This is a genomic window from Glycomyces artemisiae, assembly GCF_003002955.1.
Lineage (GTDB): Bacteria > Actinomycetota > Actinomycetes > Mycobacteriales > Micromonosporaceae > Glycomyces > Glycomyces artemisiae.
This window is the reverse complement of sequence record NZ_PVTJ01000012.1, coordinates 1-57,671: the sequence shown is the minus strand read 5'-3', so window position 1 is coordinate 57,671 and position 57,671 is coordinate 1. Positions and strand designations below refer to the sequence as shown.

Below are 57,671 nucleotides of genomic sequence, written 5' to 3'. Positions count from 1 at the left end.
CAAGAAGGCGCCCATGCCGCACCAAGACGAGGCGATCGAAGCCGTGCTCGCCGGGTTCGAGACGCACGACCGTGGTCGTTTGACCATGGCCTGCGGCACCGGCAAGACCCTGACCTCGCTCAAGATCGCTGAACGGCTCGCCTCCGCACATGAGGATCCCATCAGTGTGCTGGTCCTGGTGCCGTCGATCGCTCTCCTTGCCCAGACCATGCGCGAATGGGTCACCGAGGCCGAAGCCGCTCTGCGGCCTTTCGCGGTGTGCTCAGACCCGAAGGTCTCGAAGCAGTCCAAGCTGTCCGACTCCGGCGATCAGGCGGTGCACGACCTCGCTCTGCCCGCCACCACGAACGCGTCCAAGCTCGCCGATCGGATCCGCGGTGGCGACTACGGGCCTGGAATGACCGCGGTCTTCTGCACATACCAGTCGCTGCCCGTCATCGCCGATGCTCAGGCTTCAGGTCTGGACGCCTTCGACCTCGTTGTCTGCGACGAGGCGCATCGCACCACCGGCGCAGTGCTCACCGGGCGGGACGAGTCCAACTTCACCCGGATCCACGACCCGCAGTACATCGTCGCCGAGCGGCGCCTGTACATGACCGCGACTCCGCGGATCTTCACCGAGCCCGCCAAAGCGGACGCCCAGCGGGCGAGCGTCGAGCTCTGCTCGATGGACGACGAGGCGAGGTTCGGGCCCGAGTTCCACGAGCTGGGCTTTGGGAAGGCGGTCGAGGCCGGTCTGCTCGCGGACTACAAGGTCCTGGTCTTGAGCGTTGACGCAGGATACGCGGCCAAGACCTTGCAGGTTGAACTCGCCGACGACAACATGGAGCTCAATGTCGCCGACGCCGCCAAGCTCATCGGCGTCTGGAACGGACTGCGCAAGCGCCTCGGACCCTCGATCGAGGAGAGCGGATTCCGCGCGAACGAGGCGCCCATGCGACGCGCCGTCGCCTTCGCACGGAACATAGCCGCGTCGAAGCACCTGACCGAGGTGTTCTCCCAAGTGACCGAGCGGCTCGGAGGAACCTCCGAGGACAGCCTCCGCTGCGAAGTGGGGCACGTCGACGGCACGATGAACGCTCTGGAGCGCGGCAGAGCGCTCGAGTGGCTGAAGTCCGAACCGGGCGAGGGAACCGCCCGGATCCTCTCTAACGCCAGATGCCTGTCCGAGGGCGTGGACGTGCCGGCGCTCGACGCGGTGCTCTTCCTGCACCCGCGCAAGTCGGTCATTGACATTGTCCAGGCGGTAGGCCGTGTGATGCGGCGGGCTCACGGAAAGGAGTACGGCTACATCATCCTGCCGGTCGCCGTCCCGGAAGGCGTACCCCCGAACGAGGCGCTCGACGACAACGAGCGCTATAGGGCCGTGTGGCAGGTCCTCAACGCCCTTCGCTCCCATGACGACCGGTTCAACGCCGAAGTCAACCGCATCGGACTCAACAGGTCTCGTTCCGAACGGATCCTGGCCGGCCACATCGCCGCCGATCACGACCCGAGCGACCTTGGGGGCCTTATGCAGGCCGCTCGCAGCGGCATGGCATCGGTGGATGAGTGGCGTGATGCCATCTACGCGCGGATCGTGCAGAAGGTGGGCACCAAGGTCTACTGGAAGGAGTGGGCCAAGGACATCGCGGATATCGCGGGTGCCCACATGGCCCGCATTCGAACCGCCCTCGAGCTCCCTGGAAAGCAGGCGGTGTTCGACGCGTTCGTTGCCGCCCTGCGGTCGAACCTCAACCCCTCTATCGCAGAGCACGATGCGATTGAGATGCTCGCTCAGCATCTGATCACGAAGCCGGTCTTCGACGCTCTCTTCGAACAATACGAGTTCGCTGAGCACAACCCGGTCTCCAAAGCAATGGAGATGATGCTTGAAGCACTCGATGATCAGGCGTCGGACACGGAGCGCGACAGGCTCAAGCGGTTCTACGAGCAGATCCGGGTCCGAATCGAAGGCATCAACAACCCAGAGGGGCGCCAGAAGGTCCTTCTGGAGCTGTACGAGCAGTTCTTCAAGAACGCCATGCCGCAGGTGTCCGATCGACTCGGCATCGTCTACACGCCGGTTGAGATTGTCGACTTCATGCTCCACCTGACCGATCAGGCGATGCGGAGACATCTCGGCGCCTCGCTGAGCGATGAAGGGGTCCAGGTGATCGATCCGTTCGCGGGCACTGGTACCTTCCCCGTCAGACTCCTTCAGTCGGAACTCATCCGGTCTGAGGATCTCGTCCGGAAGTACCGCAGTGAGCTTCACGTGAACGAGATCGTCCTGCTCGCCTACTACATCGCTGCTGTGAACATCGAAGAGGCGTTCCACAGCAGGTCTGCCGAAGTGAGTTACCGGTCGTTCGACAACATTGTCCTATTGGATTCACTTCAAACATATGAAAGGGAGCCCGAGGATTCAAGCACGATCCTCGCCGGCAATATTAAACGTGCAGTGCGCCAGCAACTTGAACAGATTATTGCTTGCATTGCCAACCCGCCGTACTCGGTTGGACAGGACAGCCAGAACGACGGCAACCAGAACATGAAGTATCCCAGGCTCGACCAACGCATCCGCGAGACTTACGCGGCCAGGTCAACTGCCACCAACAAGAACTCACTCTATGACTCGTATGTGCGCGCACTGCGCTGGGCAAGCGACCGAATCGAGGACCACGGAGTGATCTGTTTCGTCTTGAACAACGGGTTCATCGACGGAAACACCGCGGCGGGCCTGCGACTCACGCTCATGGAGGAGTTCAACGTGGTTTACTGCTTCAATCTCCGTGGAAACGCCAGGACAGCGGGTGAGCAGCGGAGAGCAGAGGCCGGCAATGTCTTCGGGTCCAGCAGTCGCACGGGTATTGCGATTCTCCTGCTGATAAAGAGCAGCAATGCTGTTGAAGGCGAAGCGTGCCGACTTTACTACCGGGACATCGGCGAGTACCACGATCGTAAGCGCAAGCTGGAGATCGTGGCGAACGGAACCGATCTCGTCCGGGCGAAAGGACTGGACGCTCTCGGTTGGCAGCAGCTTGACCCAGAGGCGGACGGTGATTGGATCAATGTGAGGGACAAACGGTTTCAAAGCTTCCGTGCACTGGGGCGGACCGTTGGATCTGGAGAGGTGGTCGACCCCCCAATCTTCAGAGTTCGTTCTCGAGGGCTTTCAACCGGCCGTGACGCTTGGGTCTACAACTTCTCCAATGCCTTGGTGATCGGCAACGTACAGTCGATGATCGACTTCTACAACAATCAAGTGGAGCGGCTGGAGGCCTCAAGCGACAGCAGTGCGACCAAGATATCGGCCACTGAAGCGGATGGGGATCTTTTCGTCTCCGACGGGAGTCGTTTCAGTTGGAACAGGGCGGACCGAGGAAGGCTGCTGCGAAGAAAGCGGCTTCGGTTCGATGAGCACCGAATCTTCGAAGCGACCTATCGTCCGTTCACCAAACAGCGCGTCTACCTCACGGCTGACACCAGTGACTGCGTCTACCAACTGGAACGATTGTTTCCTGACCCAGGTCTCAGCAACGTGGGTTTCTATACCGTGGGCGCAGGTTCTGCGGTCCCGTTCTCGGTCTTGGCGACCGATGCCGTTCCAAACCTGCATGTGACAGGAGCGGGCAGCGGTGGACAGTTCTTCCCGCGCTTCACCTATCACAAGAACGCGATCGGCGGAACGCTCTTCGACCAGGATCCTCCCCGGTACACACGAGAAGAAAACATCAGTGACGCCGTCTTGACGGACTACCGGGAAACCTACCGAGACGGCTCGATCTCGAAGGACGACATCTTCCACTACATCTACGGCATCCTGCACTCGCCGAGCTACCGATCAGAGTTCGAAGCGGACCTCCGAAAGTCGTTGCCTCGCATCCCCAAAGTCGCGCAGTTCCATGAATTCGCCCGTTCGGGCAACCGGCTCATGCGGCTGCACCTCGCCTACGAGGCGGTTGAGCCGTACCCCGGCATCCGAGAGATCGTCGGCGAAACCAAGACGACCGACCCGGCGGAACTTTATCGTGTCGACCGCAAGATGCGATTCGCCTCAAGGGAAGACCGAACCCGGATCGTCTACAACTCCCACGTCACGCTCACCGACATTCCGGAAGCCGCCTTCCGCTACCAAGTCGGCTCCCGATCCGCCGTCGAGTGGATCATGGACCGCTACTACGTCCGCACCGACAAGGCCAGCGGCATAGTCAACGACCCCAACGACTGGTCCGACGATCCGCGCTACATCATCGACCTGCTCAAGCGCATCGTGACCGTCAGCCTGGAGACCATGGCGATCGTAGACGCCCTCCCGCCGCTGGAGACCATGCCCGATCAATGACCTGATCCCATTGCGCCGAATCCGAACGCTGCCATAAGCCCGCGCTCTGGGATGCGTGTCCGGTATGCGACATGTTCGGGGGACGCCCGATTCGATGGAAGTCGGTAATATCCCCACTACTGCACGCCCCCTCTTCGAAGGGCAGTCGGCACATGGACTCGATTCCGCCCCAGGAATCCCGAGCTGAAATCGTTCGCGCCGTCAAGGCCAGGTCGACGCGGCTCCGAACCGCAACCTCGAACACCCTCGTCGCCGTCATCGGGGCCGCGGCCCTCGCGCCGGTCATTGCCGCCGCCGCCGGTTCGGCCCCGATCGCACTCGCGGCCGCAGGGGTCATCGGCGGTGTCGGCGGAGGCCAGCTCGTGACACTGCTGCAACGCAGCGCCGATCGCATCCGCGGGCAGCGCGCCGGGACTCTCGACACCGATCTCCCTCAACTCATCCAGCAGACGATCCAGACCGAGATCGCGACGCGATTGGATCGCGGCGACGCCGAGGCCGGACGCCTGTTTGCCGAGGTCGTGCAGTTTATTGAGCGCGTCGGCGGGTTCGAAGCGGCCCTGGACAGCACCGCCGACGAACTGCACGACCACCTCCGCGACGAGTTCGCCGCCCTGGAGGGACGCACTGGAGGCATCCTCGAATCACTGGCGGACCTCGAAGCCGGGCAGACGCATCTCATCGACCGCTTCGACGAGTTCGAGAAGCGGTATTCACACGGATCCCAGCTGCCGGCATCACCGACTCTTCCGACCAGGAACCTCGGTGTCGAACCGGACGACCTGTTTCCGCCCGTGCAGATCGCCCCCCCACCGCCACCACTCGAGACCTGGACCCCAGGGGCCGAGATCAGAATCGGCCAGGAGCGCTATCTGCTCTACGACCGCGAGACCGCCGAGCGGCTCGCACCGGACAGCTCCCTCCGACTCAGCACCGCCCTCGCACGACGGCTTGCTCCGACCCGGGACCGAGGCGTCCGCTTCGTTTGGCTCCGGCAATTCAAACGTCTGCGGCCCGGGCTCATGGCTCGCGCGGCCGAGAGCGGGCTGCGACGTGAGCATGAACTCCTGGCTGAAATCGGCTCCGAACGCGGAGTCGCGCGGGCGTTTCCGAAAGCCGTCCAGCTCGAGACCGACGGCACCAGCATGACTTCGGCGCTCGCATGGCCGACGCAGCGGCGCGGCACCGCCCCCTGTGATGGACTCGACGGCCTCGCTCCAGGAGATGGGCGACCATTGAGCGAATGGGCGCTCGCCGAACTTCTCGCCGGTCTCGCCGGTCTGTGCGATGCGCTTGGAATGCTGCACCAGCGCGAATTCAGCCATCGCGATCTCACGCTGGAAGGCATACTCCTGGCAGAGACCCGGCAGCTGGCGCTGCGGGATCTCGGCAAGACCGGGAACGCACCCGCCCACGGTGAGACGCAGAGCCCCTATGCCGCACCGGAACAGCGGCGCCGAAGTGACGCACCGCCGGGGCCGTCCACCGATGTCTATCAGCTCGCTGCGCTCACCTACCACCTCGCGGCGGGACACCCGCCGCCCGGCGTCGCCGCACCACCACTGCGTGCGCAAGCTCCGGATGCACCCGGGAAGCTCGCCGCCGTGGTCGACAGCGCGCTCTCCGCCCGGCCCGCCGACCGGCCCACCGCTCCCGCCCTCGGCGATGCGTTCCGCGTAATCGCCGATGAACTCGTATAAGGAGACCGCTTGCGCACGCTCATGCTCCCGCGCCCGATCGTCCTGGTCCCCGGCAAGAACCTCCCCGGGAAACTCCGCACAGCCGCCCGCGACGACCCGCGAATGCCCGGCGATGTCGGACAGGTCCTCCGGAAACTCGTCGAGCTCAACAACGGTAGCGGGATCCCGGCGACCGTTCCCCCACCGAAGCAGGGCCAGGACTGGGGATGGTTCGCCTACACCCCCGATTACAAGATCCGTTTGTTCCTTACCCGGGATCGGGACGCCTACATGATCGCGTTCGTGGCGTCCCTGAGACACGACGACCACCAGCGTCTCGCTGAAGGCTGCCTCAAACTGCGGGCACCCGGTTGGACGGCGGTGCCCAGCCCGCCGCAGATCCCTTACGGTTCGGTGGCGTATTCAAGGGAGATCGCGGACGCCTGGAAGCAGTTGGAAGCCGAGCGAGCCGCTGCACGCGGGTCAGCACCGCTGACCTCGCACCAGACGGCGTTCCTCGACATGCTCGACGAGATGATCGACGCCACTGAGACGATCAGCCGGAACCAGACCGAGAAGTCCAGTGCGGCCCTGTACCGCGCGAAGCACTCCACCGGCGAGCAGCGTTTCGGCCTTCACTCGGTGTACCGGTTCGACATGGCGGGCGAGCATGAGCTGGGCGAGGGCAAGTACGTTCATCACGTCGAACGGCCCGACATCAAAGGGCAGGTCACTAGAGTCAGCGGCGGCACCGTCACAGTGAAGTTCGACGTGCCGATCGACTGGGATGCGCTTCCGCAGGTCGGCGAGCTGCGGGAGACCCCGAACGCCACGGTCTTCAGGACCCAGCGCGAATCGGTGGAGCTCCTGCGAGCGGGCAGATCCGAGAACCCGCATCTGCTCCGAACCGTCGTCGACCACCGGGTCAGGCCGATTCCGGGACGTTCGTTCACTCCGAACGAACCGCTCGACGCCGAGCAGCGGCTCGCATTCGCGAAGGCGCTCAACGTGGAGGACCTGCTGCTCGTGCACGGCCCTCCAGGCACGGGGAAGACTCGGACCATCAGCCAGACGGCCCGGTCGGCCGTCCACGACCTCGGCCAGAAGGTGCTGATCGCGTCGCATTCGAATCGGGCGGTCGACAACGTCCTGGCCACGCTGCCGAACGATGTCGAGGTGATCCGCGTCGGCTACCGGGAGGCGGTCACTCCCGAAGGCCGCGCGTACCTCCTTGAAAACCGCGAAGCCGAACTGCGTGAACGGGTGCGGGTCGCAGCGGCGATGAAACTGGAGCCCTATGGGCACCTCGCCACGGCCGAAGCATGGGTGTCGGAGTTCAACGCCCGCACCGACCGGCTCAGCGCGGCCGCAGGCTTGGTGGCGAACGCCGACAAGGCGGTCGCGGTGCGCACCGCCGCCGCGGCGGCCCCGTTCCAACCGCAGATCGAGGAGTTCGAGCGAGAGATCGCGTCGGCATCGGGCCGCCTCGCACGAGTACGCGCCCGCCAGAAGCGAACTGCGACATGGAAGAGCGGAGTCGAAGCGAGAGCCGGCAACCCGTTCATCGGGTGGATGCTGCGCTTCGTCGTCGCCGTGCTGGCGCGTATGGAATCCTCCGCCGAGGACCGAGGCGACCGTATCGACATCGAGCTGCACGAACTCGAGACGCTGCACGCCGAGGCCGCGGCCGCGCGAGACCAGGCGGTCGCAACCGATGCCGGAGTGATCGAGGCACGGCAGCGGCGCGCGGCGTGTGAACGCGAGGGCCAGGGCGATTGGCACGAGGTGCGAAAAGCCGCTGACGCACTGCGCACGGCCCTACGCGGACTCATCGCACTCGACCACCCGCCTCGATCTCCTGAACAGCCCGCGGTCGAGGACACGGATCTGCGCGCGGCGGCCGCCTGGGCCGGCACGCAACGCGAACGGCTGCAACGTGAATTCCCGCTGCTGCGTGGCCGCAGAGACTTGCTCACCAGGTGGCACGCGGCCGTCGACTCCGCCAAGGACCAGCTGAACGGCGAACTCATCCGCTACGCCGACATCATCGCCGCCACCTGCACCGGGTCGGCCTCCCGCCCGGAGCTGTCAGGAGTCGAATTCGACCTCGCCGTGATCGACGAAGCCGGTCAGATCGGCGTCACTGACGTCCTCGTTCCGCTCACCCGCGCCCGTCGAGGCGTGCTCGTCGGCGACCACCAGCAGCTCCCGCCGTTCCTCGACACCGAGGTCGACGCCTGGGGCGCCGGTCTCCGCAACCCGCAGATCCGAACACTGCTCTCCAAGAGCGCCTTGGAGATCCTCACCGGCGCACTGCCACCGAGCAACCAGGTCTCGCTGATCCGACAGCGCCGGATGCCCGAGGTGCTCGCCGACTTCATCTCCCGCAGCTTCTACCAATCTCGGCTCCAGACCGAACACGCACGGCCCCATCGCGACCCGCTCATGCAGACTCCGATGACCCTCATCGACACCTCCGGACTGCCGCCGCACCGGCGCTTCGAGCAGCCCGGGAAGGTGCGCGAGCGGTGGGCCGCGAGCGGCAGCGCCAACGACGCCGAGGCCGAGATGCTCGCCGGACTCGCGGCGTACTACCACGATCAACCGGGGGACTGGTGCGTCATCGTTCCCTACCGCGCCCAACTGCAACTGATCAGAGCCAAACTGCGCAGACTCATCTCCGACCCCGAGGCCATCGAACGCGACACCGGCACCGTCGACGCCTTCCAGGGCGGCGAGCGCGAGGTCGTCCTCTACGGGTTCACCCGGAGCAACAAGGCCGGCCGCGTCGGATTCCTGCGTGAACTGCGGCGCGTGAACGTGGCTTTCACCCGTGCCCGCTCGCAGCTGATCATCACCGGCGACCTTTCCACCCTGTCCCGCAGCACCGACCAGGGATTCCGCGACCTCATGGAGGACATGCAGTTGCATCTCAACAGCAGGGGCGACATCCGGCCCTACAAGGAGATCGAAGCGCTCCTTAAGGACCTCCGTGGAGAAGGCGGCGCACGTGGCAGGCGGTGAGTCGGCGTTCACCTATCGGCGCGGGAGGGCCATCGAACACGCCCGCCACGAACTGGGCCTGACGCCCACCAGGATCTTCGCCTGCTTGCTGCCGCTGTGGCGAGTCGAGATCCAGGCCACGGTGACCCTGGGCCGACCCTACGACCTCATCGACCGCTTCCTGGAGGAGGCGATCGCCACGGCCGGACTCGACACGGCTGCCGCGCTGGCCGATTTCTACTCCCTCGACGACATCCTCGTCGATCGGGCGCTGCGGTTCCTCGTCCGTATCGACCACCTGGTCGAGCACCGCGAGCGCTATCGGCTGACCGATCTCGGCCGACGTTCGATCCAGGAAGGAGAGCGCTTCGAGCGCAAGAAAGGCGATCGCAGGGTGCTCTATTTCGAGGCGCTGACGTCACAGCCCTTGACCCGCGAGTACTACGACACCAAGAGCGTTTCGATCGTGGAGTCGCATGAACTCCACCGCTTCACCAGGCCCGACAAAGGTGTCCGGTTCCAGCCGGTGGGGCCCGTGGACGGCCTGCACGCGAATGCGCTCCAAGCCCTCGCCCGGCGGCCCGACCGCGATCGGTTCAACCTTCCCGGCGGCGTGGAGGACCTCGTGGCGCTCGGTGCCGATCGGCAGGTGTACCTGCCGGCGTTCGTGATCCGCGCCGAACCGCGGGGCGGCGGACGGCCTCATTGCCTGGTCTACTCGCAAGTCGGGGCCAAACACGATCCCGAACTCTCCGAGGCTTGCACAAGCCACGCGTTCCTGGCCGCGCGGCTCGAGCAGATGGAGTCACAGGGAGTCGGCGGACTCGACCGCGAACGGATCGCCGAATGGCTCGACCGCCAAGGTTTCAGCTCGCGGACCCCGGTCAAGAGGGTCCGGGGCGTGTGGCGGGTGGAGCTGCCGGAGAGGACGTTCGGAGGCAAGGACCGGCCGGCGACCAGGAAGATCGGCCAGTACGAGGTGACCCGCGAGATGATCCTGCAGCTGTGGTGCGGCTCGCCGCACGCTCGAACCAGGGCGCTCCTGGACCGTGCCGCCGTCTACCTCGCCTCCGCCCGCTCACCCAAGCCCGACCAGGCCGAAGCCCGCCTCACCCTGTTCCGCCAGCAGCTCGAACTCGACCCGATCGATCTCGGCCGCCTGGCCGACCTCGCCGCCGAGGCCGGCCACCACCATCTCGCCGAGCAACTCCGCGAACTGCGGTGAGGCCTGACCTGAAACACGTTCGGACGGGACCGGAAGCCGACGATCGGCGACCCTAATGCAGGGGCCAGTCGACGGCGGTGATTCCGAGTATTGCGAAGAGGGTCGCGAGGAGAAGCAATGCAAGGACGACGATGGGAATCAGACCGCGTACGGTCGGTTGGATGCGTTGGATCCGACCTTCGAGGCCCTCCGGCCTCATCTTCTCGAGGTCGGGATCGGGCCGGCAGTCGGCGCCGAATGCGCCTACCTTGCTTCCGAGCGCGATCGTTGCCGCTGCTTTCGACGGGTTCGACAGGGCCACGGTCAGGTCTTCCAGGACCGATCTGACGTCTTCGGGCAGATCGGCGTCGAGACTCCTTGATGATTTCGAGTAGTCCCCGAGGAATCGGGCGGCCCCGAGGAAGACGAACACATCTGCACGGTTGCCGCTACCACCTGAGAATCGGAGTGTTCGGATGAGACGACGGGCCTCGCGGCCGAGGAGGACCGGCAGCTCATCGCGCCGCGAGTAGGCCTTTCGGAGAGGTTCGTCGCTCGGGCGTTGAAGCTCCTGCAATGCGAGCTTCAATGCTCTGGATCGTGCATACCCCCGGCGGCAGCAGCGCAAGCATACGAACGCGGCGGTGAAGGCTCCGAGCGCGATGCCGAATCCGAACGCTTCAAGCTCTGTGTTGCTGAAACGCCCGTAGGCGAACGTCAGATAGAAAAACTCTGCCCCGAGGACGTATCCCGTTGCCACCGCAGCCCATCTCGTGAACCAGTAGCGCCCGAGCTCGTACTCGCGCTTCCGTTCCTCGCGCCGGTCGTCCTCCGAACTGATCTCGATACGATCGTGAAGCCCGGGAAGATACCGCTTCCTCTGAGGTCCTTCGAAGTTCCATCTCGACGAACTGACGCTGAGTATCACGAGCGAAGAGAAATACAGAGCCGAGATCGCAACAAGCACGGGTGACCCGAAGTGCCCTCGATTCACCTGGATCGGCCACGCCGCCCAGCCGTAGACGACGGCGGCAGCGAGTCCGGTTCCGAAGAAGCTGAGAATTGCTGCTAGCAAGGGATGCGCAAGCCTCATCAATCGGCGGGCGCCGCTGTCGACGACTAGGACGAGCATGAACGGGATGCCGAACATCGCCGATCCTCCGACCAACCAGCCGACCAGCAGTCGCAAGAACTCTTGAAAGGCCATAGCGGAACTCCTCACGCGAGATCTGAAAATTTGCACTATATGTGTATTTCAGGCGATGAATGAGTCAGCGTCACTCGCATAGGTCGAAGGCTCGGTTCGAAGCCTCCGGTCGGTCTGCTGCCCCCATCGCATTGCCGGACTCCGATATGAGTGGGGCGCTGGTAGTCTCGTAGGGCGTTGAGCAGGGTTGACAGTTGCTCAGAGACGTCGACACCGGGAGGCCGTTCTATGCCCGCACAGCAGTCCGCGGAGCGTGAAGGAGTGCCGGCGGTCGGGGACCGGGTCGAGGTGCGTGGGTCCAGGTGGATGGTCGCCGACGTGATCGCTTCCGGCGCGGACACGATCGTCGAAGTGAACAGCCTCGCCGACGACGCCTTCGGCGAGCAACTGCGGCTCGTGTGGGAACTCGAACCGGGACGCCGCGTGCTGCCGTCCTCCGGCCTGCCCGAGGTGACCCGCGACGGGTTCGACAAGCCCGCGCAGCTCGCCGCCTTCCTCGACGCCATGCGATGGTCGGCCCTCACCAGCGCCGACACCCGCAACCTCCAGGCGCCGTTCCGGTCCGGAGCGGACATCAAGCTCTACTAGCTCGAACCGGTGTGGCGGTCCCTGTCGGCCCCGCGCGTGAACCAGCTCCTCGCCGACGACGTCGGCTTGGGAAAGACCGTCGAAGCTGGCCTGGTCGCCAGCGAGCTGATCCTGCGCAACCGCGCCAAGCGCGTCGTGATCGTCTGCCCGGCCGGGCTCACCACCAAGTGGCACGACGAGATGCGAAAACTCTTCGGCCTCGAGTTCACCATCGTCAACGCCCAGACCTACACCAATCTCCGGCGAACGGGGCAACGGCGCCAACCCCTTCGAGGTCTACCGCAACACGATCGTCAGCCTCCCGTGGCTGCGCGGCCCCAAGGCCGAGCGCCTGCTCTTCGGCGAGCTGCTGCGCGGCGCGGGGGAGGACACGCGCCCGTACTTCGACCTGCTCATCCTCGACGAGGCCCACCACATCGCCCCCTCGGCTCCGAAGCAGCGCTACGCCGTCGACTCGCAGCAGACCAAGACCATGCGGGAGCTCGCGAAGCACTTCACGCACCGCCTGTTCCTCTCGGCCACCCCGCACAACGGCTACCCGGAGTCGTTCACCGCGCTCCTGGAGATCCTCGACCCGGCCCGCTTCGCCCGCGGCGTCGCGCCGTCACAGGAGGCGCAGGACGAGGTCGTGATCCGCCGCCTCAAATCCACGATCACCGGGTCCGACGGCAAGCCGGAGTTTCCGGAACGCAAGGTCCGGGACCTGCGGCTCGAATACGCCGAGGGCGAGATCGACGTGCACCGCTGGTTCAGCGAGTTCACCCAGGCCCGCCGATCCCGCCGCGTCAAGAGCCGCCGCGGCCGGGCCGCCGCCGACCTGGTGACCCTGCTGCTCAAGAAGCGGCTCCTGTCGAGCCCGCAGGCCTTCGCCAACACTTACGAGACTTACGCCGGCGCCCTGCCCGCCGCCCCGGCCGTCGCCAGCGACGAGGTCCCGGAGTTCTACGACGAGGTGTGGGACGAGGAGGCGACCCTCGACGACGACGAGCTCTACGACTTCGAGGACGAGCACCTGCGGCGATCGGCCTCCCACCAGGAGCGCCTGGACCCGACCGAGCGCGAGCTCCTGTCCCGTATCAACGACTGGGCGAGGAAGCACCTGTCCGCGCCCGACACCAAGGCCACCCGCCTCCTCGACTGCCTCGGCGAGGTCTGCAAGGCCGGTGACGACTGGACCAACGAGCGGGTCGTGGTCTTCACCGAGTACCGCGACACCCTCCACTGGTTGCAGGACCTCCTCGACTCCCGCGGCTTCGGCCGCGACCGCGTCGCACTGCTCCACGGCGGCATGGACATCGACGAACGCGAGCAGATCCGGCTCGCGTTCCAGGCCGACCCCGCCGACCACCCCGTGCGGGTCCTCCTCGCCACCGACGCCGCCGGGGAGGGCATCGACCTCCAGAACCACTGCCACCGGCTCGTCAACTACGACATCCCCTTCAACCCCAACAAGCTCGAACAGCGCGCCGGGCGCATCGACCGCTACGGCCAGCGCCACAGTCCCGAGGTCTACAACTTCGTGCCCGCCCCGACCGCGGGCGACTCCGCGTTCCTCGGCGAGATCGAGTTCCTGGCCCGCGTCGCGGCGAAGGTCAGCCAGATGCAGACCGACCTCGGCTCGGTCAACCCGGTGCTGGCCGAAGGACTCCAACGGCGCCTCGCCGGAGGCACCACAGTCGGCGACGTGGAGACCCTGGCCCAGCAGGCGACAGCGCGAGGCAAGAAAGCCGGCGAGGTCAAGGCCGCCGCGAACGTCTCGGAACAGGTCGAACGGCTCGGCGAGCAGTACGAGAACAGCGTCGACGAACTCCACCTCCACCCCGAGCGCATCCGGCGGGTGGTGGACACGGCGCTCGACCTGGCCCACCAGATGCCGCTCAAACCGCGCCTGACCGCCTACGGCAACCCCGCCACCGAGTTCGACGTCCCGGTGATGACCGGCGAATGGGTGCGCGCCACGAAGAACCTCGTAGCGCCGTTCACCCCCGAAGGACAGGAGCCGCACCAGCGCCCGGTGACCTTCGACCCGCTTGTGGCCCAAGGCCGCGACGACGTGGTCTCGGCGCACCTGTCGCACCCGCTGGTCGACATGTCGTCGCGCCTGCTGCGCGCCGCGGCCGACTCCGACCGGGTCGACCTCCACCGCGTGACGGCCGTCGTCGGCCCCGACGACCTGGAGGACATGTTCGTCGCCGCCTACGCCAAGTACACCGTCACCGGCGGCGGCTCGACCCAGCTGCACCAGGAGATCATGGCCGTCGGCGGCTGGCTCGACGCCTGCACCGGCCGGTTCCGCCGCGAGAACCTTACCCGGACGGGCCTGATCCTCGAAGCGGCCCTTGACAAGGGGACCGAGGAATGATCGAGGCCTATGGGAACTTGTTTCCCCAGGTTGCGGCCCTGCATGGCCGTCTATTGGCGGTATCGCCCACGAAAAACGACTTCACGCGCGGCTGAACACAGGGTAGACCGCGCACGATCAGGTTTGCCCAGGACCCGCCCACTCACAAACCAGGTGCGCGGCGACCCTGGGGCATGTCAATGTCAGACCTCCCCTCACTAAATCGAACCTGCGCGATGCCTAACTCGAAGTCGATGATCCTGTGGTGCCTAGGTGGTCCGGCTGAGCTTGAGCTGGTCCGCGAGTCCGGACGGACCGCTTGGCCTCTTCGCCTGCCCGACCAGCCGATCTTCTATCAGGTCCTCAACGAGGACTATGCGATGAAGATCGCCCGTCACTGGAACGCACCCCGAGAGGGTGTCGGGTACGTGACTCGCTTCGAGGTCGACTGCGCACTCGCCGGGCTCCCCAGTCCATCAGTCGGCAGCCGCGCGATCCTTGAACGCTGGGTCCTCGCCGAAGACCTCGAGGAGTTCAACCGCTACATGGTCGACCACATCGAGGCAACCGCCGAGTTCCAGACCCGCCGGTTCGCCCAGCTGGCGCGACAGACTCGAATCTGTAACGACGACATTGAGTTACTTTCTCCGCTGCCAGCTGAGGTGGCGAAGATTGCAAGCCTGGTCGCCGCCTCTAGCTGGGGAAATACGTCTCGGCGCTATGGTGGAAGCCCTGCCACACTTCTAGCCGAACCTGGCAGGGGATGAGGTGCCAAACTCCTATATCATCTCTAGGCTCGACCCGAAGCAGCCCTGTCAGGCCATGAGAGGATTCAACATTCAATGGCTAGCCGCTATGACGACCTCGACGCATCACTAGAGCTCGAGCAGCAGCTTGCAGCCGAACTGAAAGCTGCGTTTGAGCCGAGAGGGTGTGAGGTAGTCCATCACGGCAGCAACGCAGGTAGCCGGCACTCTCCTGGCGGAAAACCAGACATTGAGATCATCGACCGGCAGAACCGGCACCTGGTCTTGGTAGAGGTGACTAAGCGCAAAGGCTCTGCGGCGGATGGAGAGTTCGCTGCGGTTACGGATCATCTCGAACGGAAAATCAAAGAGCGCGAGTTTGACAGTTACGGTCTGCTTTATGTGTCTCCGCGAACTTCAGCGCGAATGAGCATGAACTTCCGTGATCTCTATAACCGTCGCAACGAACGTGATGGACGACTTGGCCGAGTCCTCGCGGTAGACTTCGAAGCCATTCAACTGATGATTGATAAGTTGATGACTTCGGACGCAGCTCTTTATCCCAGTGTTCGACTGAAGCAGTTGTTTGAACAATGGGATAAAGCGGTTGATGACGCTCGAGCTCGCCTCCTCATTCAATCGACGATCTTCCCCGAAGACAACGAACTTGCCGATGCTCTTGAAGAGGAAAGTCGTGAATTTGATGCTCTGAGAGAGCGGGAACTAAAGAAGCAACTCGAACACGTTGAAAACAAGTTCCGATCTCACGGCATAACCGGAAATAATGCAAACATTAGTCTTGTTTACCTTGCCTTTCTTAGGCTCTTCGAGGAGCGATCGCAGAGGCAAACTGGCAAGCCAAATAGATTTACGGCCGACGGTTTCCGCGAATGGTCAGCTAGTGTTGCAAAGACTACGCAGAGGCAATTTGAAAATCGACTTGTTGAACTCCTTCTTCATGAAATCGCCGAAGAGGACGAGCTTAAGGCGGCTGATCTGCTTCAGCGCCGCTCCAATGAGCAGTTCTTGCATAATAAGCTAAGCGATGATCTGGTCGAGACTTTGATCCTGCCAGTGTTCGACAACTACGACTTTCATGCAGGAAGAGTCGATATTCTTGGTGCAGTATTCGAGACTCTCGCCCGTAGAGGTGACAAGGATACGCGAGTTGGGCAATTCTTTACCCCGCAGCAAGTTGTTGATTTCTGTGCAGAAATCGTCCAGATTCGCTCTACCGATCGAGTGCTCGATCCGGCGGTTGGTACTGGTCGCTTCCTGATCTCCGCTATGGATGCCATGCTTGATGATTCGGATCGATCTTCCCGAGATCGATCCAAGATCGAAGAGTCTATCCGCAGAGATCAACTTATCGGCACGGACATCGACGAATGGGTTGCCACAATTGCCAAGATGAATATGTTCATCCATGGTGACGGCAAATCAGGCGTAGTTTCCGCAAATGGTCTAACGCTTGGGCATCATCCGGTTCTTCCGAATTCTACTAGCGGGATAAATAGCTCGGTCGATGTAGTTCTTACAAATCCACCGCTCGGAGATACTGACTATCTGGTAGCAGAATCCGAATGGGAACGACTGGCTTCGGTTTTCACGGCGGGACACTGGGATGCTGATTCGCTCGTCGTGAAGGCCGAGACATTCTATAATTGGCTCGGTGTGGTTCCGCTCGAGACTCTTGAGGAAACACAGCTGGCGAAACTGTATGAAAAGCGAGACGATGTTCAGGAGAAGATTCGTCGAGCCCTACAGGACACCGGATCTGCGCAATCAACGATATCTCGTCTCAATAGTCGGCTTGACGCTATCAACGCCGAGATAGCAGAGCTTCGTACCAAAATAGCACAAGACACCGTCACGCGGCGTCCCCGCGGAAGGATGTTGAAGGGCGGCGCTCTATTTATTGGGGCCATCGCGCAGTACCTGAAGGCAGAACGACTCCCGGGTGAGAAGGTGGAGTGGGCTGGTGGCCAGGCCGCCATTGTCGTAGACGAAGCGGTTCTTAACACGCCTGAGTATGCACATGTCCGAGACTTCATTCGTACGCACTTTTTTGTAAAGGGCGTAGTTAGTCTGTCGCGGGACGCTTTCAAATATTTGGCCCACACAGACGCGAAGACTTCGATCTTGTTTCTTTCCAAGAAGCCAGATATGAGCCTAAGTCAGCGTGAACCGATTTTCTATGCACATGCCGAGCGCGTCGGGTACAATGCGGTTGGGAAATGGATTGGCAATGATCTGCCACTTGTTCGTGACTTTTACCGCTACTTCTGCTCCGCTATTGAGAAATCCTACCGCGGAAAGTATATTGACGAAAGAACAGCACTTTCAGCAGCGCAGTCAGTTCCGGGTCACTCGACTGCATTTATCGCCCGCTCCCCCGAAGGACATCGTAGTGATCGACTCGACTTCTATCATGCGCGGTTCAATCAAAGACGTGAGGAATTGCTGGCTAAGCACGGCAAACTTATCTCTTTTGGTGATGTTCTCGAAATCGCTTCGGTTAAACACCCGCCAGCATCCAGGACTGGCGAATATGACTTTGCGGTAGCCACGAGGACTGGGACCGTCGCTTATAAAGGGCGGGCATCGGTTGCGTACTCTCCCCGTTCCTTGTGGGTTGTTGAGAATGGGGATCTTATTCTTTCATCAATCGATCTAGTGCATGGAGCAATTGCTGTTGCTGGTCAAGACGTTGCAGGGCTTGTTATGAGCAAGGAGATGTATCCGTACCGTGTACGCCCGGGTGTTGAGGCCGTGCCTGAGTATGTTCAGATCCTGCTGCGTACTAAGGCTGCGCAGGAGATGCTGTACGGATTCGCTACCGGAACAAGTAACCGGACTCGACTTGAAAGCGCGGAGAAGCTGCTCGAATTTCCCCTTCCGCCCCTCCCTGCATTGTCGGAGCAGATAGTTAGGGCTCAACAACTTCAAGAAGCATATGCTCAGCAGCGCCGAGCATTGGAGACTATTGAGGCCTTGGGCCAAGAGGCTCAGGAAGTATGGGGGCCACCTGTGGATATCTACTCGGACGTCGATGACAACTCATTGCCGGTCGTCGAGGCCTTTTAGTCTCAGTCTTCCAGTGCGGGTGAGGCTTCGCAATGTTTTCAATTCGGTCGCCCAAAGTCAGGGAGACTTCGAATCTCCCTGTACTCGGCGAGTCTGCCGGACGTCTCCGAGTTGGTAAATACGGAGTGGCCTGAACTCGAACGCGATTACTCCTCGCGAAGTTGTATGATGTCTGGAGTCGGGTTCTGCCGCCCGAGCCAAGCAGACTTCTTGGGGAGTGTCTCGTAATGGGAAGACGAGTACAGAGCCAATCTATCAGCAAATGTCCGTTTTGTTCTAGTCGACATACTGTTCAGATTGAGGTTCACTCAAGGCCTCAGGAGTTTGCTCGGGCGAGTGAGCGTCGTGAAAAGCTGCGCTGTGTTTGCGCTGTCACGGGGCGACTCTTCTATATCGTTGTCTTGATCGACATTCCGCCTGGATTCGTATTCTCTCGTGCCGCGGCTATAAGCGTTGCCAGTTAAGTGCCGATTCGAATGTAAGTATCGATCGTGAAATTTGCGGATGATATTTTGAACTGAAGATACTCTTGGTTTCTCTTGAATCTGCTTGTTTTGGGTTTGCGAAAGGTTTTGATCTCCACTGGATGCCCAGTTGTTGGTGCCGACATAATTGCCGCAGGCTGCAGTAAAGAAGTGGCCGTTGCTAAATGCCAGAAGAGAGCCTTGGCTCCGAAGGTCTTGGACTTGCAGATCTTTCGCCAATGCTGGATTGGCTGAGAGCTGGATTCGCTTCGCCTCGAAGAGATAGCGCATCATGCGGTGGGTGTCTTTAATGTGAGTTAGCCACTTCCAGGACCTTCACTCCGTCGACTTCGCGCCGATGTTGGCTCCGAAGCTTGCGGCAGCGTTGGTGAGCGCCTCGACCCGGGGTCCCGCGCGAACTAGCGTGTTACCGCGAATGGCGAGATCCTGTTGAAGGTCCTCGAGGTTCCAGGTAAGGATGAGCATGTGCCTCTCTTTGTTGGAATCCGGGGATGAATCGCGCGCTGCGGAGTGGCGGGACCAAGGCCATCCGTCGCGCTGCCCGCGTTCCTGAGTTCTTGGGGGCGGGGCACGCCGTCCACCCGGCGTGCCCCGCAGAAGAGAAAAGTTAGAGACGGCCTTAGGCCGTGGCTTGGGTCAGGATCGCTTCCGACTCGCGTCGCCAGCGGCGCTTGCGGTCTTCTGGTGTTGACTTCCAGCCTGGGCGGGGTGCCAGGCCGCAGAGGTGGCCGTTGTCGTGGAGGAGATCGGCTACCGGAGTCAGCCCGCCGGACACGTTGATGACGCTGAGCACCGCGTGCTCGGGTGCGAGCGTCGGTTCGACGGCGAACCGGAAGCCGTCGATGTTGAAGGTGCCGAGGACGCTGGATGGGAGTTCGGCTTTGGGTGCTGGAGGCTGGCCGGCGTGGCGGGCAGCGATGAGCGCTGTGATGTGGCTGCGCTGTTGGGACTTCCACGCGTCGGTCTGCTCGGCCCAGAGGCCTTCCCAGCGAACCTCGCGGACAACCCCTACTGCGTGGAGCGCGCGACCGATCTTCACCGGCTGGCCGTGGTACGACAGCCACACCGAGGCGTAGCCGGTGCCCGGTCGGGCCAGCAGCGTCAGCTGGTTTCCGTTGTCCGTAAACCATTCTCCGAGCACTTCTGACTTGACCGTCCCGGGTTGTGTAGCTGGTTCCGCCATCATCGGTCTCCCTTCATCCGATCGAATGGTTTCGTCTACGCCGCCCTGCCTTGACCTGGTGAAAAACGGCATACAAAGGATGGTGCTTGACAGACGGGGACGTTAGAACTACACAATGGGACGCGAAAAGACGTCCTCCGCAACCGAACTCGTCCCTGGGTGGGTGTCCTCATGCCGAACGAGAGATTGAAAGACGCCATGCAGGCCGCGGGGGTTACGCCCGAGGCTCTAGCGGACGACCTTGAAGTCGATGCCAAGACGGTGCGGCGCTGGATCAGCAGGGGACGGACTCCTTACCCAAGGCACCGCTCCGCCCTCGCTGCGATGCTCGACGAGACCGAGGAGTACCTCTGGCCAAGCATCGACACCGCGGATCGGCAGGCGCGTGTCTCGCAGTCGGAAGTGATCTGCACCTACCCGCGCCGATTCCAGGTTCCAAGTGACCTCTGGCGGAGGCTGTTCGACAATGCCACTGAACGGATCGGCATCCTCGTCTACGCGGGCCTCTTCCTGCCCGAGCATGATCCCGACCTGATCGACGCGCTGAAGGCGAAGGCGAGGGCGGGAACCAAGATCACGGTGCTGCTGGGTGATCCTGACTGTGAAGCCGTCGCGACGCGCGGACGCGAGGAAGGCATCGGTCAAGCGCTCGCCGCCAAGATACGCAACGTTTTGTCCTTCTACGAGAAACTGCGAGAGACCGAGGGCGTCTTCGTGGGGTTTCACACCGCGACCCTGTACAACAGCATCTACCGGTACGACGACGAGATGCCGGTCAACACGCATCTCTACGGGTTCCCAGCCGCCCATGCCCCCGTTTTGCACCTACGCAGGCTCGCGGGCGGGACCCTGTTCAACTCTTACGCCGACAGCTTCGATCGGGTCTGGTCCGCGTCTCGCGATTCCTGGACCGGCGGTCATGGGAAGGTGAGGCCATGAGCCGCATCGACCACATCAACAACCCTGATGCTCCAGAGCCCAACAGTGTTGTGCCGTCAACGGTCGCCTTCGTGACCAATGACGAGGGCCGGGTGCTGCTCATCCAACGCTCCGACAATGGCGACTGGGCTCTGCCGGGTGGCGGCCATGATCTCGGTGAGCGCATCGCGGACACAGCGGTCCGTGAGGCCAAGGAAGAAACCGGGCTCGACATCGAGGTCATCGGCATCATCGGGCTGTACACCGATCCGGGTCACCTCATCGAATACGGAGATGGCGAAGTCCGCCAGCAGTTCTCGATCGCGTTCCGAGCGAGGCCGACCGGGGGCCGACTAGCTTCGAGTGCTGAATCGGTCCGCGTTGCCTGGATCGCGCCTGATGAGCTTGACGATCTCTCGATCAACCCGTCTATGCGGATGCGCATTGACCATGGTCTGAAGCGGCTTGCGGAGCCCTACATCGGGTGAGATGGTGGGAACAATGCTTCCACCCGCTTCGCCACTTCGTGGAAGACCCCGGCGCTTCGGTTGATGAACTCCCGAACCACTGAGCTAGGCCGTAGCGCTGGCGAACCTCCTCGACGCGCTCTTGGACCGAGAAATCCTGGCCATCCGGGCCGGTAGTCAGGTCGCAGAACCAAAGCAGGTCAGTAACCGGGGAATCCTCCCGATCGAATTCATCGAGGAGGTCGGCAGCGAGACCACGCAGCTCAGCTTCTACTAGGGCATTCGTGTGGTGGGCGACGAGCGCTGCTACTCGACCGTCGAACTTGATCGACTGCAGCCACCGGGCCCCGTCGAGCGGGTGAAAGCCGGTTACCGCGACGGAGGGCGCGTACCCGACGTCATGCAGTACTGCGGCGGCTACGAGAGCGAGTCGGTCGCGCTCAGCGGGCAGCAGAGTGGCGAGACGTTCGGCCTTCGCAGCTACCGCGGTAACGTGCCTCCACCGGCGCGGCAGCGATTCACTCAGCTCCCTCTCCGCGAGCGCTCGCGCTTCGTTGACCAGACCCGTCTGCACCCGTCGATCCTAACCATGGGACCCGGGAATACGTAGCACTGGAGAGGATACGAAGCAGCCCAAGGCGAACGAGGAGGTTCCGGCCAGCGAACCGGACGGCCCGACCCTTTCTTTTTCGCCCTGGGGGATATGTATATATGTCGGGCTGGCCAGTAACCGCACGCCATGTCATTGACCTGCGCATACGTTGGATGACCGGAGTTCGTCAACGGCTGGGGCAGTCCGCGGTCCTGCCTTGGGGTCGACCTTCAGGGGCCGACCTCCGGGTCCCAATCCCAAACGATCGGCCGATTCGCGATCTCATCGGCGATCCCGGGCAGCTCCCCGAGAGCGACAGGCAAGTCGCGGCCGAGCACGTTCCAACGCGGGTCGTTGAAGGGATCGGGGAACGTCTCAGGCTTGGTGAACGTCCGCTCGGCCTGGGTTGCAGAGCTGGCGGCGACGGTGAGCTTGCTGAGGCGCGTATTGCGCAGATGGCTCTCGTCCCACAGCTCGGTGGCCAGCGGGAGGAGGTTCGCCAGTCGGCTGGCGGTAGGAACCTCGATCAGCAACACCGCCTTTTCATACTGGTGGTTCGAGATGTGCTTCTTGTAGCTCGAGACCTTGTCGGCCAGGCGCTGCAGTGTTTCCGTGCCCCGGTCGTGCTCGAACCAGAACCAGAGCTGCCGTCCGTCGTTCCAGGTAAGGGTGACGCTCGCGTCGCAGCGCATGCCGCTATAGGCGCTGTATGGCTCGAACTGCCAGTCGATTTCGACATCGCCCCTGAAGCGTGCCGCGCGCATGAGGCGGCAGTAGAACGCGTTGATGCCCTCGGTGTGGGGACAGTGCGCGGACAGGAAGTGCTGTTGGGCCTTGAACGCTGCGTTCGCCTTGGTCGGGGGCTTCTCATCGGTGCGCAAAGCGTGGAGGTACTGGCCGCGCCAACCCAGGACGTAGCGGTAGGCGCGGCTCGAGGGGTTGCGCCATCGCGACAGGACGCCCATCTCGTACAGGGTCAGAAGACGAGCCGCCGCTGAATGGGCCGAGGGAAAGAACAGCGCCTCCAACATCCCGGCGGCCATGATCTTGTGGCGTGCGAGGGTCCCGATGATCGCGAAGTCACGCTCCATCAGCCGACCGGCGATCTCGTCGAAGTCGCCGGTGTTCTTGCCTGGGGTACGCCTGGCGGCCAAGCTGCACCTCCCATCTGCTCGCGCGCTGAGCAATTTCTCGAGTCGACCTGTTCAGCGCAGCAGGAGGACTCATAGAGAAAGAACATCGAGTAACCGGACTTGAAACGAAAGCCTGCGCACCTGGCGGTTACCGGCGCCGTTGCCTTCGGAAGAACGTCCGAGAGGCGGTTACTGCCTTGGGATGCTGGGGGCGGTTACTGGCCGAGCTTCCGTGAAAGTGAGCAGAAATCAACTTAGAGTGATTCATGCTGTAAGATGGATGGTCACCAGAGCTGGATTCGCAATGCCGGTGGGACACCTGTGTGGAACACCGCACCTCATCACTCTTCTTTTGCCTGCCCTTTTCGTGGCGCATCCCGCACCTGATCCGGAGTAAGTTCTTCCATTCGGAGCGACGTACTCCGGGGTGCTTGATGGCCCCGTGGAGTCGGCCTACGGTGGCATCAACCCGCCGCTACCCCGGTGCCGGGCGGTGACTGCCATGGGTGCCGGAGACATCAGAGTCCGCGTGGTTGGAGAACTGCGCGAGGAATTCGACGTTCGATCGCTCGCCGCAACGCTGGTTGACGCTGCCCTTGCGATGGCTGAGCGTGACGACGAGTCCGAACCTGTGGCGGGCCGTACCGACGACGACGATCGGAAGGCCGACGGCTCATGAGTGAAATCAACAAGAAGAAGCGAGCAGTGCTGTACCTGCGGGTGTCCTCCCGCAGCCAAGTCGACACCGATTATGACCCCGAGGGGAACTCCATCCCCGCGCAGCGCAAAGCCTGCCTGCGGAAGGCTGAAGAGCTCGGGATGGAGGTCGTAGAGGAATACGTCGAGCCAGGTCGATCGGCGATGACGGTAGACGGACGGCCAAAGTTCCAAGAGATGATGGCGCGAGTCAGGAACAGCAAAGACGTTGATGCGATCGTGGTCTACGCCCGCTCGCGCATGCACCGCGACACCACCGACGCGGCGATCACTCGTCGAGAGCTTCGGAAGCTCGGCGTGCAGTTGGTCTCGATCATGGATTACACCGAGGACAGCTACATCGGGGACTTGGTGGCTGCGATCCTCGACGGCGTAAACGAGTACCAGTCCCGCGCATCTGGGGCGGATGTCGCCTTCAAGATGGCCGCGAAGGCTTCTCGTGGTGGCATCCCCGGCACTGCTCCGCTCGGCTATCTGAACGTGGGGGAGAGGATCGACGGCCGCGAAGTGCGGACGGTCGCCGTCGATGCCGAGCGGGCGCCCTTCGTCGTCACGATGTTCAAGCTCTACGCTACTGGGCGCTACGGCTTCAAGGATCTCCAGCGCGCCGTGACGGAGGCGGGGCTGCGGACTCGCCCGAGGAAGGACGTGCCAAATGGTCGGCCGGTAACCATCGAGACCATCGGCCGACTGCTCCGTGACCGGCGGTATCTCGGCCGAGTCGTCTTCAAGGGCAAAGAGTACGACGGCCGGCACGAGTCGTTGGTCAGCCAGGAGTTGTTCGACCGGGTCCAGGACGTGCTGATCAACCAGCGTGGCGCTGGCACTCGCGAGCGTGTCCACGACCATCCGCTGAAAGGGCTTCTGTGGTGTGCGAACTGCCGCACGCGCTTCTACCTCGACACGGTGAAGAACCGGCGCGGCATCGTGTACTCGTACTTCCTGTGCAGTGGCAAGGCAGGCAAGCACTGCCAGACGCCCAGGATGCCTGTCGCGAAGATCGAGGCTGCGGTCGCCGCCCACTATGCGACCTTGAACGTGCCGCCTTCGACTGCGGCTGAACTACAGGCAGCAGTCGACAAGGCCCTACGGCAGAAGGGCTCGCTCTCGGCTTCGCTGAGGCGGAACCTGGAAGCCGAGCACGACCGGCTGGTCAGCCACCAGGACCACCTGCTCGATCTGGTCGGCAACCCTGAATGGCCGCAGGATCGACTTGAGGTCAAGATGCGGCGGCTGCGTGATGAGTTGGCAGCGATCGACGAGCGCTTGGCCGAGGTCGGCGACGCCAAGGTGGAGCGCGCTGGTGAGGCGATCGCGATGCTGCTGCAACTGCTGGATGATCCTCGGCGGCTGCTGAAATCGGTGCCGGAGGATTTCCACAAGACCTTCCACAGGTCGTTCTTCAAACGACTGCTCGTCTACGTCGATGAAGCGATGGGGGAGCCGAAGGTCAGCGCTGACGAGACCCGGTCGCCGTTCACGCCACTGCTGCCCGAGCAACGCAGTCATTTGGGGCCCGAAATGACGAACACCGGGCCGTTGATCACGGCCCGGTGTTCGGATAATGCTGGTCTTGCAGGGGCGACAGGACTCGAACCTGCAACCCTCGGTTTTGGAGACCGATGCGCTACCAATTGCGCCACACCCCTTTGGCCCGTCCGGTTGCCCGGCCTGGCCGCAACTATCTTACGTGGCGCGCGGAGGCCGGTGCAACCGGGTTGGGGCAGGTGTTTGGCCTGGTTAGGAGGCCGGGACGACGGAGCCGTCGGCCCAGGTGTCGAGGATGAACTGCTTGACCTCGTCGGACTGGAGGAGGTCGGCGAGCTTCTGGATGTCCTCGTTGTCGGCGTTGGCGGCGGTGGTCACCAGGTAGTTGGCGTACGGGTTGCCGTCGGGCGACTCGGAGTAGAGGGCGTCCTCGGCGGGGCTGAGGTCGGCCTCAAGGGCGTAGTTGCCGTTGATGACGGCGGCGTCGACGTCCTCCAGGGAGAGCGCGAGCTGGGCCGCTTCGAGGGGGACGAACTCCAGGTTCTTCGGGTTCTCGGCGATGTCGTCCTCGGTGGCGAGGGTCGCGTCCACGCCGTCGGCGAGGGTGATCAGGCCCGCGTCGGCGAGGAGGGCGAGGGCGCGGCCGCCGTTGGAGCCGTCGCCGGGGATGGCGATCTGGGCGCCGTCGGGGATCTCCTCGACCGAGGCGACCGAGGACGAGTACAGGCCCAGCGGCTCGATGTGCACGGCCGCGACGGTCACCAGGTCGGTGCCGTTGGCGGTGTTGTACTCGTCGAGGTACGGCTCGGTCTGGAAGAAGTTCGCGTCCACGGAGCCGTCCGAGGTCGCCACGTTCGGCTGCACGTAGTCGGTGAACTCCTCGACCTCGATCGTCAGCCCGGCGTCGTCAGCCAGGTTCTCGGCGATGTAGTTCAGGATGTCCGCGTGGGGGACCGGCGTCGCGGCCACGACGACGGTGCCGTTCGTCTCGGTGGGCTCGGACTCACCGGAGTCGTTGCCGCAGGCGGCGAGTGTCAGAGCGGCGGCTGCGGCGACCGAAGTCCCGATCAGGGCACGGCGATTGAACATAGTCTTCTCCTAATGAAGGTAGGGAAATCAGTGGTTTAGCGGCGGTCGAGGGTGCGGGCGCACCGGTCGCCGAGGATTTGGAACAGCTGCACGAGCACGACGAGGATCACGAGCGGCCAGATCATGTACTCGGTCTCGAAGCGCTGGTAGCCGTAGCGGTACGCGAGGTCGCCCAGGCCCCCGCCGCCCACGATCCCGGCCATCGCCGAGTACGAGACGACCGCGACGAGCGTCACCGTGAAGCCGCGGATCAGGCCGGGCGTCGCTTCGGGCAACACGACTCGCCACACCAGGCCGGGAGTCGACGCGCCCATCGAGCGAGCCGCTTCAATGAGGCCCGGCTGGACCTCCAGCAGCGCGCCTTCGACGAGCCTCGCGAAGAACGGAATCGATGCCACCGTCAGCGGCACGATCGCCGCCTCCGTGCCGATGCTCGTCCCCGTGATCAGGCGGGTCAGGGGCACGACGGCGACCATGAGCAGCACGAACGGCGCGCTGCGCCCGATGTTCACGATCAGGCCGAGCGGCGCGTTCACCACCGCGATCGGCTTCGGGCCGGTCTTCGACGTGATGTAGAGGACGGTGCCGAGCAGCAGCCCGCCCACCAGAGTCCAAAGGCCCGCAACCGAAACGATGTGGAGCGTCTCCCAGAACGCCTCGGTGAGCAGCTCGACGAGCCGGTCGCTGGAGTTCACAGCGCCACCTCCTCGCCGAGCAGGCGGGCCGCGAGGCGCCGCGCCTGGCCGCCCAGGCGCGAGTCGGCGTCGGCCAGGAGCTCGGGGACGTTCCCGATCTCCACGAACCGCCCGGACTCCATCACCGCCGCGCGGTGGCAGATCCGGGTGATGACCTCCAGCTCGTGCGTGATGAGCAGGACCGTCAGCCCCAGGTCGCGGTTGAGCCGAGCGAGCAGGTCGAGGATCTCGTCCGTCGTGTCGGTGTCGAGCGCGCTCGTGGCCTCGTCGGAGAGGAGCACGTCGGGACCGGACGCGAGCGCCCGCGCGATCGCCAGGCGCTGGCGCTGGCCGCCCGAGAGCTGCCCCGGGTACGCCTTCGCCTTGTCGGACAGGCCGACCAGGTCGAGCAGCTCCAGGGCGCGCTCGCGGCGCGCGGCCCGCTTCACGCCCCGGAACCGCAAGGGGAGCGCCACGTTCGAGGCCGCGTTGCGGTTCGACAGGAGGTTGAAGTGCTGGAAGATCATCGCGGTCTGGGACCGGGCCTCGCGCAGCTCGCGGCCGCGCAGGGCCGTCAGGTCGCGGCCGGCGACCTCGACGGTGCCCGCGTCGGGGCGGGTGAGGAGGTTCGCGGTGCGCAGCAGGGTCGACTTGCCGGCGCCGGAGCGGCCGAGGATGCCGAAGATCTCGCCGGGCGCGACGTCAAGGGACACGTCGTCGAGCGCGACGAGGTCGCCGAAGCGCTTCGTGACGCCGGACAGGCGGATGCTGGGACTGGAGTCCATGGGAAGAGGAGGTCGCTTTCGCTGTGGGTGATCGCCGCTTCGGGGCGCGGCGGTGCGGGAGCCCTCAGCTGGCGCACATTCGGCAGCACGACGCGGCGGCGCGGTCGGCGTCGCTGATGCGTTCGATGTGCTGCGAGTTCATAGCCTAGAAGTCAAGCAGGAATTCGTGCCGAATCCAAGGGGCTGTGACGAACGCCGCGTCATCGGAACGACACCGAGCTGAGATAGGGTTCCGACCATGACTGTTGCGACGATTCCGGCTCCGGCGTTCGCGATCGAGCGGTTCCGACTCGCGAACGGACTGCGCGTGGTCCTCGCGCCCGACCCTGGGGCGCCCGTCGTCGGCGTCGCCGTGGTCTACGACGTGGGGATGCGGTCCGAGCCCGAAGGGCGCACCGGCTTCGCCCACCTGTTCGAGCACATGATGTTCCAGGGCTCGCACAACGTCGGCAAGGCCGAGCACATGCGCCACGTCCAATCCGCGGGCGGCACCTTCAACGGCTCGACCCACATCGACTACACCGACTACTTCAACCTCCTCCCCTCGAACGGCCTCGAACTGGCCCTGTTCCTGGAGGCCGACCGCATGCGGGGCCCCGCGATCACCGAGGAGAACCTCGCCAACCAGGTGAGCGTCGTCAAGGAGGAGATCCGGGTCAACGTCCTCAACCGCCCCTACGGCGGCTTCCCGTGGATCAAGCTCCCGCCGGTCATGTTCGACACGTTCGCGAACTCCCACGACGGCTACGGCTCCTTCGTCGACCTCGACGCGGCCACCGTCGACGACGCGCGCTCGTTCTTCGACTCCTACTACCCGGCCTCGAACGCGGTCCTGTCCGTCGCCGGGGACTTCGACCTCGAAACCGCGCGCGACCTGGTCGAACGCCACTTCGGGAACGTCGAGGCGCGCCCCGCGCCCGTCCACCCGTCGTTCGACGAGCCCGACCTGACGGCCGAGCGCCGCCTCTCCTACACCGACGAGCGCGCGACCCTCCCGGCCGTCGCCGCGGCCTGGCGCGTGCCCGACCCGGTCGCCGAGCTCGACGCGTTCCTCCCGTACGTGGTCCTCGGCGAACTGCTCACCGACGGCGACGCGTCGCGCCTGGTCGAGCGGCTCGTCCACACCGACCGCGCCGCGACCGCCGTGGCCGCGCACTGCACGTTCATGGCCGAGCCCTTCGCGTCCCGCGGGCCGACGGTGATGCTCGTGCAGGCGTTCCTGCCGCCGGGCACCGCCGTCGACACCGTCCTCGGCACCGTCGACGAGGAGCTCGCGCGCGTCGCCGACGGCGTCGACGAAGCCGAGCTCGACCGCGTCAAGGCCCGCGTCGCCGCCCAGCTGCTGCGCGGCGACGACTCGGTCATGGGCCGCTCGCGCCGGTTCGCGACCGCCGAGATCTTCCACGGCGACGCCGCCATGTCGACCCGCTTCGCGGCCCTGCTCGGCGAGGTCACCGCGGAATCCGTCGCGCAGGCCGCCGCCGCGCTGACGCCGAACCGCCGCGCCGTCCTCGAAGTCGTTCCCGGAGGAGCCCAGTGAGCAGCATTCCCGTCCCCGGTCTCGCGCCGGAAGTCCCGCTGTCCCTGCCGGTCCCGATCGAGCGGACCCTCCCGAACGGCCTCCGGGTGCTGCTCACGCGCCGCCCCGGCGTCCCGCTCGCCGAGGTGCGCCTGTCGATCCCGGCCGCGCACACCGACCTCGCCGCCGCCGACCTCCTCGCCTCGACCCTGTTCGCGGGCACCGAGACCGCGTCGCTGACCGACATCGCCCGCCGCCTCCAGAGCGTCGGCGGCGCCCTCGGCGCCGGGGCCGACCCGGACCGGATCGCCGTGTCCGGCAACAGCCTCGCCACCGGGCTCCCCGAACTCCTGGAGACCCTCGGCGACGTCCTCAAGGCCGCCGAGTACCCCGAGTCGCCCTTCGAGGTCGAACGGTCCCGCATCATCGACAGCCTCTCGGTCGCCGAGCAGCAGCCCGACTTCCAGGTCAACCGCGTCCTCGACGCGCGCCTCTGGGAAGGCCACCCGTACGGCCACCAGCAGCCCACGGCCGCCGAGGTCGCCGCCGTCGAGCGCGAGGCCGTGCTCGCACTGCACGCCTCGCGCGTCCACCCCGCCGGCGCCCGCCTCGTCATCGTCGGCGACATCGACCCCGACAGCGCGTTCGCGGCCGTCGAGAAGGCCCTCGGCGACTGGAACGGCGCGGGCGAGCCCCGCACGATGGAGCCGCTCCCGGGCATCGAACCGGGCCCGCTCGTCCTGGTCGACCGGCCCGGCTCCGTCCAGTCCGCGATCCGCGTCGCCTACCCGGCGGTCGAGCGGACCCACCCGGACAACGCGGCCCAGCACCTCGCCAACCTCGTCTTCGGCGGCTACTTCACCTCGCGCCTGGTCATGAACCTGCGCGAGACGAAGGGCTACGGGTACTCGCCGCGCTCGCGCGTCGACCACGCCCCGGCCGGGTCGATCCAGCTCGCCGCCGTGGACGTCGCCACCGAGGTGACCGCCCCCGCGCTCGCCGAGGTCCGCGCCGAGCTGCGCGGCATGGCCGAGAACCCGCCCGCCGCAGAGGAGCTCGACCTCGCGCGCCGGTACGCGCTCGGGTCGATCAAGCTCGCCACCGCCACGCAGGCGGGCGTCGCGAACTACATCTCCGTGCTCGCCGCCGCGGGGCTGCCGCTGTCGTGGCTCGCCGAGCACTCCGAGCGGCTGCGGGCCGTCACGCCCGAGGACGTGCGGCGGGTCGCGGCCGAGCGCCTCGACCCCGACCGCGCGGTGACCGTCGTCCTCGGCGACGGCGCCGAGATCCGCGAGTCGCTCGCCGAGCTGGGGGAGATCGCCGCGCCATGATGCACCCGCCGCTCGCGGTCGACGAGGTCGACCGGTTCGCCGCCCACCGCGGCGACGACGCCTGGCTCGGCGACGCCTGGGAGAAGGCGCAGATCGTCGTCTGCGACCCCGAGCGGGAGCGCATCGACGCCGACGAGGACGGCCTGCGCTACTACGACGCGGGCACCGCGCCCGACGGCCCGCGCGTCTACCTCGGCGGCGAGGACCCGCCGGTGTTCGCGGTCTTCGCGGACCTCCCCGAGGGGCTCCCGGGCCGCTGGATCAAGCCGACCTGGGCGCCCCGCGACCTCGCGGTCGCCGTGGAGGCCATCGGGATCGGCCACTGGCACGCGACCTACCGGTTCCACCCGACCACCGGCGAGCCGCTCAGCGCCCGCATGGCCGGGTGGGAGCTGTCGGGCGCCAACGGGCGCCCGGTGTTCCCGCGCACCGACCCGGCCGTGATCGTCCTCATCGACGACGGCGCCGACCGGGTGCTCCTCGCGCAGCACCAGCGGTACGGCGGCCAGCCGAAACCCGCGGTGGCGCAGAACACGATCGGCGCGTCCGTGCAGTCCACGCGCAGCGGCCGGTACGCGTGCATCGCCGGGTTCGTCGAGCCCGGCGAGTCCGCCGAGGCCGCCGTCCACCGCGAGGTCGCCGAGGAGGTCGGCATCCGCCTCGACCGCCTCGACTACGTCTCCAGCCAGCCGTGGCCCTACCCGCGCTCGCTCATGCTCGCGTACCGAGCCACCGCCGACCCGTCGCAGACCCTTGCGCTGCAAGCCGAGGAGATCGCCGACGCCCGCTGGTTCACCGCCGACGAGGTCCGCCAAATGTGGGTCGACACCGCCGACGGCACCCCGAGCGCGGTCCGGATCTCCGTGGCGCGCTTCCTGATCGAGAACTGGCTCGAAGAAGAAGGCGGCCGCTAGACCTTCGTCACAGCGGCTTCCTCGGCCTCTTCCTCGACGCCGGTGCGCTTGGCGGCGACCGCGCGCTGCGCGGTGAAGACGCCGGCGATGACGACGAGGCCGCCGACGACCTGCGGGATCGTCAGGGCCTCGCCGAGGAGCGCCCAGGCGGCGAGGGAGGCCACCACGACTTCGGCGTAGCCGATGGCCCCGGCGACCGGTGCGGAGACGAACCGCAGGCCGCTCAGGCCCAGGCCGTACGCGACGGCGGTGCACGCCACGAGTGCGATGATGCTCACCAGGCCCGTCGTGTCGACGCCGCCGAGCGTCACCTCAGAGGACAGGACCGCCCAGTCGAGGGTCCACGGGGCCGCGAGCGGGGCGAGGGCGACCGCGCCGGCGGCGAAGCCGACCGCGAGGAGCACCCGCACATCGACTCGGGCCGTGAGCTTCTCACCAGAGAGGAAATAGGTCGCCTGGCACGCCGCGGCCGCGGAGCCCGCGATGAGGCCGACCGCGTCGAGGCGCAGGCCCGACCAGACCTCCACGACGATGCACAGGCCGACGAGGCTCAGGAGCACGCCGATGACGGCCGAGCGCGGCAGGATCGTGCGCCGCACGAACCGCACCCATGCGACGACCACGATGGGCCCCATGAACTCCAGCAGGAGCGCGATGCCGACCGGCAGCCGCTCGACCGCGATGAAGTAGAACGCCTGCACCGCCGCGATGGCGGTGAGCCCGAACAGCGCCAGCGCGCCCCACGGCAGCCGCGTCCCGCTCCGGAGGGTCCGCACCAGCGGCACGGCCGCGACGGCGAGCGCGAGGAGTCCGACCCCGCAGATGCGCAGCCAGGTGACCTGGATCGGGGTGAGCCCCGCCTGGATCACGACCTTGCCGAAGGGTCCGCAGACCCCGAAGAACAGGGAGGCGAGGAGGACGAGGGTGACGCCGAGGGCGGCGCGGGGTGAGGTCATGGGGGCTCCGCTGGTCGGGGAGGGCTGGAGGCAGAGAAAAGGCCCGGGACGGATCCATCCCGGGCCTGAATGCTTAGCGACCACCCCTCGAAGTCGCTAAGCAAGCTTGACGAGTCAACTATAGGGCATCGTACCGGCTTTGTGTCCTAAACGTGACCATAGTCTCGGTATGTGGCACAGGTCAAGCTGCGATCTTCTCTTTCACCTGCGCCAGAGAGGGATTGGTGAGCGCGGAGCCGTCCGGGAACCGGACGGTCGGGACCGTGGCGTTGCCGCCGTTGACCCCCATGACGAACTCGGCGGCCGCCGGGTCCTCCTCGATGTTGACCTCTTCGTAGGCCAGGCCCTCCCGGTCGAGCGCGGACTTCAGCCGCCGGCAGTAACCGCACCAGGTGGTGCTGTACATGGTGATCATCGATCCTCCTTCTCCATCGACGATAACGCGATACCGCCCCGGGGCATTCCTCCGATCGTGTCACTCCTCACGTTGGCCCCCATACTGGTGAGCGGTCCCCGAGTTTCCGTCGGAGCCCTCTGGAACACTGTCGGGATGAGCGCGCGCGACGAGGCCATCCACCTGCTCCTCTCCGGACTCGACCCTGAGCAGCGCGAGGCGGTGACCGCCGAGCCCGGGCCGGTCTGCGTCCTCGCGGGCGCCGGCACCGGCAAGACCCGCGCCGTCACGCACCGGATCGCCTGGCGGGTGCTGCGCGGCGACATGCGCGGCCAGCACGTCACGGCCGTCACGTTCACCGCGCGCGCCGCGGGGGAGATGCGCGACCGCCTCCGCGGCCTCGGCGTCTCCGGCGTCAACGCCCGCACCTTCCACTCCGCGGCCCTGCGCCAGCTCCGCTACTTCGGCACCCGCCGCTTCGGCGGCGGCCTGCCCGAGCTCGTCGACTCCACGCTCAAGTTCACCGCGATCGCCGCCGCCCGCGCCGGGCTCCAGACCTCCCGCGCCAAGAACTTCGACCTCACCACCGAGATCGAATGGGCCGCATCGTCCCTGATCGGCCCCGACGACTACGTCACCGCCATCGCCGCGCTCGGGCGCGACGCGCCCGCGGCCCCCGAGGACGTCGCGAAGGTCTACGCCGCCTACATCGAGGCGAAGCGCCGCGCCGGGGTCATGGACTTCGCCGACGTGCTCGCCCACACCGCCGACATGATCGCGGAGGACGAGTCGGCCGCCGACCGCATCCGCAGCCAGTACCGGTTCTTCGTCGTCGACGAGTACCAGGACGTCACCCCGCTCCAGCAGCGCCTGCTCGACGCGTGGCTCGGCGACCGCGACGACATCACCGTCGTCGGCGACGCCAGCCAGACCATCTACTCCTTCACCGGCGCCACCTCGGAGCACCTCCTCGGCTTCACCCGCAAGCACCCGAACGCCCAGCTGGTGCGCCTCGTGCGCGACTACCGGTCCACGCCGCAGGTCGTGGGCCTCGCCAACCAGATCATCGGCGAGTCCAAAGGGCGCGAGGCGAAGATGCGCCTCGAACTCATCGGCCAGCGGCCCGACGGGCCCGCCGTCGCCGCCGAGGTCTTCGCCGACGAGGCCGAAGAGGCCGACATGATCGCGCGCCGCTGCCGCCAGCTCATCGCCGACGGCACCAGCCCCTCCGAGATCGCGGTCCTCTACCGCACCAACGCCCAGTCCCAGGCCTATGAAGAGGCGCTCGCCTCCTACGGCGTGCCGACCGTCGTCACCGGCGCGGCCCGCTTCTTCGACCGGCCCGAGGTCCGCCAGGCCGTCGTCGCGATGCGCTCGGCCGCCAAGACCGACATCGGGCGGATGCCGCTGACCGAAGCCGTCGCCGCCGCGCTCGACGCGGTCGGCTGGCGCGCCGACGCCGCCCCTTCCGGTGGGGCCCAGCGCGAAGCGTGGGAGGCCGTCGCCGCGCTCGCCGCGCTCGCCGAGCAGTTCCTCGACCACCACCGGGCCGACCCTGACCAGGACGGCCCCGACCCGGACCTCGACGCGTTCTGCGCGGAACTCGGCCGCCGCGCCTCGGAGCAGCACGCGCCCGCCGTCGAAGGGGTCACCCTCGCGAGCCTCCACGCCGCCAAGGGCCTCGAATGGGACGCCGTGTTCCTCGTCGGCCTCGCCGACGGGACCCTCCCGACCACGTTCGCGCGCACCGAGACCGCGCTCGAAGAGGAGCGTCGCCTGCTGTACGTCGGCATCACGCGCGCCCGCGAGCGCCTCCAGCTCTCCTACGGCCTCGCCCGCACCTCCGGCGGGCGCGAGCGGCGCCTCACCCGGTTCCTCGCCCCGCTCGGCCTCGGCGGCTTCCCGAAGACGCCCGAGCCCGCGCCCGGAAAACCCCGCTCCGCCAAGAAGACCGCGAAGGTCCTCGACTGCTCCGGCTGCGGCAAGCCGCTCACCGATGCCCGCGACCGCAAGCTCGGCCACTGCGCCGACTGCCCGGCCACGATGGACGAGGAGCTGTTCGAGCGCCTCCGCGACTGGCGGGTCACCGTCGCCAAGCGCGACGGCAAGCCGGCCTTCACCGTCTTCACGGATGTGACGCTGATCGCTATCGCGGAGCGCTGTCCGGGATCCGACAGGGAGCTGGCGGCGCTCCACGGCATCGGCAAGTCCAAGCTCGACAAGTACGGTCCGGCCGTCCTCTCCCTGGTCAACGGCGGTGCCGTGGAGGACGCGGTGGCGATGTGCGAAGCGGCCTGACGACTTCTCCGGGCGACCGCAAAAACTTTCTTTCGAAACCCCGGAAAAATACGTTGCGCTCCCGAACATGACGGGCGTAGCGTTGCTCAAGCCGGGGAGAGGTGTGCACCTCAGGACCCGGCATGTAGGAGATGAAGACCAATGACGACCACGGAACCCGGAAAGGAGGGGTAGACGATGTTGCTGCTCAGCGAACCCAAGCAGACGACGACCTTCGGCGCGTCCGCGCATGAGTCGGCCATTGCCGTGTATCGGAACATCGCGCCCGTCTTCGCCCAGGTCCGTGGCACCACTCTGCCCGCTGCCGTCCTCAACATCACGGCTCCGAGCACCGTCGGCAATGTCGACACCACCGATATGGGCGCCGAGACCCTTCGTGGACGCAGCACGGCAGTCGCCGGGCTCGGTTGGCAGCCGGTTCTCACCGGCTCCGAGAAGCGTCACGGCGTCACCCGCGGGAGACCGCCTCGAGAACACCACCTGTTGGGCTTACAGGAGAAAGCCCAGCTCGGAACTCTCGAGGCCGCGAATCCCGCAACCGGGATCGCGGCCTTTTTGTATGGCGTGAAACGCCAGGTCGCGGCCCGTCAGTAGAAGAACAGACGAGACAGATTGCGAAGCAATTGAGTCCTCAGACAGCACTGATGCGACCGACCATCGACACGAGAGAGGAGACCGAGCCCATGACCGACACCCTCATCGGGCCTGAGCTGCGAGAGCAGGCCTGCCAGACCGGCAGCGACCTCCCCTGCCGCGAGTACGACGCCGACCTGTGGTTCTCGGAGCAGCCCACCGAGCTGGAGTTCGCCAAGTCCCTGTGCGCCGACTGCCCGGTGCGCCTGGAGTGCCTGACCGGCGCCCTGGAGCGCCACGAGCCCTGGGGCGTGTGGGGCGGCGAGATCTTCGAGAAGGGCAACGTCGTGGCCCGCAAGCGGCCCCGCGGCCGGCCCCGCAAGGACGCCGCGCTCGTCGAGCAGGCCGCGCAGGCGGAGCTCGCCGCGCGCACCCGGGAACTCGCGCTCGCGGGGGTGGCGGTGTCATGACCGTCGACTACCTGAGCCGCCACCTGAAGCGTGACGTCGGCGTGCAAGACCTCGGACCCTCCCTCGCGGAGGAGGTCGAGGCGGTCCGGCCGCTGGCGCCGACCACCGAGATGTTCGGACGCCTCCGCATGAGGAGCCTCTGGACCGAAGCCGGTTACAAGCGGGTCGGCCTCCGCGGCGGGAAGCACCGCCGCCGCAGGCATTGACCGCGCGATAACCGCGTTGGCTGAAAGGGCCCGCCCCCGGGAGGGGGCGGGCCCTTTCCGTTGTCCTAGAGGCGGTTCGGGTCGGTCGCCTCGGGGTCGGCGAAGCCCGGGAGCCATTCCACGAGGATCTCGCGCCAGTTCGCGGCGGCGCCGAGCTGGCACAGCACCCCGATCGAGCCCATCGTCACGCGGTGGATGAGCAGGTACGCGGGCGGGAAGCTCAGCTGCTTGTTCAGCTTCGCGGCCTCCGAGCCCTGCCCGGTGAGGCGCGCGCTCTCCTTGCGGAGCCACTCGCGCGAGAAGCGGAACTCGTCGCCCGCGATCGGCTCCAGCATCGGCACGAGCAGATCGAGCATCGCCTTCGCGTCGATGTCGAGCGACGGCGGCACGAAGCCCTCGCCGCGCAGGCCCGCGACGACGTCGTCGGCCCGGCCGTCGAGCGTCAGCCGCGTCAGGCGGCCCACCTGCACGGGCATCCCGCCGGGGAGCCGCGCGGCGGCGCCGAAGTCGTAGACCACGAGCCGCCCGTCCTCGCCGATCGCGAAGTTCCCCGGGTGCGGGTCGGCGTGCAGGAGCCCGGCGCGCTTGGGCGCCGAGAAGTGCAGGGTGCACAGGCGCAGCCCGGCCGCGTCCCGCTCCTCCTGCGTGCCCTCCCGGATGACCTCCGCGAGCGGGCGCCCCGGGAGCCACTCGGTGACGAGCACCTCGGGGCTGGCGTGGACGACCTCGGGGACCGCGATGAGCGGGTCGTCCCTGAACGCCTCGGCGAACTGCTGCTGCGTGGACGCCTCCAGCTCGTAGTCGAGCTCTTCGAGGAGCCGCTCGCGCAGCTCCACGGTGATCTTCTTGACGTCGAAGTTCGGTTGCAGCACTTTGAACATCGGGGCGATGCGCGAGAGGTGCCGCAGGTCCGAGCGCAGGGCGTCGCCCGCGCCGGGGTACTGGATCTTGACGGCGACGGGTCGCCCGTCCTTCCACACCGCCCGGTGCACCTGGCCGATGCTCGCCGCCGCGGCGGGCGCGTCGTCGAACTCGGCGAACCGGTCGCGCCAGTCGGCGCCCATCTGGCGCTCCAGGACGCCGTGGACGCTCGCCACCGGGAGCGGCGGCGCCGCGTTCTGGAGCTTCGTCAGCGCCTGCCGGTAGGGCGCGGCGAGGTGCTCGGGGAGAGCCGCCTCGAAGATCGACAGCGCCTGCCCGAGCTTCATCGCACCCCCCTTGAGCTGCCCGAGCACACTGAAGACGTGTTCGGCGGTGCGCCGCTGCGCCTGCTCGCTGAGGATCTCGTCGGCCAGTCCGGTCACGCGCTTGCCGAGGCCCACCGTCGCCCGGCCCGCCAGCCCCAGGGGGAGCGAGGCGAGTTTCATGCCCCGCACGATCGCCCGGCGCGGGAGGTCATCACCCGAATGGGCGGGTCCATGCCTGTCGCTCACGTTCCCAATGCTCTCACGGACGGGCCCGGTCGCGGAGGTCGAGCGAGGAGCGGAACCGCGTTCGCTGTATCACGCCCGGCCGCGGGCGCCCCGCGTGTGTCACCCGCACGGGTGAAGCGGCGCGGCGGGACTTACAGGCGTGAAATCTGTGGCATTCTGAGGCTGAACGGTCGCACAGCGTGACCGTCGCTACATGGGGGGTACCAGTGGCTACTGCTACGGAGACTTACAACGGGTACTGCGTCAAGTGTCGCGAGAAGCGCGACTTCGAGGGCACCGTCGTCGTCTCGGACTCGGGCCGCCGGATGGCCAAGGGGACGTGCCCGGTGTGCGGCACCAAGATGAACCGGATCCTCGGCAAGGCCTCGTGATCGCTGACCGGAAGGTCCACCCCTCGTCCGATCCCACTATACGGGAGTCTGGCGAGGGGATTTTCATTGCATAGCACCATGCAAGCCGCAATCGAGACATCTGCGTTAGGCGATTGTCACCCCCGCGGATTAGTGTGCGTTCATGGCGCGCAAAGTGCATCCCCCCGTCGAAGTGCGGCGCTCTCCCCGGCGCCGTGCCACCGTAGCGGCCTACGAAGAACGAGGCCGCGTGGTCGTCATGATCCCGGACGCCTTCTCTGAGAAAGAGGAGCGCGAATGGATCGACCACATGCTCGCGAGGCTCCAGAAGCGCGAGGCCCGCGACGGCCGCGCGTCCGACGACGCCCTGCGGGACCGGGCCGTCAGGCTCGCCCGGCGCTACTACCCCGACCACCCCGAATGCGCCCGTCCCGAGAGCGTCCGCTGGGTCGACAACCAGCACCGCCGCTGGGGCTCGTGCACCCCCTCCGACGGCTCGATCCGGCTCTCGCGCCGGCTCGCCATGATGCCGTCGTGGGTCATCGACTACGTCCTGCTCCACGAGCTGGCGCACCTGGTCCACCACGACCACTCGCGCCCGTTCTGGGACATGGTCGGCCGCTACACCAAGGCCGAGCGGGCCCGCGGCTACCTCGAAGGCATCGCCGACGCCGAGGCCAGCGACCCCCGCTAAGCACCGGAGCGCACCGAGCCGACCGCCGAGGCGGCCGGCCGCGAGGCGCTGCCCGACGCCTACTTCTCCTCGGGCTCGTCCCCGTCGTCGTCCTTCGGGTCGTTCACCGCGAGCTCGTCGAACATCGACAGGTCCAGGTCCTCCAGGGCCTCGGACACCGCCGCGAACGACTCGGGCCGCTCCAGGTCGGCGGCGCTCGGCATCAGGTCCGGGTGCGCCCACACCGCCTCGCGCCCCTCGGTCCCGCGGGCCTCGGCCAGCGACTGCCACAGCCGCTCCGCCGCCCGCACCTTCGCCTGGTCGAGCTGGAGCCCGACGAGCGCCTCGAACGTCTGCTCGACCGGCCCGCCGGAGGCGCGGCGCCGCCGCGTCGACTCCATGAGCCGGTCCATGGTCGGCAGCCGCTCGCCGACCGCCTCGGCCACGACCGTGTTGATCCACCCGGCGATGAGCGCCAGGGTCGTCGCCAGCCGCGCCAGCGCGGCCTTCTGCTGCTCGGTGTCCTCGGGCTTGAACACCTCGCTGAGGTCGAGCGTCGCCGCCGCCTCCTGGTCGGTGAGGTCCATCTCCGACATGGCCTCCTCGATGGCGGCCTCGTCGATGCGGATCTCCCGCGCGTACGCCTCCAAAGCGCCGAGCAGGTGGGCGCGCAGCCACGACGCGTGCGTGAACAGGCGGTGGGCGGCCGCCTCGCGCAGCGCCACGAACAGGCGCACCTCCTCGACCGGGAGCTCCAGGCCCTCGGCGTAGGCGGCGATGTTGCCGGGCAGGAGCGCCGCGACACCGGTCTTCCCCAGGGGCAGGCCGACCTCGGTGGAGGACAGCACCTCCCCGGCGAGCTTCGCGAGGGCCTGGCCCATCTGCGCGCCGAACAGCGCCGAGCCGACCCCCTTCATGAGGTCGGCCATCGGGCCGAGCATCCCGGCCATCTCCTCGGGGACGAGGGTCTGCATCGCTTCGCCCATCTGGGCCGCGAGGGGCTCGGCGAGCTGCTTCCAGGAGTCTTCGGTGCGCGCGATCCACTGCTTGCGGGTCCACGCGTCGGTGGCCGTGACCCCCGAGGGCCAGTTGACGACCGAGTCGAGCCACAGGTCGGCGAGGCGCACGGCCTCCGCGACGTGCGCCTGGTCGGCGGGGCCGACGGTGTTCTCGGCCTCCAGCTCGGACTCGGCGAGCTGGCGCGCGAGCTGCCAGTTGACCGGACCTGACGTCAGCGACTGCGCCATCATCTGCTGGAGCTGCTGCATCATCTGCTGCACGCGCGGATCGTTCGGGTCGGGCAGGTCGCCGCCCAAGTTCCCGAAGCCGAACGGAATATCGGAGCCCATGCGCCAACCGTACGTCAGAGGAGGGGGGCCGGGCCACGGCTGGCCGATCCGGGGGCCCCGCGTTCGCTGCGGGCCGAAAGCGCCCGTGCGCTTGCGCATGTAGGCTTCCCGGCATGCGAAGGCGTGGAATCACCGTCCTGTTGGGCGCCGTGCTCGTGGCGCTGCTGACATGGCAGGCGCTCTCGATGGACGTCGCCTACGTGGTGTTCAGCCCCGGCCCCACCGAGGACGTGCTCGGCTCCGAGGAGATCGACGGCGTCGAGCACCCCATCATCACCGCCGACACCGAGTTCCCCTCCGAGGGGCAGCTGCGCCTGACCACGGTGCGCGTCAAGCAGTCCGTGACCCTCGCCCAGGCCCTGCGCTACTGGGTGTCCAATGAGTACGCGATCATTCCGCGCGACCTCATCTACCCGCCCGGCGAGTCCGAGGAGGAGATCGCCGAGGAGCAGCAGGCCGACTGGGTCGAGTCCCAGTCGAACGCCGAGCAGGCCGCCCTCGCGTACCTCGGCGAGCCCGCCGTCATCTCCGTCGTCGCCGACTCCGCGGGGCTCCTCGAAGGGGACGTCGTCACCGCGGTCGACGGGACCGCCGTCACCTCCCTCACGGCCCTGGCCGATTACGCCGACAGCGAAACCACGGTGACGGTGACGCGCGACGGTGCCGCCGTCGAGGTGCCCGGCGTGGTCCTCGGCGACGCCGACCTCCAGTCCGTCCACGACGACCCCTACAACATCGAGATCGACACCGACGCCCTCGACATCGGCGGCCCCTCCGCGGGCCTGATGTTCGCGCTCGGCATCGTCGACCGGGTCACCGAGGGCGACCTCACCGACGGGACGGTCGTCGCCGGGACCGGCGAGATCGATCCAGAAGGGAACGTCGGCGGCATCGGCGGGATCCAGCAGAAGATCGCCGGCGCCGCGGACGCGGACGCCGAGGTCTTCCTCGCCCCGGCTTCGAACTGTTCGGACGCCGTCACCGGCGCGCCCGCCGATATGACTATTGTCAGAGTCGAGACGCTCGAAGACGCGGTCTCGGCGCTTGAGACCCTAGCGGCCGGCGGGGAAGTCACGACCTGCTGACCCCCGCGCCGCCAGACCCTAAGGAGTTGCTTCAGTGGCGAACCGGACGCCCGCCCCACCACGGATGAGCCGACGAGGACGCTACGTCCTGATACTCCTCGTGGGCGCGATTGTCCTGCTCTCGGTGCTCGGCTGGCTCGTCAGCCTGCGCACCGACTACCTCTGGTACGACTCCGTCGGGTACACCTCGGTGTTCTCGACGATGATGTGGACGCGCCTGGCGATGTTCGGCGTCTTCACCCTCGCGATGGCCGCCTGGTGCGGCCTCAACCTCTACCTCGCCTACCGCTTCCGGCCCGACACGTGGCCCGCGACGAGCGAGCAGGAGGGCCTGGAGCGGTACCGCGAGCTCATCTCCCCGAAGGCCGGCTGGTGGATCGGCGGCGTCGCCGCCGTCGTCGGCGTCTTCGCGGGCATGTCCGCGCAGAGCCGCTGGGAGACCTGGCTGCTGTTCCGCGAAGGCGGCCAGTTCGACTGGACCGACCCGGTCCTGAACATGAACGCCGGGTTCTACGTCTTCCGGCTCCCGTTCTGGCAGTTCCTCATCGGCTTCGGCTTCGCCGCGGTCGTCGTCGGCATCCTCGCCTCCCTGAGCGCCTACTACCTCTACGGCGCGCTGCGCTTCTCCGGCCAGGGCGACCGCATGACGAACGTCGCGCGCATCCACCTGTCGGTCCTCGTCGCGCTCTTCCTGGGGCTCAAGGCCGTCGCGTACTACTTCGACCGCTTCGACTTCACCACCCAGGAGAACCCGGTCACCGACATCGTCGGCGGCGGGTACACCGAGATGACCGCCCTCATGAACGCCAAGAACGCGCTCATCTGGGTCTCCGTCATCGCCGCGGTCGTCATCCTGGTCTTCTCGTGGGGCTTCACCCGCTCGCTCGCGCTGCCCGCCGCGGCCCTCGGCCTCGTCGTGGTCACCGCGATCGCCGCGGGCGGCATCTACCCGGCCGTGGTCCGCAACTTCCAGGTCGAGCCCAACCGCCCCCAGCGGGAAGGCGAGTACGCCCAGCACACCATCGACGGCACCAGGTACGCCTACGGCATGGAGAACCTGGAGACCGTCTCCTACGAGGTCGAGTCCCGGCCCGACGCGACCCAGCTGGCCTCCGCCGACAGCCCGGCGAACCCCACCGTCGAGGACCCGGCCCTGCCCGACACGTCGAACCCGACGATCTCCAACGTGCGCCTCATCGACCCGTTCGTCGTCTCCGACGCCTTCACCCAGGCCCAGCAGCCGCGCAGCTTCTACGACTTCAACGAGAAGCTCGACATCGACCGGTACACCTACACCGATGAGAACGGCAACGAGGTCACCGAGGACTTCGTGGTGGGCCTGCGCGAGCTCAACCCCGACCAGCTCACCGACGAGCAGCAGGACTGGACCGTCGCCCACACCGTGTACACGCACGGCTGGGGCTTCGTGTCCGCCTCCACGACCGAGAGCGACGGCGGCGCGCCGTGCTTCACCTCCGGCGTGCTCTCGGACGACGCCGGGAACTGCCAGATCGGCAACGACATCATCGACGTCGAGCAGCCCCAGATCTACTACGGGCTTTTGAACAACGAGTACGCGATCGTCGGCGTCCCCGAAGGCGAGACGCCCCGCGAGTACGACCGCCCGACCGACGTCACCGTGGTCGACGAGGACGCCCCCGAGGAGGACGCCGAGGAGATCGGCGACGACCGCTACACCACCTACGAGGGCGACGGCGGCGTCGAGATCGGCTCGATCACCCGGCGCCTGCTCTACGCGTGGGAGTTCCAGGAGCCGCGGTTCCTGCTGTCCGACCAGATCAACGAAGAGTCGCAGCTGCTCTACAACCGGAACATCCGCGAGCGCGTGCAGATGGTCGCCCCGTTCCTGACCGTGGAGTCCGACCCGTACCCGGCGGTCGTCGACGGCGAGGTCGTCTGGATCGTCGACGGCTACACCACGACGAACGAGTTCCCGTACTCCGACCGGGTCAACCTGGCCGACGCGACGAACGACACGTACTCCGGCCAGGGCGTCGCCAACCAGGCGTCCGAGGAGGTCAACTACATCCGCTCCTCGGTCAAGGCGGTCGTCAACGCCTACGACGGATCGGTGAAGCTGTACGAGTTCGACGAGGAGGACCCGATCCTCAAGGCGTGGAACGCGATCTACGGCGGCGACCTCATCATCCCCAAGGACGAGACCCCGCAGGCGCTCCAGGACCACTTCCGCTACCCGCAGGACCTCTTCAAGGTCCAGCGGAGCCTGCTCCAGCGCTACCACGTGGACGAGTCCCGCACCTTCATCGAGGGCGGCGAGGCGTGGGCGACGCCCTCGGACCCGTCGCAGGCGCAGGAGGTGACTCAGCCCGCCTACTACGTGTACGCGACGTACCCCGACCAGGAAGGCGAGGCGTTCTTCCAGCTCACCAGCAGCTTCACGCCGAGAAACCGGCCGAACGCGCTGGCGTCGCTCATGTCGGGCTACTACGACGAGAACGGCGATCCGCAGCTGACGGTGTACGACGTGGCGGGCGGCGACGATCAGTCCGTGCGGCAGATCCACCAGATCATCACGTCCACATCGGAGGTGGTGACGACGCTGCGCGACGCCCAGCAGACGGGCACCACAGTCGAGTGGGGCAACCTCCTGACGCTGCCGATCGGCGACGGCATCCTCTACCTCGAACCGATGTACCTGCGCAGACAGGCGGGCGGGCAGGGCGAGGACCTGCCGGTGCTCACGAACGTCGCCATCAGCTACGGCGGCTACGTGGGCTTCGCGCCGACGTTCGAGGAGGCGCTGAACATGGTGGTGATGAAGTACGTCTCGGGTGCGCCGAGCGAGGCCGAGCAGACCGAGGGCGAGGACGGCGGGGAGTCCCCGTCCGAGACGCCTTCGGAGACGCCGACCACCGAGGCCCCGACGACGGAGGCGCCCGACACCGGCGAGCCGCCTGAAGTCGAGGCCGCGATCGACAACGTCCTCGCCGCGCAGGCGGCGTACGAGGAGGCCCAGGCCTCGGGCACGAACGAGGAGCAGGGCCGCGCGCTCGACGACCTCCTCGCCGCGCTCGACCAGCTCGAAGCGGCCCGCGCGGCGGCGGGACAGTAAGCAGCACAACGGGAAGCGCCCGGGGCCGATGGCCCCGGGCGCTTCCTCGTGCTCCGTCTACTGCTCGTCGTCCCCGGGGCCGGGGGTCTCCTCCGACTCGGGCTTGCACGCCTCGGCGTCGGCCGCCCGGCGGACCGTGATCTGCACCGTCGACCCCTGGTCGGCCTCGGCGCCGCCGCTGGGGGACTGGCGCACGACGCTGCACTTCGCGTCGCCCTCGCCCTCGTACTCGACCGCCGGGGTCAGGCCCGCCTCCTCGATCCGCGAGCGCGCGTCGGCCTCGGTCTGGCCGACCACGCCGGGGACGCTCGCCTTCGCGGGCGGCGTGGGGGAGCTGCTCTCGGTGGCGCTCGCCGACCCGGTCGGGTTGAGCGAGGGCCCGGAGGTGGGGGGCGCGGACGGGTCGGTCTCGCCTGGGGCGGAAGCGGAGTCGCTCGGGTCGGGCGTGGTCGCGCCCTCCTCGTCGTCCTCGTCGTCCACCCAGTGGCCGTCGTCGCCGTTCTGGCCCTGCACATCGGTGTCGGCGGTCCCGGACCGGTTCGCCAGCGGGCCGTCGCCCCCGTCGCCGTCGCCCCACGGGAGGGTGGTGGCGATGGCGCTGACCGCGGCGATCCCCGCGAGGGTCGCGGCGAGCGTGATCCACAGGCCGCGGCGCCGCGGCCGCTCCCGGGGCGCCTCCTGCGGCGGCGGCACGATGCCGGTGGGCGGCGTGGGGACGCGGTGCGCGCCGGTGACCGGCGGCAGCGAGTGGCCGTCGGTGCGGTACACGGGATGCTGCCCCGAGGGGGTCGGCCCGGCCCCCGCGGGACGCCGGTGCGCGCCGGTCTGCGGCCCCGGCTGCCGACCGGTCTGCGGCGGCTGCGAGACCGGAGCGTGCTGCGGCGCAGGCGGCCCCGGCGCGGGCGGTGGCGGTGCGACCGGGTGCGCGGCGGACGGCTCGTTCACGTCCCGCCGGTCCATCATCCGGGTCCGGGCGGGCGCGTTCCGCGGTCGGGTCAGGAGCGCGGTGCGCACCTCCCGGCAGGCCCCGGCGAGCGAGGCCGCGTCGGGCCAGCGCGAGGACGGGTCCTTCTGGAGCGAGCGGCGCACGATCTCGGCGACCTCGTACGGGATCTCCGCGGGCAGCGGCGGCGGGGCGTTGCGCAGGTGCGCCGAGAGCACCCCGAGCGGGGTGTCGGCGCGGAACGGCGGCGCCCCGGCGAGGCACTGGTGGGCGACGACGCCCAGCGAGTACAGGTCCGAAGCAGGGGTGAGGTTCTCGCCTGCGGCCTGCTCGGGGGACATGTACGTGACGGTGCCGAGCACCACCCCGGTGGTGGTGAGCGTCAGGTTGTGGTTGGCGCGGGCGATCCCGAAGTCCACCAGGACGACCGAGCCGTCGCCGCGGACGAGGATGTTGCCGGGCTTGATGTCGCGGTGGACGATCCCGGCGGCGTGCGCGACCTGGAGCGCCTCGGCGACGCCGCCGACGACCTGGAGGGTCTCGGCGGTGCCGAGCTTGCCCCAGAGGCCGAGGAGCCGCGAGAGCGGCTTGCCGTCGACGAACTCCATGATGAGGTACGCGAGCTGGGCGTCCTCGTCCTCGATCTCGCCGTAGTCGTAGACCTCGACGACGCCGGGGCCCTGCATGACGGCGATGGCGCGGGCCTCGCGGCGGAACCGCTCGCGGAAGCCGCGGTCGTCGACGAGGTCGGCGAGGAGCACCTTCACCGCGACGGTGCGCCACAGGATCGTGTCGGTGCCTTCCCAGACGTCGCCCATGCCGCCGCCGCCGACGCGGCGTTCGAGCCGGTAGCGCCCGTCCAGGACATCGCCGGCCTTGAGGTTGCGCGTGCTCAGCATCGGGCGGCTTTCCCCTTCTCGGCGAAGCCCTGCCAGTGCTGCTCCGCCTCCTCGGCGACGCTTGCGAGCCGTAAATTTGACAAGCGTCGGACTATCTCTCCCGGGTCTAACGACCGGGGGCCGCTGAGGCTACGCGCTGGATCGGGCGATCTTCGGATCCGTCGCGTTTCGGGGGGAGGCCGTCGCGGCGCCGCCGTCGGTGCGGCGCCGCGGGTCAGTGCTCGGGGGTTCCGGTGAGCGCCAGGGACCGGGACGGGGCGCTCACGCCGGCCCCGTCGTCGGCGGCCGGGGCTTCGATCTGGGCTGCACCCTTGCCAGTGGCCGGGGCGTCGGACTGGTGCACGGCCTGGCCGAGCTGGCCGTCCCAGCACGCCCACGAGTGGCAGGGCCAGGACTGGCCGCAGTGCCCGCACACGGGGTGCTTCGCGCCCTGCTGGTCGAGTGCGGGGGTGTGGCGCTTCCACCAGCGCGCCTGGACGCGCCAGAGGCTCGGCACCAGCACTTCGCTGGGCGGCTCGTCCGGCGGCGGATTGTCGAGTGTGTACGGACTGCGCAACGCAGGCTGCCTTTCAGGTCTTCGTAACGGACTGGATCCCTTGTGGCCCTGCGTGATCGGGCCGAGGAACCGCAGTGTGCCCTGGTCGTCGCCGAGGTGCGGTGTCGAATCGGTACAGTCGGGGGAGGCGGGTAGCCCCTCCGTACAGTAGAATTGCACATGCAGATTTTGGATGCAAGAGGTATAACCGGATCGGGTGGCGATTCCTCCTCCCGACAGGCGCGACCGGACGAGCGGCCAGAAGTCCTCCCCGACCGGTGCGTCACTCACCGAATCCGGAGAGATCAGGGTGTCAAATGGGAACATCGAACGACAACGCTGACAGCGATCTGCCGAAGAAGTTGGGAGGCAAGGCGATGCCTTCGAGCGGCAGCCCCACCGTCCGTCGCCGCCGCGCCGGGAAGATCCTGCGGGACCTGCGCGAGAAGTCCGGCAAGGGCGCCGACGACGCCGCGGCCGCGCTGGAGGTCACCAGCTCCACCATCTACCGGATGGAGCTCGGGCGCGTCGGCATCAAGCCCCGCGACGTGCAGGCCCTCGTCGAGGTCTACGGCGTCGAGGACGCCGAGCTCGTCGACGAGCTGGTGCGCCTGGCCCGCGACGGCCGCAAGCGCGGCTGGTGGGCCCGCTACTCGGACACCATCTCCCCGCCGTACGCGACCTATGTGGGCCTGGAGCAGGACGCCTCCAGCCTGAACGTCTACGACGGCCTCATCATCAACGGCCTCCTCCAGACCCGCGAGTACGCCCGGCACACGTTCAGCATGGTCCCTGAACGCTCTCTGCGGTACATGGACCAGCGGATCGACCTGCGCATGGAGCGCCAGCAGCGGCTGCGCGGGGACCTGAAGATCTGGAACGTCATCGACGAGGCCGCGATCCGCCGCGTCCTGGGCGGGCCGAAGGTCATGATCGACCAGCTCCAGAACCTCCTCGAACTCGGCTCGCTGCCGAACGTGCACCTCCAGGTGCTGCCGTTCGAAGGAGGGGCCTACCCGGGGATGCTGTCCTCGTTCACGATCCTCGGCTTCGGGGAGCTCGACGGGGAGGTCGACCCGGGCTACCGCCACCCCGACGTGGTCTACATCGAGGGCCACAACGGCGACGTCTACGAGGAGGGCGAGGATGTGGAGCCGTTCCACGAGATCTTCGGGTTCCTCCGGTCGGCCGCGCTCGACCCGGGGCGCAGCCTTGAGTTCATCGAGCGACAGGCCCACCACCTGAAGTCGCTCTAGCGCCGATGCGAGGGGGCGGCCACCGCGGTAGGCGGTCGCCCCCTCGCTCCGTCCCTACCTGCCGGATGTCCGCAGCAGCGAGGCCCAATCGGCCCGACCGGCGCGAAGAATCGGGCTCACCGTCAGCTTGGTGTCCCTGATCTCCACGCCCTCATCGGCGAGCCTGGCCTCAACGCAGGCGCCGTTCGGGCCCGACCTGCTGCTCTTCCTCCATGTGTGGGTCAACATGGATCTCCTCCTTCCAAGGAGCCTTTCGAGTCCCCAGGACGGCTCTTACCATAGCCGCCGCATGGCAAGCGAAACGTCGACTATCCGTCACTATCAGGTTTTGGACAGAGCCGTGTCCCAGTTCCCTAAATCGCTGCGGCGCATGCGGCCTCGGATTCTTCACGAATCACACTCGCGGAATCCGCGAGCGACATTCACTCCATCGGGTCGCGCCTTCGGCGCGCCACCGCCACCGCCGCCGGCGTCCGCGCGCCCCCGGCGCTGGCCCGCGGGTTGGCCGGGCCCCCTCCTGGGAAGCCCTCCAGGACACCACGGTTCCGCGGCATTTTCCCGAGAATTCACGGAATCGCCGAACCAGGGGGACTTTCACAATTGCAGGGCTCGAATGGAATAATATTCAGACCGACATCAACAGCACTGGTCACGGGGGGTGACGATGAAAGACGCCATTGAAACCTCTACCACCGCGTTCGCCGCAATCGTCGCGATCGTCCTCATCTTCGCAGCGGTCCTCGGACTGCGGTCCTTCATCGAGGGACGGCGCCGCCGAAAAGCCCGGGCCAAGACCGACGCCGAAGCGTGGACCGAGCTCCTCGGGAAGCAGCTCCAGATCGCCCCGGCCTCCGTCGGCGACACCGAGGCCGCGGCGGCCCTGGACCGCGCCCGCAAGCTCCACTACGGCGCCGTGCAGAAGCTCAAGACCGCCAAGAAGACCAAGCAGTTCGAGCGCATCCGGACCTACGCGCTCGCCGGACTGCACAACCTGAACATCATGCGGCGCCGACTCGGCAAGGCACCCGGGCCCCAGGGACCGATCCCGTTCAACTCGGGCGCCGGCACGAAGAAGCGCGACGACAACATCCGCGACGTCGCGACCGGGCCGTCCACCGGACTGCCCTTCTAGGGACCGAGCAACGCGGAAGGGGGCGGCCGACCGGCCGCCCCCTTCCGCGTACTCCTTTTAGTCCACTTCCTGGCGCCGCGGCGACAGCAGGTCCATGACCCACATCGCGATCCACACGATGATCGCGCCCCAGAACGCCGGCCAGAACCCGTCCACCGCGAACCCGAGCGACAGCTGCTCCGACACCCATCCGGTGAGCCAGAACATGAGCGCGTTGACCACCAGGCCGAACAGGCCCAGCGTCAGCACGTACAGCGCGCAGCCGACCATCATCACGATCGGCTTCACCAAGGTGTTCACCAGCGTGAAGATCAACGCCACCAACAACAGCGACACGAACTTCGCGCCCGTGGAGTCCCCGTACAGGGTGATACCGCCGACGATCGCCGTCGCGAGCCACAGGGCCAGCGCCGTCAGCACCAGCCGTATCAAGAATCTGAACATGGCGCCAAGTATCGCCGCCGCCACTGTCCGCCGTCCAGTTTCCGCCGATTCCAACGGGACCCGGTGCGAGACCGAGCCGGGCCCTCGCGTTCACCCCCGGTTCACCGGAGAGTGAATCCGCCGCTACTCGCCCGGCCTATCCTCGGCCCAGCCCTGCTTGACATCCCGACCTGCGTCCCATGCAGAAGGAGCGATCATGAGCGACCCGGCACTGCCCGCGGCCCGCCCCACCGTCGACCCGCGGCGCCTCACGGCGGCCCCCCAGCCGGCGCACCAGCGGGCCCCCGGCGGCGGCGCCGACACCGCCACCGTCTTCGACATCAAGGACGTCGACGTCTTCTACGGCTCCTTCCACGCCGTCAAGAACGTCAACTTCACCGTCGCCAAGAACGAGATCACCGCGCTCATCGGCCCGTCCGGCTGCGGCAAGTCCACCCTGCTGCGCTCCCTCAACCGGATGAACGACCTCGTGCCCGGCGCCCGCGTCGCCGGCACCGTCGCCTACCGCGGCAAGAACATCTACGACCAGGGCGTCGACCCCGTCGAGGTCCGCCGCCGCATCGGCATGGTCTTCCAGAAGGCCAACCCGTTCCCGAAGTCCATCTTCGACAACGTCGCGTACGGCCCCCGCATCCACGGCGTCAAGCGCTCCGAGCTCGCCGGGATCGTCGAGGACTCCCTCAAGAAGGCCGCCCTCTGGGACGAGGTCAAGGACAAGCTCAAGCAGTCCGCGCTGGCCCTCTCCGGCGGCCAGCAGCAGCGGCTGTGCATCGCCCGCACGATCGCGCTCGCACCCGAGGTCGTCCTCATGGACGAGCCCTGCTCGGCGCTCGACCCGATCGCGACGGCCCGCATCGAGGAGCTCATGGTCGACCTGGCCAAGCAGTTCACGATCGTCATCGTCACGCACAACATGCAGCAGGCCGCCCGCGTCTCCGACAAGACCGCGTTCTTCTCGACCGAGGTCAACGAGCTCAGCGACACCCGCACCGGCGTCCTCGTCGAGTTCGACGACACGCAGCGGATCTTCACCACCCCCTCCGACGAGCGCACCGAGAACTACGTCACCGGCCGCTTCGGCTAGATCCGGTACGACGAAGAGCACAGACGAGGAAGGGCCCCGCCTCAAGGCGGGGCCCTTCCTCGTTTGCGAGACCAGGTTCGCGGTGCGCTAGCGCTTGTCGATGGCGAAGCGCGCCGCGATGATCCGGGACAGGATGGTGAACACGAAGACGATGGCGATCAGGGTCAGGGCCGCGCCCCACGCGCGCTCCTGCGAGGCGGCGAACGGCTGGCTCGCGTTGCGGAAGATCTGCGCCGCGAGCGTCGTGTTCTGGCCGTCGAACAGGTCCGGCTTGTAGATGTAGGTCAGGCCCACCGTGACGATGATCGGCGCGGTCTCGCCCGCGGCGCGGGCCACGGCCAGCAGCGAACCCGAGGTGATGCCCGACGACGCGGCCGGGAGCACCACGCCGAGCACCGTGCGCCACTTGCGCGCGCCCAGGCCCGACGAGGCCTGCCGCAGCTCGTCGGGGACCAGCCGCAGCATCTCCTCGGTCGAGCGGATCACGATCGGCAGCATCAGGCACGCCAGGGCCAGCGCCCCGCCGAAGCCGGTCTTGTCGCCGATGACGATCACGTAGCCGACGTAGATGAACAGGCCCATCATGATCGACGGGACGCCGGTCATGACGTCGGCCATGGTGCGGATGAACCGCGCCAGCGGCTTGTTCTTGCCGTACTCGTTGAGGTACACCGCGCCCAGCACGCCGATCGGGATCGACATCAGCGCGGCCATGCCGGTGATCGTGAGCGTGCCCAGGATCGCCGGGCCCATGCCCGGGCCCTCGGTGCGGTAGTTGCGCGGGATCTCGTCGATGAACCACGCCAGGCTCCACGCCGACGCGCCCTTCGACACGACCTCCCACGCCACGAGCGCCAGCGGCAGCGCCGCGACGAGCACGCACAGCGCGATGAGCGAAGTGGCGGCCCGGTTCGCGAAGGCCCGCCGGAACGACAGGTTGCGGCCCGACAGGTCGGGCGGGGTCTGTCCTTGCAGCGCCGTCATGAGTGGGCACCCTTCATCTTGATCTCCGCGCGCCTGACCACGGTGCGGGCGAGGAAGTTGATCAGGACCGTGATCGCGAACAGCACGACGCCGATCCCGATCAGGGCCTCGGTGTGCATGCCGCTCGACTCGCCCCACTGCTGGGCGATGACCGCGGCCATCGTGTTGCCGGGCTCGAACAGGTTCGTGCCGACGGTGAGCGAACCGCCGATGACCAGGGCCACCGCGATCGTCTCGCCCATCGCCCGGCCCAGGCCGAGCATCGAGGCGCCGACCAGGCCGCCGAACGAGTGGGGGAGGATCGCGCCCTTGATCATCTCCCAGCGGGTCGCGCCGAGCGCGTACGCGCCCTGCTTGTCGATCTCGGGCACGGTCGCGAAGACCTCCCGCGAGATCGACGTGATGATCGGGATGCACATGACCGCGAGGATCAGCCCGGCCGTGAAGTAGTTGCGGCCGGTGTTCGTCTCGTCGAAGATCGCGTTCAGGCCCGGGACCGGGGCCACGACCCCCGCCCACCACTGGTAGATCGGCGTGACCCACGGGATCAGGACGATACTGCCGACCAGGCCGAACACCACCGACGGGACGGTGGCGAGCAGGTCGACGATCGTGACGATGTACTTGCGGGAGCGCCGGTGCGCGACCTCCGTGATGAACAGCGCGATCCCGATCGACACCGGCACCGCGACGACCATCGCGATCACCGAGGTCACCAGGGTGCCGTACAGGAACGGGAGGGTCCCGAAGATCTCGTCGCCGGGAACCCAGTCGGTCCCGGTGAGGAACTCGACCGGGTCGTGCGCGATCGCGGGCCACGCCTGCACCGACGTGGTCACCAGGATCAGGCCCAGCACGACGAGCACGGTCAGGCCGGCGAGGGCCACCAGCCCGGTGAAGCCCTTGTCGGTCCGGCGGGAGCGAGCCTCCCCGCCGAGGTCCACCTGCGGGGGCGATTCGGGGGATGCCGTAGTGGTCAAGAGAGTCTCTCCGTTTTCGTGAGCGGAGCGGCCGAAAACCCCAGCGGCGCTGCGGCCGTTGGGGTCGTCGGATTCCGTGGTCCTAGGCAATCGTCTCGTTCAGGGCGTCGACCGCCTGCTGGCGCAGCGCGTCGGGCAGCGGAGCGAAGTTGTTGTCCGCGGCGATGTCCTGGCCGTCGGTGAGCAGGTAGTTCACGAACTCCTTGACGCCGGCGGCGACGTTCTCGTCCTCGTACTCGGTGTGGAGCAGGATGTACGTCGGCGCGACGATCGGGTAGGTCTCGGCGCCGGCCGCGTTCAGCGGGTTGTACGACAGGTCCTCGGCGACCTCCGCGCCCTCAAGGGCCGCGGTGGTGGCGTCCAGCGTCGGCTGGATGAACGCGCCGTCGGCGTTCTCGATCGACGCGGTGACCAGGCCGGTCTCGGACGCGTCGGCGAGGTCGACGTAGCCGATCGCACCCTCGGTCTGGGTGATCACGGTCGCGACGCCGGTGTTCTTCTCGCCGCCGATGGAGCCCTCGGGCCAGGTGATCTCGTCACCCGCGCCGAGCGTCCACGCGTCGGTGGCCTCGTCGAGGAACTTGGTGAAGTTCGAGGTGGTGCCCGAGCCGTCCGAGCGGTGCGCGATCGTGATCGCGGTGTCCGGGAGCTCGACGTCCGGGTTGGTGGCGGCGATCGCGTCGTCGTTCCAAGTGGTGATCGCGCCCTGGAAGATGTTGGCCAGCGTCTCCTGGTCGAGCTGGAGGCCGTCCACGCCCGGCAGGTTGTACGACACCGTGATCGGGGCCGCCACGGTCGGGATGTACTGGAACGAGCCCTCCGCGGGTCCGTCGCCGTCCTTGACCAGGGAGTCGGAGCCCGCGAAGTCGTTCAGGCCCTCGCCGAACTCGGACTTGCCCGTGCCGGAGCCGACGGCGTTGTAGGTGACGACAAGCTCGGGGTTGACCTCGGCGTACGCCTCGATCGCCGCGGCGTAGAACGCATCCGGGAAGGAGGCGCCCGAACCCGTGATCTCACCGGAAGCCAGGTCGCCGTCGCCGGCCTCGTCGTCGCTGCCGCCGCCGCAGGCCGCCATGCTCATGGCGAGCGCACCCGCGGTGATGGTGCCGAAAATGGTCCGGCGGTTCAGTTTCATGTTCACAGCTGGTCTCTACTCCGTCTCCCGGAAGGGGCCCGGGTCGCTTCTTCACTGTCCGCAGCCATCAAACCCAGAGCCGGTGTTCACCCGCTGACGTGAAGCTGAACTCAAGGTGAACGACTGAGCGCGATTCGCAACGGCGACGGAGAGACCAAAAACGCGGGCCTCTGACCTGGCACTTTAACCCGGTCTCGGCCCGTCCGTGACCAGACCGTTATGAACGGTCGAGGTGCACGTCCCCTGTGACGGCGTAGACCACCTGGTGCGAGATGCGCACCGCGTGGTCCCCGAACCGCTCGAAGAACCGCGCCAGCAGCGCCACGTCCCCCGCCGTCTGCGGCCCGTACCCCAGGCCCGGGAGCTGCGCGTGGATCCGCTCCTGGATCGCGTCCAGCTCGTCGTCGTCCAGACCCATCTGCGTCGCCAGCAGCTGGTCCTGGTCCTCCAGCACCACCACCAGCTTCTCCGCGACCCGCCCCGCCGCGGCCCCCATCGCCGCGAAGTCCGGCCGCAGCGAATCCGGGATCACCGCCGCGGGCGCGCGCAGCAGCACCGACTTCGCCACGTGCTTCGCCAGGTCGCCCATCCGCTCCAGGTCCACCGAGATCCGCACCGCGCCCAGCACGAACCGCAGGTCCGACGCCACCGCGTCGTACTGCGTCATGAGCTCGATGATCCGGTCGTCCACGCGGAACTGGAGCGCGTTGACGTGCTGGTCCTCCGCGACCACCGCTTCGGCGGCCGCGGTGTCGCCCTCCAGGAGGGCCGCGCTGGCCCGCTCGATGGCGTCGGCCACGCGGCGGGCCATGTCGACGAGGAGTTCGTTGAGCTCGTCCAGGTGCTGGTGGAACGGGTTCTGCATGATCGGCCAATCGCGGTTCGGAACGGGCTGACGCGAGCCGCGTCGCGGTCGCCTCCGAGTCTAGAGGCCCGCCCCGGCTCCCGCACCGAGCGCGTCCCCGGCAAACGCCGGGCGAACCTCCTTGGACGCTCGGCGATACAGTGAGTGCGAAGCACGAACGATCCCCAGGGAGTGGACCAGATGACCTACCCCTCGCAGCCGGGCTACCCGAGCCCCTACGGCCAGCAGCCCCCCGGGCGCCAGCAGAACACGCTGTGGCTCATCGGCGGCACGGTCGTGCTCGTGCTCGCGATCATCTTCACGGTGATCCTCATCGTGGTCCAAGGCGCCCAGGACAACTCGACGACCAACGGGGGCGACGACGGCGGCAACAACGGCGGCGACAACGGAGGGGACGACGGCGGCGACAACGGCGGCGACCAAGCGGCCGTCGAGATGAACGAGGAGGCCTGCTCCGCGTTCGGCCTCGACTCGTTCGAGTCGAACTACGGCTCCCTTGACCCGGACTCCACCTACAGCTCCGCGTCCACGACCGGCGGTTTGCCGTCGCTGACGTGCACGTTCTACAACGAGGACTTCACCTCGGTGTCCATCTACCTCAGCGACAGGGAGTCCGCGAGCGAGGTCACCGACAGCGTCGCGTCCGACTCGGAGTACTACAACGAGGAGGCCGGCTACACCTACGCCGACTGGGACGGCTACGGCGACGCCGGCAGCCTCTACAGCTACGACTACGGGGACAGCACCTCGTACACGCTGCACGTCGCACTCGGCAGCCTCGACGTCACGATCTCCTCGACCCTGTACGACAACGAGAACGTGAGCGCCGAATCCGCCGAGGAGACCTGGGCCGACTTCGTCCAGCAGTCCGACTCGCTGTTCGCGGACTACACCTAGACGCACGAGGGCCCGGCCGCACCCGCGGCCGGGCCCTCGCACACGCTGTTCCGCACAAACCAAAAGAGGCCCTGTGACCAGGACCTCTTGTGTGGTGCGCCGCCAGGGACTCGAACCCCGAACCCGCTGATTAAGAGTCAGCTGCTCTGCCAGTTGAGCTAGCGGCGCTTGGTGATTGAGTGGACGCGGCGCTTTCCGCCGGTGTCCCTCGCACGAGGAGAAACTTTAGCATGTGCTTCGGCCTCCGTCTCCAGGGGTCCCCGGGGTGGCTACCCTTGAGCGGTGACAAGTTTCGTAGACCGCGTGAATCTCCAGGTCATTGCCGGTAAAGGTGGCAACGGCTGCGTGTCGGTCCACCGTGAGAAGTTCAAGCCGCTCGGCGGCCCCGACGGCGGCAACGGCGGGCACGGGGGTGATGTGGTCTTCGTCGTCGACCCGAACGTGCACACGCTGCTCGACTTCCACTTCCAGACCCGCCTCCAGGGCGGCAACGGCAAGCACGGCCAGGGGTCCAACCGCGACGGCGCGACGGGCGAGTCCATCCGGGTGGCCGTCCCCAACGGCACCGTCATCTACTCCAATGGCGAGGTCCTCGCCGACCTGACCGGCGACGGCACCGAGATCACCGTGGCCCAGGGCGGCCGCGGCGGCCGCGGCAACCGCGCCCTCGTCAGCTCCAAGCGGAAGGTCCCCGGCTTCGCCGAACTCGGCGAGCCCGGCGACGAACTCGACGTGGTGCTCGAACTCAAGAGCGTCGCCGACGTCGGCCTCGTCGGCTTTCCCTCCGCGGGGAAGTCCTCCCTCATCGCCGCGATGTCGGCCGCCCGGCCCAAGATCGCCGACTACCCCTTCACCACGCTCGCCCCGAACCTCGGCGTCGTGTCCGCGGGGGAGACGACCTACACGATCGCCGACGTCCCGGGCCTCATCCCGGGCGCCGCCGCCGGCAAGGGCCTCGGCCTCCAGTTCCTGCGGCACATCGAGCGCTGCGCGGTCCTCGCCCACGTGGTCGACACCGCCAGCCTCGAAAGCGACCGCGACCCGGTCTCCGACATCGACGCCCTGGAGCACGAGCTCGCCGAGTACGGCGGCCTCGCCGACCGGCCGCGCATCATCGTCCTCAACAAGACCGACATCCCCGACGGCCGCGAGCTCGCCGAGTACGTCCGCGGCGACCTTGAGAAGTACGGGTGGCCGGTCTACCTCGTCAGCGCCGTCAGCCGCGAGGGCCTGAAGGAGTTGAACTTCGCCTTCGCGAAGCTCGTCCAGGAGTACCGCGCCGCGCAGCCCCCGGTCGAGGCCACCCGCACCGTCATCCGCCCGGCGGCCGTCGACGACTCCGGCTTCTCCATCAAGAAGGTCGTGCCGGCCTACGAAGGCGACGTCGAGTTCGTCGTCTCCGGTGCCAAGCCCGAGCGCTGGATCGGCCAGACCAACTTCGAGAACGAAGAAGCGGTCGGCTACCTCGCGGACCGCCTCGCCAACCTCGGTGTGGAAGACGGACTCGTGAAGCAGGGGGCCGTCCCCGGCTCGATCGTCCGGATCGCCGACCACGAATTCGAGTGGCAGCCGACCGATCCCAACATCGTCGCGACCGTCGGCCCCCGCGGCACCGACGCCCGCTTCGAGATCAGCGACCGCAAGGGCGCCGACGAACGCCTCGCCGAGCGCAAGGAGCGCCGCGCCGAGACGCTCGAACGGGTCGCCAAAGAGAAGGAAGCCAGGGGCAAGAGCCGCCGCGGCTAACCCCATTCGCGGACTGACCAGCGGAAACGCGGGGTTCGCAAGAGTGTGGCGCCGAGCACGCACCCCCCTTGCGAACCCCGGTTATCCGTCGCGTAAATTTGTCTTTGCCCGCGGGGGAAACGGACAGGAAAACCGAAAGGACCTGGACGAGGACCTAAAGGGCAAATCTCCGAATGAATCGATCGGGGGGCCAAAACGGCCCGAAAACCGGCCTGATAAGTTACTGGAGCCGCTCCGGTCGGAGAGGAACTTCCAAGAAGTTTCAGATCTGATTAGTGCGTGTTGTTTGAGAACTCAACAGGGTGTTTGGATGGTCAACGTGTGGGCTGGCTGAGTCGCTTCGGAACTGGGTTTCGGGGTGTGCTTGGTTGGTACTGTTTTTGACTGTCTTTTCCTTGGGACACTTGCTTGGT

At 66.9% G+C, this 57,671-nt stretch carries 45 protein-coding genes, 2 tRNA genes and 3 pseudogenes (1 of these 50 running past the window's edge); 27 read left to right on the top strand and 23 right to left on the bottom strand.

From position 1 onward, the window contains the following. From B0I28_RS23935 to B0I28_RS23920, 4 genes are all read left to right on the top strand, one after another. On the top strand, positions 1-4,327 hold the 3' portion of the coding sequence (locus tag B0I28_RS23935; protein ID WP_106366383.1) for a DEAD/DEAH box helicase. The gene continues 515 nt to the left of window position 1, outside the view; the window shows 4,327 of its 4,842 coding nt (coding positions 516-4,842); its start codon lies beyond the left edge, outside the window; it ends in the stop codon at positions 4,325-4,327. Positions 4,328-4,479: 152 nt separating this feature from the next. Further along, complete coding sequence (locus B0I28_RS23930) at positions 4,480-6,027, top strand: protein kinase domain-containing protein (RefSeq protein ID WP_181245932.1); 1,548 nt, start codon at positions 4,480-4,482, stop codon at positions 6,025-6,027. A 9-nt stretch (positions 6,028-6,036) separates the two neighbouring features. Continuing rightward, complete coding sequence (locus tag B0I28_RS23925) at positions 6,037-9,030, top strand: DEAD/DEAH box helicase (protein ID WP_106366381.1); 2,994 nt, start codon at positions 6,037-6,039, stop codon at positions 9,028-9,030. Further along, a complete protein-coding gene (locus B0I28_RS23920) occupies positions 8,999-10,234 on the top strand; it encodes a hypothetical protein (RefSeq protein WP_106366380.1) in 1,236 nt (411 codons plus the stop codon). The genes B0I28_RS23925 and B0I28_RS23920 overlap by 32 nt, the downstream gene beginning before the upstream one ends. Positions 10,235-10,286: 52 nt before the next feature. Here the strand turns inward: B0I28_RS23920 and B0I28_RS23915 are convergent, their stop codons facing one another. Further along, positions 10,287-11,363, bottom strand: coding sequence for a hypothetical protein (locus B0I28_RS23915; protein WP_146148222.1), 1,077 nt, complete (start codon positions 11,361-11,363; stop codon positions 10,287-10,289). A gap of 375 nt (positions 11,364-11,738) precedes the next feature. Between B0I28_RS23915 and B0I28_RS23910 the strand changes: the two genes are divergently transcribed. The 4 genes and pseudogenes from B0I28_RS23910 (at position 11,739) to B0I28_RS23885 (ending at position 18,182) form a co-directional block, all read left to right on the top strand. After that, positions 11,739-12,008: a hypothetical protein gene (locus B0I28_RS23910; protein WP_146148221.1), complete on the top strand. Its 270-nt coding sequence runs from the start codon at positions 11,739-11,741 to the stop codon at positions 12,006-12,008. 235 nt (positions 12,009-12,243) lie between these two features. Further along, the gene (gene drmD, locus B0I28_RS23895) at positions 12,244-14,370 is read left to right on the top strand and encodes a DISARM system SNF2-like helicase DrmD (RefSeq protein WP_219926970.1); all 2,127 of its coding nucleotides are present in this window, start codon (positions 12,244-12,246) and stop codon (positions 14,368-14,370) included. A gap of 215 nt (positions 14,371-14,585) precedes the next feature. After that, positions 14,586-14,930, top strand: a pseudogene (locus tag B0I28_RS28570) (hypothetical protein); the annotation flags it as partial. A 261-nt stretch (positions 14,931-15,191) separates the two neighbouring features. Further along, positions 15,192-18,182: an N-6 DNA methylase gene (locus B0I28_RS23885; RefSeq protein WP_106366466.1), complete on the top strand. Its 2,991-nt coding sequence runs from the start codon at positions 15,192-15,194 to the stop codon at positions 18,180-18,182. A 308-nt stretch (positions 18,183-18,490) separates the two neighbouring features. Here B0I28_RS23885 and B0I28_RS26990 read toward each other — a convergent pair whose 3' ends face one another. Both B0I28_RS26990 and B0I28_RS23880 read right to left on the bottom strand, forming a co-directional pair. Beyond that, a complete protein-coding gene (locus tag B0I28_RS26990) occupies positions 18,491-18,940 on the bottom strand; it encodes a hypothetical protein (protein ID WP_146148220.1) in 450 nt (149 codons plus the stop codon). Between the two features lie 346 nt (positions 18,941-19,286). Next, on the bottom strand, positions 19,287-19,850 hold the full coding sequence (locus B0I28_RS23880) for a hypothetical protein (protein WP_181245931.1): 564 nt from the start codon (positions 19,848-19,850) through the stop codon (positions 19,287-19,289). Positions 19,851-20,021: 171 nt separating this feature from the next. Between B0I28_RS23880 and B0I28_RS23875 the strand changes: the two genes are divergently transcribed. After that, positions 20,022-20,789: a helix-turn-helix domain-containing protein gene (locus B0I28_RS23875; RefSeq protein ID WP_106366465.1), complete on the top strand. Its 768-nt coding sequence runs from the start codon at positions 20,022-20,024 to the stop codon at positions 20,787-20,789. After that, on the top strand, positions 20,786-21,256 hold the full coding sequence (locus B0I28_RS23870; protein ID WP_106366373.1) for an NUDIX domain-containing protein: 471 nt from the start codon (positions 20,786-20,788) through the stop codon (positions 21,254-21,256). The genes B0I28_RS23875 and B0I28_RS23870 overlap by 4 nt, the downstream gene beginning before the upstream one ends. On the opposite strand, the gene B0I28_RS28565 is transcribed toward B0I28_RS23870, so the two are convergent. Together B0I28_RS28565 and B0I28_RS23860 are read right to left on the bottom strand one after the other, a co-directional pair. After that, entirely contained in the window at positions 21,198-21,809 is a 612-nt protein-coding gene (locus tag B0I28_RS28565) for an HD domain-containing protein (RefSeq protein ID WP_219926958.1), read from the bottom strand. The genes B0I28_RS23870 and B0I28_RS28565 overlap by 59 nt on opposite strands. Positions 21,810-22,057: 248 nt before the next feature. Beyond that, positions 22,058-22,981 carry a replication-relaxation family protein gene (locus B0I28_RS23860; protein ID WP_106366372.1) on the bottom strand — a complete coding sequence of 308 codons (924 nt, stop codon included), beginning with the start codon at positions 22,979-22,981 and terminating at the stop codon, positions 22,058-22,060. A gap of 654 nt (positions 22,982-23,635) precedes the next feature. Here B0I28_RS23860 and B0I28_RS28685 point away from each other — a divergent pair. Further along, positions 23,636-24,691, top strand: a pseudogene (locus B0I28_RS28685) (recombinase family protein); the annotation flags it as partial. 72 nt (positions 24,692-24,763) lie between these two features. Here the strand turns inward: B0I28_RS28685 and B0I28_RS23845 are convergent. The 5 genes and pseudogenes from B0I28_RS23845 to B0I28_RS23825 form a co-directional block, all read right to left on the bottom strand. Continuing rightward, the gene (locus tag B0I28_RS23845; RefSeq protein WP_146148218.1) at positions 24,764-25,186 is read right to left on the bottom strand and encodes a hypothetical protein; all 423 of its coding nucleotides are present in this window, start codon (positions 25,184-25,186) and stop codon (positions 24,764-24,766) included. Between the two features lie 67 nt (positions 25,187-25,253). After that, a tRNA-Trp gene (locus B0I28_RS23840) sits at positions 25,254-25,326 on the bottom strand. 91 nt (positions 25,327-25,417) lie between these two features. Then, a complete protein-coding gene (locus B0I28_RS23835) occupies positions 25,418-26,254 on the bottom strand; it encodes a MetQ/NlpA family ABC transporter substrate-binding protein (RefSeq protein ID WP_106366370.1) in 837 nt (278 codons plus the stop codon). A gap of 35 nt (positions 26,255-26,289) precedes the next feature. Next, a complete protein-coding gene (locus tag B0I28_RS23830; RefSeq protein ID WP_106366369.1) occupies positions 26,290-26,949 on the bottom strand; it encodes a methionine ABC transporter permease in 660 nt (219 codons plus the stop codon). A gap of 44 nt (positions 26,950-26,993) precedes the next feature. Then, positions 26,994-27,713: pseudogene (locus B0I28_RS23825) on the bottom strand (methionine ABC transporter ATP-binding protein); the annotation flags it as partial. A gap of 238 nt (positions 27,714-27,951) precedes the next feature. Here B0I28_RS23825 and B0I28_RS23820 point away from each other — a divergent pair. From B0I28_RS23820 to nudC, 3 genes are read left to right on the top strand one after another with little or no spacing between them, the layout of a single operon-like run. After that, positions 27,952-29,253 (top strand): M16 family metallopeptidase, encoded by a 1,302-nt coding sequence (locus tag B0I28_RS23820; RefSeq protein WP_106366367.1) that lies wholly within the window; start codon positions 27,952-27,954, stop codon positions 29,251-29,253. Continuing rightward, positions 29,250-30,563: a M16 family metallopeptidase gene (locus B0I28_RS23815; protein WP_106366366.1), complete on the top strand. Its 1,314-nt coding sequence runs from the start codon at positions 29,250-29,252 to the stop codon at positions 30,561-30,563. The genes B0I28_RS23820 and B0I28_RS23815 overlap by 4 nt, the downstream gene beginning before the upstream one ends. Continuing rightward, positions 30,560-31,477 carry an NAD(+) diphosphatase gene (gene nudC, locus B0I28_RS23810; RefSeq protein WP_106366365.1) on the top strand — a complete coding sequence of 306 codons (918 nt, stop codon included), beginning with the start codon at positions 30,560-30,562 and terminating at the stop codon, positions 31,475-31,477. Before B0I28_RS23815 ends, nudC begins: the two co-directional genes overlap by 4 nt. Here nudC and B0I28_RS23805 read toward each other — a convergent pair. Together B0I28_RS23805 and B0I28_RS23800 are read right to left on the bottom strand one after the other, a co-directional pair. Continuing rightward, positions 31,474-32,433: an EamA family transporter gene (locus B0I28_RS23805; RefSeq protein ID WP_106366364.1), complete on the bottom strand. Its 960-nt coding sequence runs from the start codon at positions 32,431-32,433 to the stop codon at positions 31,474-31,476. The two genes, nudC and B0I28_RS23805, sit on opposite strands and share 4 nt — an antisense overlap. A 181-nt stretch (positions 32,434-32,614) precedes the next feature. Further along, the gene (locus tag B0I28_RS23800) at positions 32,615-32,848 is read right to left on the bottom strand and encodes a mycoredoxin (RefSeq protein WP_106366363.1); all 234 of its coding nucleotides are present in this window, start codon (positions 32,846-32,848) and stop codon (positions 32,615-32,617) included. A 135-nt stretch (positions 32,849-32,983) separates the two neighbouring features. On the opposite strand from B0I28_RS23800, the gene B0I28_RS23795 reads away from it, so the two are divergent. The 4 genes from B0I28_RS23795 (at position 32,984) to B0I28_RS23780 (ending at position 36,374) form a co-directional block, all read left to right on the top strand. Beyond that, positions 32,984-35,125 (top strand): ATP-dependent DNA helicase UvrD2, encoded by a 2,142-nt coding sequence (locus B0I28_RS23795; protein WP_106366362.1) that lies wholly within the window; start codon positions 32,984-32,986, stop codon positions 35,123-35,125. Positions 35,126-35,302: 177 nt separating this feature from the next. After that, positions 35,303-35,719: a hypothetical protein gene (locus B0I28_RS23790; protein WP_106366361.1), complete on the top strand. Its 417-nt coding sequence runs from the start codon at positions 35,303-35,305 to the stop codon at positions 35,717-35,719. Between the two features lie 89 nt (positions 35,720-35,808). Further along, on the top strand, positions 35,809-36,168 hold the full coding sequence (locus tag B0I28_RS23785) for a WhiB family transcriptional regulator (RefSeq protein ID WP_106366464.1): 360 nt from the start codon (positions 35,809-35,811) through the stop codon (positions 36,166-36,168). Then, positions 36,165-36,374, top strand: coding sequence for a hypothetical protein (locus tag B0I28_RS23780; protein WP_106366360.1), 210 nt, complete (start codon positions 36,165-36,167; stop codon positions 36,372-36,374). Before B0I28_RS23785 ends, B0I28_RS23780 begins: the two co-directional genes overlap by 4 nt. A gap of 65 nt (positions 36,375-36,439) precedes the next feature. Here the strand turns inward: B0I28_RS23780 and B0I28_RS23775 are convergent, their stop codons facing one another. Next, a complete protein-coding gene (locus tag B0I28_RS23775) occupies positions 36,440-37,741 on the bottom strand; it encodes an ABC1 kinase family protein (RefSeq protein ID WP_106366359.1) in 1,302 nt (433 codons plus the stop codon). Between the two features lie 272 nt (positions 37,742-38,013). Here B0I28_RS23775 and B0I28_RS27475 point away from each other — a divergent pair, with 272 nt between their 5' ends. Together B0I28_RS27475 and B0I28_RS23770 are read left to right on the top strand one after the other, a co-directional pair. Next, complete coding sequence (locus tag B0I28_RS27475) at positions 38,014-38,178, top strand: DUF5679 domain-containing protein (RefSeq protein WP_181245930.1); 165 nt, start codon at positions 38,014-38,016, stop codon at positions 38,176-38,178. A gap of 142 nt (positions 38,179-38,320) precedes the next feature. Next, positions 38,321-38,851 (top strand): M48 metallopeptidase family protein, encoded by a 531-nt coding sequence (locus tag B0I28_RS23770; RefSeq protein WP_106366358.1) that lies wholly within the window; start codon positions 38,321-38,323, stop codon positions 38,849-38,851. A 59-nt stretch (positions 38,852-38,910) separates the two neighbouring features. Here the strand turns inward: B0I28_RS23770 and B0I28_RS23765 are convergent, their stop codons facing one another. Further along, complete coding sequence (locus B0I28_RS23765) at positions 38,911-40,179, bottom strand: zinc-dependent metalloprotease (RefSeq protein WP_106366357.1); 1,269 nt, start codon at positions 40,177-40,179, stop codon at positions 38,911-38,913. A 113-nt stretch (positions 40,180-40,292) separates the two neighbouring features. Here B0I28_RS23765 and B0I28_RS23760 point away from each other — a divergent pair, with 113 nt between their 5' ends. Continuing rightward, positions 40,293-41,264: a YlbL family protein gene (locus B0I28_RS23760; protein ID WP_106366356.1), complete on the top strand. Its 972-nt coding sequence runs from the start codon at positions 40,293-40,295 to the stop codon at positions 41,262-41,264. A gap of 100 nt (positions 41,265-41,364) precedes the next feature. Next, entirely contained in the window at positions 41,365-44,358 is a 2,994-nt protein-coding gene (locus B0I28_RS23755; RefSeq protein WP_181245929.1) for a UPF0182 family membrane protein, read from the top strand. Between the two features lie 57 nt (positions 44,359-44,415). On the opposite strand, the gene B0I28_RS23750 is transcribed toward B0I28_RS23755, so the two are convergent. Both B0I28_RS23750 and B0I28_RS23745 read right to left on the bottom strand, forming a co-directional pair. Continuing rightward, complete coding sequence (locus B0I28_RS23750; protein WP_106366354.1) at positions 44,416-46,200, bottom strand: serine/threonine protein kinase; 1,785 nt, start codon at positions 46,198-46,200, stop codon at positions 44,416-44,418. Positions 46,201-46,414: 214 nt separating this feature from the next. Then, complete coding sequence (locus tag B0I28_RS23745; protein ID WP_146148216.1) at positions 46,415-46,756, bottom strand: hypothetical protein; 342 nt, start codon at positions 46,754-46,756, stop codon at positions 46,415-46,417. A gap of 296 nt (positions 46,757-47,052) precedes the next feature. On the opposite strand from B0I28_RS23745, the gene B0I28_RS23740 reads away from it, so the two are divergent. After that, positions 47,053-47,991: a helix-turn-helix domain-containing protein gene (locus B0I28_RS23740; RefSeq protein WP_106366352.1), complete on the top strand. Its 939-nt coding sequence runs from the start codon at positions 47,053-47,055 to the stop codon at positions 47,989-47,991. A gap of 54 nt (positions 47,992-48,045) precedes the next feature. Here B0I28_RS23740 and B0I28_RS23735 read toward each other — a convergent pair whose 3' ends face one another. Next, positions 48,046-48,219 (bottom strand): DUF397 domain-containing protein, encoded by a 174-nt coding sequence (locus B0I28_RS23735; RefSeq protein ID WP_091054398.1) that lies wholly within the window; start codon positions 48,217-48,219, stop codon positions 48,046-48,048. A 436-nt stretch (positions 48,220-48,655) separates the two neighbouring features. Here B0I28_RS23735 and B0I28_RS23730 point away from each other — a divergent pair, with 436 nt between their 5' ends. Then, positions 48,656-49,123: a hypothetical protein gene (locus tag B0I28_RS23730; protein WP_106366351.1), complete on the top strand. Its 468-nt coding sequence runs from the start codon at positions 48,656-48,658 to the stop codon at positions 49,121-49,123. Between the two features lie 57 nt (positions 49,124-49,180). Here the strand turns inward: B0I28_RS23730 and B0I28_RS23725 are convergent, their stop codons facing one another. After that, positions 49,181-49,567 carry a phage holin family protein gene (locus B0I28_RS23725; RefSeq protein ID WP_106366463.1) on the bottom strand — a complete coding sequence of 129 codons (387 nt, stop codon included), beginning with the start codon at positions 49,565-49,567 and terminating at the stop codon, positions 49,181-49,183. Positions 49,568-49,763: 196 nt separating this feature from the next. Here B0I28_RS23725 and pstB point away from each other — a divergent pair, with 196 nt between their 5' ends. Then, a complete protein-coding gene (pstB, locus tag B0I28_RS23720; RefSeq protein WP_106366350.1) occupies positions 49,764-50,651 on the top strand; it encodes a phosphate ABC transporter ATP-binding protein PstB in 888 nt (295 codons plus the stop codon). Between the two features lie 87 nt (positions 50,652-50,738). Here the strand turns inward: pstB and pstA are convergent, their stop codons facing one another. From pstA to phoU, 4 genes are all read right to left on the bottom strand, one after another. Next, entirely contained in the window at positions 50,739-51,635 is an 897-nt protein-coding gene (gene pstA / locus B0I28_RS23715; protein ID WP_106366349.1) for a phosphate ABC transporter permease PstA, read from the bottom strand. Next, the gene (gene pstC / locus B0I28_RS23710) at positions 51,632-52,615 is read right to left on the bottom strand and encodes a phosphate ABC transporter permease subunit PstC (RefSeq protein WP_245889087.1); all 984 of its coding nucleotides are present in this window, start codon (positions 52,613-52,615) and stop codon (positions 51,632-51,634) included. Before pstC ends, pstA begins: the two co-directional genes overlap by 4 nt. An 82-nt stretch (positions 52,616-52,697) precedes the next feature. Further along, positions 52,698-53,750, bottom strand: a complete 1,053-nt coding sequence (gene pstS / locus B0I28_RS23705) for a phosphate ABC transporter substrate-binding protein PstS (RefSeq protein WP_106366462.1) — start codon at positions 53,748-53,750, stop codon at positions 52,698-52,700. A gap of 217 nt (positions 53,751-53,967) precedes the next feature. Next, a complete protein-coding gene (gene phoU, locus B0I28_RS23700) occupies positions 53,968-54,615 on the bottom strand; it encodes a phosphate signaling complex protein PhoU (protein ID WP_106366347.1) in 648 nt (215 codons plus the stop codon). 180 nt (positions 54,616-54,795) lie between these two features. Here phoU and B0I28_RS23695 point away from each other — a divergent pair, with 180 nt between their 5' ends. Then, on the top strand, positions 54,796-55,512 hold the full coding sequence (locus B0I28_RS23695; RefSeq protein ID WP_146148215.1) for a hypothetical protein: 717 nt from the start codon (positions 54,796-54,798) through the stop codon (positions 55,510-55,512). Positions 55,513-55,604: 92 nt separating this feature from the next. On the opposite strand, the gene B0I28_RS23690 is transcribed toward B0I28_RS23695, so the two are convergent. Beyond that, positions 55,605-55,680, bottom strand: a tRNA-Lys gene (locus tag B0I28_RS23690). A 114-nt stretch (positions 55,681-55,794) separates the two neighbouring features. Between B0I28_RS23690 and obgE the strand changes: the two genes are divergently transcribed. Beyond that, positions 55,795-57,258, top strand: a complete 1,464-nt coding sequence (gene obgE, locus B0I28_RS23685) for a GTPase ObgE (protein ID WP_106366345.1) — start codon at positions 55,795-55,797, stop codon at positions 57,256-57,258. Positions 57,259-57,671 lie beyond the last annotated feature (413 nt).

What these genes read in the sequence shown, in the direction of transcription:
- B0I28_RS23760 (WP_106366356.1), top strand. Translation starts at nt 40,293, where the DNA reads ATGCGAAGGCGTGGAATCACCGTCCTGTTGGGCGCCGTGCTCGTGGCG.
- B0I28_RS23880 (WP_181245931.1), bottom strand. Translation starts at nt 19,850, where the DNA reads ATGGCGGAACCAGCTACACAACCCGGGACGGTCAAGTCAGAAGTGCTC.
- B0I28_RS23780 (WP_106366360.1), top strand. Translation starts at nt 36,165, where the DNA reads ATGACCGTCGACTACCTGAGCCGCCACCTGAAGCGTGACGTCGGCGTG.
- B0I28_RS23790 (WP_106366361.1), top strand. Translation starts at nt 35,303, where the DNA reads ATGTTGCTGCTCAGCGAACCCAAGCAGACGACGACCTTCGGCGCGTCC.
- phoU (WP_106366347.1), bottom strand. Translation starts at nt 54,615, where the DNA reads ATGCAGAACCCGTTCCACCAGCACCTGGACGAGCTCAACGAACTCCTC.
- B0I28_RS23765 (WP_106366357.1), bottom strand. Translation starts at nt 40,179, where the DNA reads ATGGGCTCCGATATTCCGTTCGGCTTCGGGAACTTGGGCGGCGACCTG.
- B0I28_RS23750 (WP_106366354.1), bottom strand. Translation starts at nt 46,200, where the DNA reads ATGCTGAGCACGCGCAACCTCAAGGCCGGCGATGTCCTGGACGGGCGC.
- B0I28_RS23740 (WP_106366352.1), top strand. Translation starts at nt 47,053, where the DNA reads ATGGGAACATCGAACGACAACGCTGACAGCGATCTGCCGAAGAAGTTG.
- B0I28_RS23845 (WP_146148218.1), bottom strand. Translation starts at nt 25,186, where the DNA reads ATGACTGCGTTGCTCGGGCAGCAGTGGCGTGAACGGCGACCGGGTCTC.
- pstS (WP_106366462.1), bottom strand. Translation starts at nt 53,750, where the DNA reads ATGAAACTGAACCGCCGGACCATTTTCGGCACCATCACCGCGGGTGCG.
- B0I28_RS26990 (WP_146148220.1), bottom strand. Translation starts at nt 18,940, where the DNA reads ATGATGCGCTATCTCTTCGAGGCGAAGCGAATCCAGCTCTCAGCCAAT.
- B0I28_RS23730 (WP_106366351.1), top strand. Translation starts at nt 48,656, where the DNA reads ATGAAAGACGCCATTGAAACCTCTACCACCGCGTTCGCCGCAATCGTC.
- B0I28_RS23820 (WP_106366367.1), top strand. Translation starts at nt 27,952, where the DNA reads ATGACTGTTGCGACGATTCCGGCTCCGGCGTTCGCGATCGAGCGGTTC.
- B0I28_RS23785 (WP_106366464.1), top strand. Translation starts at nt 35,809, where the DNA reads ATGACCGACACCCTCATCGGGCCTGAGCTGCGAGAGCAGGCCTGCCAG.
- B0I28_RS23930 (WP_181245932.1), top strand. Translation starts at nt 4,480, where the DNA reads ATGGACTCGATTCCGCCCCAGGAATCCCGAGCTGAAATCGTTCGCGCC.
- B0I28_RS23875 (WP_106366465.1), top strand. Translation starts at nt 20,022, where the DNA reads ATGCCGAACGAGAGATTGAAAGACGCCATGCAGGCCGCGGGGGTTACG.
- B0I28_RS23770 (WP_106366358.1), top strand. Translation starts at nt 38,321, where the DNA reads ATGGCGCGCAAAGTGCATCCCCCCGTCGAAGTGCGGCGCTCTCCCCGG.
- B0I28_RS23735 (WP_091054398.1), bottom strand. Translation starts at nt 48,219, where the DNA reads ATGTTGACCCACACATGGAGGAAGAGCAGCAGGTCGGGCCCGAACGGC.
- B0I28_RS23795 (WP_106366362.1), top strand. Translation starts at nt 32,984, where the DNA reads ATGAGCGCGCGCGACGAGGCCATCCACCTGCTCCTCTCCGGACTCGAC.
- B0I28_RS23915 (WP_146148222.1), bottom strand. Translation starts at nt 11,363, where the DNA reads ATGTTCGGCATCCCGTTCATGCTCGTCCTAGTCGTCGACAGCGGCGCC.
- B0I28_RS23800 (WP_106366363.1), bottom strand. Translation starts at nt 32,848, where the DNA reads ATGATCACCATGTACAGCACCACCTGGTGCGGTTACTGCCGGCGGCTG.
- B0I28_RS23885 (WP_106366466.1), top strand. Translation starts at nt 15,192, where the DNA reads ATGGCTAGCCGCTATGACGACCTCGACGCATCACTAGAGCTCGAGCAG.
- nudC (WP_106366365.1), top strand. Translation starts at nt 30,560, where the DNA reads ATGATGCACCCGCCGCTCGCGGTCGACGAGGTCGACCGGTTCGCCGCC.
- B0I28_RS23805 (WP_106366364.1), bottom strand. Translation starts at nt 32,433, where the DNA reads ATGACCTCACCCCGCGCCGCCCTCGGCGTCACCCTCGTCCTCCTCGCC.
- B0I28_RS23695 (WP_146148215.1), top strand. Translation starts at nt 54,796, where the DNA reads ATGACCTACCCCTCGCAGCCGGGCTACCCGAGCCCCTACGGCCAGCAG.
- B0I28_RS23725 (WP_106366463.1), bottom strand. Translation starts at nt 49,567, where the DNA reads ATGTTCAGATTCTTGATACGGCTGGTGCTGACGGCGCTGGCCCTGTGG.
- pstA (WP_106366349.1), bottom strand. Translation starts at nt 51,635, where the DNA reads ATGACGGCGCTGCAAGGACAGACCCCGCCCGACCTGTCGGGCCGCAAC.
- pstB (WP_106366350.1), top strand. Translation starts at nt 49,764, where the DNA reads ATGAGCGACCCGGCACTGCCCGCGGCCCGCCCCACCGTCGACCCGCGG.
- B0I28_RS23870 (WP_106366373.1), top strand. Translation starts at nt 20,786, where the DNA reads ATGAGCCGCATCGACCACATCAACAACCCTGATGCTCCAGAGCCCAAC.
- B0I28_RS23835 (WP_106366370.1), bottom strand. Translation starts at nt 26,254, where the DNA reads ATGTTCAATCGCCGTGCCCTGATCGGGACTTCGGTCGCCGCAGCCGCC.
- B0I28_RS23775 (WP_106366359.1), bottom strand. Translation starts at nt 37,741, where the DNA reads ATGAAACTCGCCTCGCTCCCCCTGGGGCTGGCGGGCCGGGCGACGGTG.